Annotated in this window: 49 protein-coding genes and 3 pseudogenes (2 of these 52 running past the window's edge); 10 read left to right on the top strand and 42 right to left on the bottom strand. The window is 44.8% G+C overall.

Going from position 1 to position 57,671, the window contains the following annotated elements:
* From ltrA to deoB, 7 genes are all read right to left on the bottom strand, one after another.
* A protein-coding gene (gene ltrA / locus ACKPBX_RS08930) for a group II intron reverse transcriptase/maturase (protein WP_319995185.1) crosses the window boundary here: on the bottom strand, positions 1–855 show its 5' portion. The gene continues 102 nt to the left of window position 1, outside the view; 855 of the gene's 957 nt are visible here — the first part of the coding sequence; it begins with the start codon at positions 853–855; the stop codon falls past the left edge of the window.
* A gap of 510 nt (positions 856–1,365) precedes the next feature.
* On the bottom strand, positions 1,366–2,631 hold the full coding sequence (locus ACKPBX_RS08925; RefSeq protein WP_319995184.1) for an NCS2 family permease: 1,266 nt from the start codon (positions 2,629–2,631) through the stop codon (positions 1,366–1,368).
* A 26-nt stretch (positions 2,632–2,657) separates the two neighbouring features.
* A complete protein-coding gene (locus ACKPBX_RS08920; protein WP_319995183.1) occupies positions 2,658–3,605 on the bottom strand; it encodes an ABC transporter permease in 948 nt (315 codons plus the stop codon).
* Entirely contained in the window at positions 3,606–4,676 is a 1,071-nt protein-coding gene (locus ACKPBX_RS08915) for an ABC transporter permease (RefSeq protein WP_319995182.1), read from the bottom strand. It abuts the gene before it with no gap.
* 4 nt (positions 4,677–4,680) lie between these two features.
* A complete protein-coding gene (locus tag ACKPBX_RS08910) occupies positions 4,681–6,213 on the bottom strand; it encodes an ABC transporter ATP-binding protein (protein WP_319995181.1) in 1,533 nt (510 codons plus the stop codon).
* A 13-nt stretch (positions 6,214–6,226) separates the two neighbouring features.
* Positions 6,227–7,258 carry a BMP family lipoprotein gene (locus ACKPBX_RS08905; protein WP_319995180.1) on the bottom strand — a complete coding sequence of 344 codons (1,032 nt, stop codon included), beginning with the start codon at positions 7,256–7,258 and terminating at the stop codon, positions 6,227–6,229.
* A 22-nt stretch (positions 7,259–7,280) separates the two neighbouring features.
* The gene (gene deoB, locus ACKPBX_RS08900) at positions 7,281–8,453 is read right to left on the bottom strand and encodes a phosphopentomutase (RefSeq protein ID WP_319995179.1); all 1,173 of its coding nucleotides are present in this window, start codon (positions 8,451–8,453) and stop codon (positions 7,281–7,283) included.
* A gap of 49 nt (positions 8,454–8,502) precedes the next feature.
* Between deoB and ACKPBX_RS08895 the strand changes: the two genes are divergently transcribed.
* Both ACKPBX_RS08895 and deoD read left to right on the top strand, forming a co-directional pair.
* Positions 8,503–9,159: a Crp/Fnr family transcriptional regulator gene (locus tag ACKPBX_RS08895; protein WP_319995178.1), complete on the top strand. Its 657-nt coding sequence runs from the start codon at positions 8,503–8,505 to the stop codon at positions 9,157–9,159.
* A 168-nt stretch (positions 9,160–9,327) separates the two neighbouring features.
* On the top strand, positions 9,328–10,032 hold the full coding sequence (deoD, locus tag ACKPBX_RS08890) for a purine-nucleoside phosphorylase (RefSeq protein ID WP_319995177.1): 705 nt from the start codon (positions 9,328–9,330) through the stop codon (positions 10,030–10,032).
* A gap of 423 nt (positions 10,033–10,455) precedes the next feature.
* Here the strand turns inward: deoD and rpoN are convergent, their stop codons facing one another.
* The 3 genes from rpoN to mgtE all read right to left on the bottom strand — a co-directional run bounded on the left by rpoN (position 10,456) and on the right by mgtE (position 14,708).
* On the bottom strand, positions 10,456–11,751 hold the full coding sequence (rpoN, locus tag ACKPBX_RS08885) for an RNA polymerase factor sigma-54 (protein ID WP_319995176.1): 1,296 nt from the start codon (positions 11,749–11,751) through the stop codon (positions 10,456–10,458).
* Positions 11,752–11,909: 158 nt separating this feature from the next.
* Positions 11,910–13,229 carry a purple acid phosphatase family protein gene (locus tag ACKPBX_RS08880; protein ID WP_319995175.1) on the bottom strand — a complete coding sequence of 440 codons (1,320 nt, stop codon included), beginning with the start codon at positions 13,227–13,229 and terminating at the stop codon, positions 11,910–11,912.
* 141 nt (positions 13,230–13,370) lie between these two features.
* Positions 13,371–14,708: a magnesium transporter gene (gene mgtE, locus ACKPBX_RS08875; RefSeq protein WP_319995174.1), complete on the bottom strand. Its 1,338-nt coding sequence runs from the start codon at positions 14,706–14,708 to the stop codon at positions 13,371–13,373.
* Positions 14,709–15,110: 402 nt separating this feature from the next.
* Between mgtE and ACKPBX_RS08870 the strand changes: the two genes are divergently transcribed.
* Complete coding sequence (locus tag ACKPBX_RS08870) at positions 15,111–15,452, top strand: (4Fe-4S)-binding protein (protein WP_407702534.1); 342 nt, start codon at positions 15,111–15,113, stop codon at positions 15,450–15,452.
* Between the two features lie 438 nt (positions 15,453–15,890).
* The gene (locus tag ACKPBX_RS08865) at positions 15,891–16,460 is read left to right on the top strand and encodes a histidine phosphatase family protein (protein WP_319995173.1); all 570 of its coding nucleotides are present in this window, start codon (positions 15,891–15,893) and stop codon (positions 16,458–16,460) included.
* 280 nt (positions 16,461–16,740) lie between these two features.
* Here the strand turns inward: ACKPBX_RS08865 and ACKPBX_RS08860 are convergent, their stop codons facing one another.
* Positions 16,741–17,673 carry an alpha/beta hydrolase gene (locus ACKPBX_RS08860; protein WP_319995172.1) on the bottom strand — a complete coding sequence of 311 codons (933 nt, stop codon included), beginning with the start codon at positions 17,671–17,673 and terminating at the stop codon, positions 16,741–16,743.
* A 342-nt stretch (positions 17,674–18,015) separates the two neighbouring features.
* Positions 18,016–18,360, bottom strand: a complete 345-nt coding sequence (locus ACKPBX_RS08855; RefSeq protein ID WP_319995171.1) for a winged helix-turn-helix transcriptional regulator — start codon at positions 18,358–18,360, stop codon at positions 18,016–18,018.
* A gap of 135 nt (positions 18,361–18,495) precedes the next feature.
* On the opposite strand from ACKPBX_RS08855, the gene ACKPBX_RS08850 reads away from it, so the two are divergent.
* Positions 18,496–19,365 carry an SDR family oxidoreductase gene (locus ACKPBX_RS08850; RefSeq protein ID WP_319995170.1) on the top strand — a complete coding sequence of 290 codons (870 nt, stop codon included), beginning with the start codon at positions 18,496–18,498 and terminating at the stop codon, positions 19,363–19,365.
* A gap of 123 nt (positions 19,366–19,488) precedes the next feature.
* Here ACKPBX_RS08850 and ACKPBX_RS08845 read toward each other — a convergent pair whose 3' ends face one another.
* From ACKPBX_RS08845 to ACKPBX_RS08795, 11 genes are all read right to left on the bottom strand, one after another.
* Positions 19,489–19,857 (bottom strand): YccF domain-containing protein, encoded by a 369-nt coding sequence (locus ACKPBX_RS08845; protein WP_272162562.1) that lies wholly within the window; start codon positions 19,855–19,857, stop codon positions 19,489–19,491.
* 211 nt (positions 19,858–20,068) lie between these two features.
* Complete coding sequence (locus tag ACKPBX_RS08840) at positions 20,069–21,211, bottom strand: glycerate kinase (protein ID WP_272162563.1); 1,143 nt, start codon at positions 21,209–21,211, stop codon at positions 20,069–20,071.
* Positions 21,212–21,308: 97 nt separating this feature from the next.
* Complete coding sequence (locus tag ACKPBX_RS08835) at positions 21,309–22,574, bottom strand: GntP family permease (RefSeq protein WP_319995169.1); 1,266 nt, start codon at positions 22,572–22,574, stop codon at positions 21,309–21,311.
* Positions 22,575–22,700: 126 nt separating this feature from the next.
* On the bottom strand, positions 22,701–23,963 hold the full coding sequence (locus ACKPBX_RS08830; RefSeq protein ID WP_319995168.1) for a CdaR family transcriptional regulator: 1,263 nt from the start codon (positions 23,961–23,963) through the stop codon (positions 22,701–22,703).
* A 259-nt stretch (positions 23,964–24,222) separates the two neighbouring features.
* The gene (locus tag ACKPBX_RS08825; RefSeq protein ID WP_319996422.1) at positions 24,223–25,056 is read right to left on the bottom strand and encodes a PTS system mannose/fructose/sorbose family transporter subunit IID; all 834 of its coding nucleotides are present in this window, start codon (positions 25,054–25,056) and stop codon (positions 24,223–24,225) included.
* A 4-nt stretch (positions 25,057–25,060) separates the two neighbouring features.
* A complete protein-coding gene (locus tag ACKPBX_RS08820; RefSeq protein WP_272162566.1) occupies positions 25,061–25,894 on the bottom strand; it encodes a PTS mannose/fructose/sorbose/N-acetylgalactosamine transporter subunit IIC in 834 nt (277 codons plus the stop codon).
* A 24-nt stretch (positions 25,895–25,918) separates the two neighbouring features.
* Positions 25,919–26,413, bottom strand: coding sequence for a PTS sugar transporter subunit IIB (locus ACKPBX_RS08815; RefSeq protein ID WP_319995167.1), 495 nt, complete (start codon positions 26,411–26,413; stop codon positions 25,919–25,921).
* Between the two features lie 14 nt (positions 26,414–26,427).
* Positions 26,428–26,853, bottom strand: coding sequence for a PTS sugar transporter subunit IIA (locus ACKPBX_RS08810; RefSeq protein WP_272162568.1), 426 nt, complete (start codon positions 26,851–26,853; stop codon positions 26,428–26,430).
* 432 nt (positions 26,854–27,285) lie between these two features.
* Positions 27,286–28,578: an ABC transporter substrate-binding protein gene (locus ACKPBX_RS08805; RefSeq protein ID WP_407702595.1), complete on the bottom strand. Its 1,293-nt coding sequence runs from the start codon at positions 28,576–28,578 to the stop codon at positions 27,286–27,288.
* Positions 28,571–29,251, bottom strand: a complete 681-nt coding sequence (locus tag ACKPBX_RS08800) for a response regulator transcription factor (protein ID WP_319995165.1) — start codon at positions 29,249–29,251, stop codon at positions 28,571–28,573. The genes ACKPBX_RS08805 and ACKPBX_RS08800 overlap by 8 nt, the downstream gene beginning before the upstream one ends.
* A complete protein-coding gene (locus ACKPBX_RS08795; RefSeq protein WP_319995164.1) occupies positions 29,244–30,341 on the bottom strand; it encodes a sensor histidine kinase in 1,098 nt (365 codons plus the stop codon). Before ACKPBX_RS08795 ends, ACKPBX_RS08800 begins: the two co-directional genes overlap by 8 nt.
* Positions 30,342–30,647: 306 nt before the next feature.
* Here ACKPBX_RS08795 and ACKPBX_RS08790 point away from each other — a divergent pair, with 306 nt between their 5' ends.
* On the top strand, positions 30,648–32,246 hold the full coding sequence (locus ACKPBX_RS08790) for an IS1634 family transposase (protein ID WP_319995163.1): 1,599 nt from the start codon (positions 30,648–30,650) through the stop codon (positions 32,244–32,246).
* Between the two features lie 44 nt (positions 32,247–32,290).
* Here the strand turns inward: ACKPBX_RS08790 and ACKPBX_RS08785 are convergent, their stop codons facing one another.
* The 6 genes from ACKPBX_RS08785 to ACKPBX_RS08760 all read right to left on the bottom strand — a co-directional run bounded on the left by ACKPBX_RS08785 (position 32,291) and on the right by ACKPBX_RS08760 (position 38,799).
* The gene (locus tag ACKPBX_RS08785; protein WP_319995162.1) at positions 32,291–33,121 is read right to left on the bottom strand and encodes a sugar ABC transporter substrate-binding protein; all 831 of its coding nucleotides are present in this window, start codon (positions 33,119–33,121) and stop codon (positions 32,291–32,293) included.
* A 506-nt stretch (positions 33,122–33,627) separates the two neighbouring features.
* Positions 33,628–33,942 carry an L-rhamnose mutarotase gene (gene rhaM, locus ACKPBX_RS08780; protein WP_319995161.1) on the bottom strand — a complete coding sequence of 105 codons (315 nt, stop codon included), beginning with the start codon at positions 33,940–33,942 and terminating at the stop codon, positions 33,628–33,630.
* Positions 33,943–34,237: 295 nt separating this feature from the next.
* Entirely contained in the window at positions 34,238–35,269 is a 1,032-nt protein-coding gene (locus tag ACKPBX_RS08775; RefSeq protein ID WP_319995160.1) for a substrate-binding domain-containing protein, read from the bottom strand.
* A 14-nt stretch (positions 35,270–35,283) separates the two neighbouring features.
* Positions 35,284–36,276, bottom strand: a complete 993-nt coding sequence (locus tag ACKPBX_RS08770; protein ID WP_319995159.1) for an ABC transporter permease — start codon at positions 36,274–36,276, stop codon at positions 35,284–35,286.
* A complete protein-coding gene (locus tag ACKPBX_RS08765; protein ID WP_319995158.1) occupies positions 36,277–37,290 on the bottom strand; it encodes an ABC transporter permease in 1,014 nt (337 codons plus the stop codon).
* Positions 37,291–37,305: 15 nt separating this feature from the next.
* On the bottom strand, positions 37,306–38,799 hold the full coding sequence (locus tag ACKPBX_RS08760; protein WP_319995157.1) for a sugar ABC transporter ATP-binding protein: 1,494 nt from the start codon (positions 38,797–38,799) through the stop codon (positions 37,306–37,308).
* 400 nt (positions 38,800–39,199) lie between these two features.
* Here ACKPBX_RS08760 and ACKPBX_RS08755 point away from each other — a divergent pair, with 400 nt between their 5' ends.
* Positions 39,200–40,156: an AraC family transcriptional regulator gene (locus ACKPBX_RS08755; RefSeq protein ID WP_319995156.1), complete on the top strand. Its 957-nt coding sequence runs from the start codon at positions 39,200–39,202 to the stop codon at positions 40,154–40,156.
* A 330-nt stretch (positions 40,157–40,486) separates the two neighbouring features.
* A complete protein-coding gene (locus ACKPBX_RS08750) occupies positions 40,487–41,911 on the top strand; it encodes an IS5 family transposase (RefSeq protein ID WP_319995155.1) in 1,425 nt (474 codons plus the stop codon).
* Positions 41,912–41,955: 44 nt separating this feature from the next.
* Here the strand turns inward: ACKPBX_RS08750 and ACKPBX_RS08745 are convergent, their stop codons facing one another.
* Genes ACKPBX_RS08745 through ACKPBX_RS08730 form a run of 4 tightly spaced genes read right to left on the bottom strand, consistent with a single transcriptional unit; the run spans position 41,956 to position 46,995 of the window.
* Positions 41,956–42,972, bottom strand: coding sequence for a LacI family DNA-binding transcriptional regulator (locus ACKPBX_RS08745; RefSeq protein WP_319995154.1), 1,017 nt, complete (start codon positions 42,970–42,972; stop codon positions 41,956–41,958).
* A 36-nt stretch (positions 42,973–43,008) separates the two neighbouring features.
* Positions 43,009–44,028 (bottom strand): aldose epimerase family protein, encoded by a 1,020-nt coding sequence (locus ACKPBX_RS08740; RefSeq protein ID WP_319995153.1) that lies wholly within the window; start codon positions 44,026–44,028, stop codon positions 43,009–43,011.
* Positions 44,021–44,695 carry a beta-phosphoglucomutase gene (pgmB, locus tag ACKPBX_RS08735; protein ID WP_086988954.1) on the bottom strand — a complete coding sequence of 225 codons (675 nt, stop codon included), beginning with the start codon at positions 44,693–44,695 and terminating at the stop codon, positions 44,021–44,023. The genes ACKPBX_RS08740 and pgmB overlap by 8 nt, the downstream gene beginning before the upstream one ends.
* Before the next feature lie 23 nt (positions 44,696–44,718).
* On the bottom strand, positions 44,719–46,995 hold the full coding sequence (locus ACKPBX_RS08730) for a maltose phosphorylase MdxK (protein WP_319995152.1): 2,277 nt from the start codon (positions 46,993–46,995) through the stop codon (positions 44,719–44,721).
* A 255-nt stretch (positions 46,996–47,250) separates the two neighbouring features.
* Between ACKPBX_RS08730 and ACKPBX_RS08725 the strand changes: the two genes are divergently transcribed.
* Together ACKPBX_RS08725 and ACKPBX_RS08720 are read left to right on the top strand one after the other, a co-directional pair.
* Entirely contained in the window at positions 47,251–48,921 is a 1,671-nt protein-coding gene (locus ACKPBX_RS08725) for a PTS transporter subunit IIBC (RefSeq protein WP_319995151.1), read from the top strand.
* A 236-nt stretch (positions 48,922–49,157) separates the two neighbouring features.
* A complete protein-coding gene (locus ACKPBX_RS08720; protein ID WP_319995150.1) occupies positions 49,158–49,976 on the top strand; it encodes an endonuclease/exonuclease/phosphatase family protein in 819 nt (272 codons plus the stop codon).
* 441 nt (positions 49,977–50,417) lie between these two features.
* Here ACKPBX_RS08720 and ACKPBX_RS08715 read toward each other — a convergent pair whose 3' ends face one another.
* The 9 genes and pseudogenes from ACKPBX_RS08715 to ACKPBX_RS08680 form a co-directional block, all read right to left on the bottom strand.
* A complete protein-coding gene (locus tag ACKPBX_RS08715) occupies positions 50,418–50,699 on the bottom strand; it encodes a type II toxin-antitoxin system RelB family anti-toxin (protein ID WP_319995149.1) in 282 nt (93 codons plus the stop codon).
* A pseudogene (locus tag ACKPBX_RS13830) lies at positions 50,677–51,056 on the bottom strand (type II toxin-antitoxin system RelE/ParE family toxin). The gene ACKPBX_RS08715 and the pseudogene ACKPBX_RS13830 overlap by 23 nt, the downstream one beginning before the upstream one ends.
* A 497-nt stretch (positions 51,057–51,553) precedes the next feature.
* Positions 51,554–51,631: pseudogene (locus tag ACKPBX_RS13825) on the bottom strand (SEC-C metal-binding domain-containing protein); the annotation flags it as partial.
* 147 nt (positions 51,632–51,778) lie between these two features.
* Positions 51,779–52,561 (bottom strand): annotated as a pseudogene (locus ACKPBX_RS08705) (DUF1186 domain-containing protein); the annotation flags it as partial.
* A gap of 366 nt (positions 52,562–52,927) precedes the next feature.
* Positions 52,928–53,206 (bottom strand): type II toxin-antitoxin system RelB family anti-toxin, encoded by a 279-nt coding sequence (locus tag ACKPBX_RS08700; RefSeq protein WP_319215268.1) that lies wholly within the window; start codon positions 53,204–53,206, stop codon positions 52,928–52,930.
* On the bottom strand, positions 53,196–53,561 hold the full coding sequence (locus tag ACKPBX_RS08695; RefSeq protein WP_319995147.1) for a type II toxin-antitoxin system RelE/ParE family toxin: 366 nt from the start codon (positions 53,559–53,561) through the stop codon (positions 53,196–53,198). Before ACKPBX_RS08695 ends, ACKPBX_RS08700 begins: the two co-directional genes overlap by 11 nt.
* A 300-nt stretch (positions 53,562–53,861) precedes the next feature.
* A complete protein-coding gene (locus ACKPBX_RS08690) occupies positions 53,862–54,629 on the bottom strand; it encodes a MurR/RpiR family transcriptional regulator (RefSeq protein WP_319995146.1) in 768 nt (255 codons plus the stop codon).
* Positions 54,630–54,729: 100 nt separating this feature from the next.
* On the bottom strand, positions 54,730–56,073 hold the full coding sequence (locus ACKPBX_RS08685) for a 6-phospho-alpha-glucosidase (protein ID WP_319995145.1): 1,344 nt from the start codon (positions 56,071–56,073) through the stop codon (positions 54,730–54,732).
* A gap of 63 nt (positions 56,074–56,136) precedes the next feature.
* Positions 56,137–57,671: the 3' portion of an alpha-glucoside-specific PTS transporter subunit IIBC gene (locus tag ACKPBX_RS08680; RefSeq protein WP_319996421.1), read on the bottom strand. Its footprint extends 55 nt past the window's final position; 1,535 of the gene's 1,590 nt are visible here — the last part of the coding sequence; its start codon lies beyond the right edge, outside the window — the gene reads right to left on this strand; the stop codon is at positions 56,137–56,139.

Raw genomic sequence — 57,671 nt, 5'->3', positions numbered from 1 at the left:
GGTAGTAACTTTACTCTTATCGGTATTCACCGTTAGCTTTAATTTCTTCTCAAGGAAGGTAGTTACACTAGTCAGTACCCGTTCTCCCGCACGAGGAGTCTTGACGTATATGCAGAAGTCATCCGCATAACGAACGAAGCGATGACCTCGTTTTTCCAGTTCTCTGTCTAGCTGATTGAGATAGATGTTGGCTAAAAGCGGAGAGATGACACCACCTTGCGGAGTACCTTTATAAGATTGGATAAACGTATTCTCTTCCATGATTCCCGAGCGAAGAAAACTCCAGATTAACTTCAGTACAATCTCGTCCTGTATGAATTCTCTCAGATACACCATCAGTTTTTGATGATTTACCATATCGAAGTAATTCTTCAAGTCACAGTCTACGATTGTTTTATATCCTTCTTCAATGTATTTCTCGGCTTGTTTAATGGCATCATGCGCGCTTCTCCCTTTTCGGAAACCGAAACTGTACTTGGAAAAGTATGGGTCAACCAACGGTTCTATTATCTGTAGGATAGCCTGTTGAACAATTCTGTCTCTCACAACTGGAATTCCCAGATTCCGCATACTGCCATTCTCTTTGGGTATGGAAACCCGCTTGACCGGTTGTGGCTTATAGGTTCCATCTAATAATTTCGCAATGATCGCCTTTTGGTACTTGGCCATATGTTCATCTATTTCTTGAACAGTAATGCCATCAATACCCGCAGCGCCTTTATTTTTGTAGACTTTCTCGCAGGCAATGACTAGGTTTCTTGGTGTTGCGATTTTCTCGATTAACGTGATACCATCTTGTTTCCTCATATCCATGCTGTATCTCTCTACGCTTCTCCATATCTCTTTCGTTTCCAACTTATCCCTTCTGGAGACAGCCGTCATTTTGGTCTATACCACGACGTTTTCTGTAGTGCCGAGATACATTCACCTCCTTGTTTCTATCAAGATTATTATTGTTCAGCCCTTCATAACCATATGGTTACTACTATGGCTTCTGCTGACTTCTTATGGCAAGCTTTACTCCATGATTCCTCATGTCCATAAGACCTCCCCGGGTAAGAATGATAACCTTCCACTCATGTCACTGCCTCATTTACTGTCAGAGATTCGTGCAGTATAGGACTTCACTTTGTTGAGCAAGCTCGTCCGTCTCCAACCAGCCTTATATGAGATTTCTGTCCGTCAGTGCGAGTATTTGCGTCCGACTTCCTTCAGATTCCACCTCACGGTGGACACCCTTGTCATTCGCTAACAGTTCCTACTGCAAAGCCTGTAGTGGACTTTCACCACCAAGTTATCACCCATGCCGGGCGCACTCAAAAAGCAAAAAGCCGATCTCCAAAAGAGACCAGCTTTTTGCCTTTTTCAAATAAATTTCAAAACGAAATACAGAATAAAGATACCCGTCAATCCGTACATCATTTTTGATACCGCTTGTCGATCATCCGAAAACACTTTGATGAACGTATACAGGATAAACCCCCAGCCGATACCATCCGCGATATTAAACGTCAACACCATCATCAGCACCATCAGGATAGCCGGAAAATATTCCGTGAAATCATCAAAATTGATGCCCTTCAGATTGTTGGCCGCTAACAAGGACCCTACAATGATGAGCAAAGCCGAGATGACTGCCAGCGGGATAAGGGCAATGAAGGGAATCAACGCGATGGTGAACAGGAAATAAACGCCCACCATAAAGGATGTCAATCCGCTTCTTCCTCCTACAGCGATGCCCGTTGCGCCTTCCGCACTTGTGCAGGTGGAGCTGCAGCCCAACAAACCGGCAATCATCACTGATAAAGCATTCGATTCCAGCGTTCGTTTCAATACTTTCGGTTGTTCGGATGTCAAAAAACTGACTTGTGTCCCTAAGTTCTGGAAAACGACCAAAATCAGAAGAGAAAATACGGCAACCCAGTAGTCCATCGACAGAACGCCCGAAAAATCAAGTTGGAAGACAAACGGCTCCAAGGAACCCAGATCGATGAAGGAATAGGAAAAGGAGCTGATATCCGTTACCCCTAGCGCAATGGAAATGAGAACACCGAAAATAATCGTTAATAAAAAATTGCCTTTTACATTTTTGACGAACAGGATCAGCCCGACCAGCAGCGTTGCCAAGAGCGTCAACGGCACCGGTTGAAAAATATTATTCAGTGCCACGATTGTACCCTCTGAGGATACGATGATGCCGCCGTTCTTCAAACCAAGGAATATCAGGAAGAAGCCGACTCCCGCGCTCATCCCTTTGATCAAAGTCACCGGGATGGAGCGAAGGAGTTGATCGACCACGTTGAAATGCGTCAACAGAAAGAAGAGTAGCCCGACGATAAAGATAATCGATAAACTTTGTTGCCAAGTAAAAGCAAAGGCATCGACCAAGATATAGGTAAAGAAAGCATTGTCGCTCATCCCCGGGGCAAGTATCAAGGGTGAATTGGCATACAGGCCCATCAGAATGTTACTGACGGCCGTTGTCAGTATCGTCGCAATCACAACCGAATTATAATCCATACCGGCTTGAGATAAAATCAACGCATTGACGGCCACAATATACACAATAGAGAAAAAGGAAGTCGCACTCGCCAACATTTCGGTTCGTAAGGAACTTCCTTTCTCTTTCACACGAAACAGTTCTTGCAACAGCTCCATCATCTCACGCTCGCGTCATAATGGACACCCAGCGCTTTTGGTCCCCTAGTTTTTCTTCCTGTGAAGATAAGCGCCAACAAGGTCACGATGTATGGCAGCATATAGAAGAATTCAGTCGGAATGGCACTCGCAAAGTCCAAGATTTGGATTTGGTCTTTGATGGCTTGTGCGAATCCAAAAAGTAACGCTCCCATCATGACGCCGTATGGGTTCCAGCGTCCCAGAATGACTGCCGCAATCGCGATGAAGCCTTGCCCGGCGATTGTATTGAACGAAAAGTTTCCGTTTGTCGTCAAGACAATCGTCGCTCCTCCCAAGGAAGAAATCGAACCACTGAGCATCACAGCCCAGAATTTAATTTTCATGACGTTGATCCCGGCAGTGTCGATGGATCCAGGATTTTCGCCGACCCCTCTCAGACGCAAGCCTGCAGGTGTGCGGAAGAAGTAAAATCCGATGGCAAAGACCATAATGAAAGCCAAATAGGTTGTAGGATAGGAACGGAACAAGGCATCCCCAATGAACGGGATGTCGGATAATACCGGTATGTTCACTTTTGCGAACATATTCCGTAAGCGTGGTGTATCTGCCGCGCCATCAAACAGCAATTTCACCAAGAAAAAGGTGAAGTTGGCGGCCAACAAGTTGATGACCACCCCACTGATGACATGATCAGCCTTGTATTTAAGCGTCGCCAGCGCATGCATCGCTGAGAACAAGGAAGTGAACACAAAGGCCGATAATAAACCTATCCATGGGCTGAACCCGCCCATCCCCATCGATTCGGCGAAGTTGGCGCCGATAGCGGAGAAGAAAGCCCCAGAAATCATGAAACCTTCCACACCTAAGTTGGTGACGCCGGCCCGCTCGCTGAGCATCCCGCCGAGTGCACCGAACAACAGTGCTGTAGCAAAAATCAAACTGCCGCTTATAATATTGGCTACCATCTATTTCGCCTCCTCTTTATGCAATTGTTTCTTTGGCAATAATGCTTTGACGATTCCGGGTGCTGCCACAAAGAAAATAATAAGCGAGATCACAATACCGATGATTTCGCTCGGCACGCCCGCACCGAACTGCATCCCTTGCGAACCGTAATTCAAGGCCCCGATCAGAATCCCGGATAAGGTCGTTCCCAATGCGGAATTGCCTCCCAACAAAGCAATGGCCACACCATCGAAGCCTATACCGCTTGTGGAGGAACTGATTGCGACATATCCATAAACACCCAGCGTATCCAAAGTACCGATCAAGCCACCCAAAGCCCCGGAAAGGAACATCGTGCGGGTCATAATGCGGTTCACGCGGATGCCGGCATAGGAAGCTGCATTCGGATTCAAGCCTACGACTTTGGTTTCATACCCCCAGCGGGTCTTCTCAAAAAAGTAGTAAAAAGCAAAGATGATGAACGGGACCAGAAAGAATCCCCAATGGATCCGCGCGCCATCGAACACTTCGTTCAAGGAAGGGAACGTGATGCCAGCCGATTCTTTGATCATGGCAGAACGTGCCGTTCCTTCCTGCGCCGCGAAATTCTTGATCAAAATATGGCTGAAATACAACGCGATATAGTTCAGCATGATCGAGCTGATGACCTCATTGATCCCAAATTTGGTCTTGAGACCCGCAACCAAAACACCCCATAATCCACCCGCTACGACACCGACAAAGATGGCCACAATACCGTGCAAAATAGGCGGCATCTCGATGAGCGTACCGACCAAAAGCGAACTGACGGCGCCCATGATGATCTGGCCGTCCACCCCGATGTTGAATACACCCGCTTTATTGGCCACTGCAACAGCCAGGCCACTCAAAAGCAGCGGAATGATGGCACGAATCGTTTCCCCGATATCATAAACCGATCCGAATACTTTTGTGACCAACGACTGATAGGCAACCAACGGATTGTACCCACCGATGACCATCACGATTGCCCCGATGACGAGTGCAATCAGTACGGCGATGACCGGAATCATTACATTGCTGTTTTTTGTCTTTTTTTTCACTTTTTCCATGGTATCATTCCTCACCCGATCCTTTACCAGCCATCATCAGACCCAGCTCTCTGTCGTTCGTTGTCTCTGGTTTTGTTTCCCCGACGATTTTGCCGTCGAAGATGATTGCTATCCGGTCCGACAAGGTCAAAATTTCCTCCAACTCAAAAGAAACCAATAAGATAGCGACTCCTTTGTCACGCAAACGCACGATTTGGCGATGGATAAAATCGATGGCGCCTATGTCCAGACCTCTTGTCGGCTGCACGATGATCAGCAATTTCGGATCGCGGCTTATTTCCCTCGATAGGATGACTTTTTGTTGATTACCGCCGGACATGCCCCGTACAACCGTATATTCATTTTCAGCACGGATATCATAGTTTTGCATCGCTTCCCGCGCTTCTTCATACATCCGCACTTTGTCCAGTTTGATTCCTTGGTTATGCTTTTCCTTGTAATATTCGATCAAAATCAGGTTTTCGGCTATATCGTTATCCAAAACAAGACCATGCTTATGTCTGTCGGCCGGCACATAGCTCACACCGGATTCATAGATTTCACGCGTGGATTTCTCTTTGATCGAGACGCCATTGATAAGGACATCCCCCTCATCGAATGCGCGCATCTTGACGATTGCTTCCACCAATTCACTTTGCCCATTCCCGTCCACCCCGGCAATCCCTAAAATTTCGCCGGCCGCTACGGTCAGATTAACATCGTCCAAAATACGCTTTTTACTTGCACTGAATGAAGTAAGGTTCGTGATTTCCAACACGGTCGCTTGCGGGTTGTATGCCGCTTTCTCGATTTCACGGGAAAGATTCTTTCCGACCATCAACTCGGCAAGCTGTTCTTCATTCGTTTCAGCCACATCCACGCTGGCGATGAATTTCCCTTTTCGGATGACGGTGCATTTGTCGGCTACTTTCATGATTTCATTCAGTTTGTGGGTGATCAGAATGATGGACTTGCCTTCCGCCACTAATTTTTTCATGATCTGGAGCAGTTCCCCAATTTCATCCGGGGTCAATACCGCAGTCGGTTCATCAAAAATCAACAGATTGGCACCGCGATAAAGGCATTTTAAGATTTCAACTTTTTGTTGCATCCCAACGGGCAAATCCTCGATTTTACTGGTCGGATCCACCTTCAACCCATACTTCGCGGAGATATCGCTGACTTCTTTCACCGCTGCCTTCATGTTAATCCGGATTCCGTCCTTTGGTTCCATCCCCAAAATGATGTTTTCGGTCACGGTAAAATTTTCGATCAGTTTAAAATGTTGATGGACCATCCCGATGCCGAGGTGAATGGCATGATTCGGGTTCTCAATCTTCGTTTCATTTTCATAAACGGATATGACACCGCCATCTGGTTGATACATCCCGAACACCACATTCATCAAAGTGGATTTTCCAGCCCCATTTTCACCAAGCAGAGCGTGGATTTCTCCACGTCCTACTGTCAGCGAAATATCATCATTAGCGACAAAATCGCCAAATTTCTTTGTGATGTGCTTCAATTCCAATACTTTCTCGACCTTCGTTTGATTCATCATAATATTCTCCTTATGGCTGTTCAGGCACTGTGATTTCTCCAGAAATGATTTTTTCCTTATAGCTTTCCACTACATCCAGTACTTCTTTTGGCACATTGATATCGGAAGTATTAGCCAAACCAACGCCATTTTCTGCCAATCCTAGACGCACCACTTGTCCACCCGGGAATTCCCCTTCGGCAGCTTGTTGGGATACTTCATAGACTGCATTGTCGACATTCTTGATCATGGATGTCAAGGTAACATCATTCCCGAATTCCAAGGACTGATCTTTATCGACGCCGATGACCCAAACTTTTTCGCCCGCTTTGAAACGTTCTTGTGCTTCATTGAAAATACCATTTCCAGTTCCGCCTGCAGCATGGAAGATGACGTCCACACCATCGTTGTACATAGTGGCGGCAGCGGATTTTCCGATATCCACACGGTTGAATACCCCCGCATAGTTAACGACGATTTGCGCATCCGGATTGATTTCACGGACTCCGGCTTCAAAACCGGCTTGAAAGCGTTGGATAACAGGGATTTCCATTCCACCGATAAATCCGATCTTATCGGTTTCAGACATGCTCGCTGCAACAACGCCTGCCAGAAATGCCCCTTCATTCTCCTTGAATGAAATCGATACGATGTTGTCGATCCCTTCGATATCGGCATCGACGATTCCCAATTTGGCATCGGGATTGTTTTTGGCTATGTTCGTAACGGCATCCGCCAACGTTGCTGCCGTTGCCCAGGTCAAGTCCGTGCCGCTGTTGACGAATTGCAGCAAGCTCGGTTCCACTTCCGCATCGGATTGTGGTTCAAGGTATTTCACATCGTAGCCGAAGTCTGCTTGCAACTTTTGCAAACCTTCCCAGGCACTTTGGTTAAAGGACTTGTCGTTCACACTGCCCAAATCCGTTACCATCCCGACTTTAAACTCTTTCCCGGCAGTTGTGCCGCTCTCGCTGTTGTCACTTGAGCCACCGTTTCCGCAAGCTGCTAGCAGGGTTGTTGCCAATAAGGAAAAACCAATCGTTCTAACTGTAAATTTTTTCATCTGAATCACTCCTATGATTTTTTTATTTTAGTTCCGCCAAAAAACTTTTTCCGTGTTCTGCTTGTGGTACATCAAAATTATCTGCGATGGTTGCGGAAATATCCGCAAAATGATGGGCTGTGGTCAATTCACCTGGTTGAACCAATTGTTTTGAATAGACAAGCAACGGTACATATTCACGCGTGTGATCCGTTCCCGGTGCTGTCGGATCGTTTCCATGATCTGCCGTAATGATCAACAAGTCATCTTCTGCCATTTGATCAAGTATTTCCGGCATTCGGGCATCAAAGGCCATCAAAGCTTCCCCATATCCTTGAACATCCCGGCGATGCCCGTACAGCGCATCGAAGTCGACCAAGTTTGTAAATGAAAGCCCTTCAAATGGTTCGCCCATCACCTTCAGTAACTGATCCACGCCGTCCATATTGCTCTTTGTCCGGATAGCTTTGGTGATGCCTTGGCCATTGAAGATGTCGTTAATTTTCCCGACGGCGATGACGTCTTTCCCGTTGTCTTTCAGCTGATCCAACACGGTTTTCCCGAATGGATTCAGTGCGTAATCATGCCGGTTAGCCGTCCGTTGGAAGGAGCCGGGTTCGCCGGTGTATGGCCGTGCGATGATCCGGCCGATCATATAGGGATCATCTTTTGTGATTTGGCGCGTATATTCGCAGATATCATACAGTTCCTCCAACGGGATGATCCCCTCATGTGCTGCGATCTGAAGGACAGGGTCAGCGGATGTGTAGACGATCAATGCTCCCGTCTCCATTTGTTCCGGCCCCAGCTCATCCAGGATGGCTGTTCCCGAAGCGGGCTTGTTGCCGATGATTTTTCTGCCTGAGTAGGACGATATTTTTTCCAACAATTCCTCGGGAAAACCATCCGGGAATACCCTGAAGGGCGTATCGATCTGCAGGCCCGCAATTTCCCAATGGCCTGTCATCGTGTCTTTTCCTGCGCTCTTTTCAGCCAACTTTGTCCAATAGGCTTTGCTTGAGATCGCCTTTTCTATCCCTTTTATATCGGCGATATTGCCTAACCCCAAGCCTTCGAGATGGGGCAGCCGCAATGCCATATTCTCGGCAATGTGGCCGATGGTGTGCGCCCCGCTGTCATGGAAAACTGCCGCATCCGGCGCCTCCCCGATCCCAACAGAGTCCAATACGATCAAATGTATTCGTTTACTTTTCACGATACCCTTCCTTTCTGTTTCATGTTACAATTTTGAATGAGGTGAAATTATGAGTAAAAGCATTCAACTATTTGATGGCATGACCGACGAACAAGTACAAACCATCCTTTCAAAGCTCCCATCAAGGAAGTACAAGAAAAACCATATGCTTATCTTCGAGGATGACCCCATCGAAAAAATTTACATCATCAAGAGCGGCATGCTGAAGGTATATCGCATGCATGAGGGGAAAGAGCTCATACTCGGTTTCGCAAAAAGACATGAAGTACTTGGCGAAATAGAACTTTTTTCGGACGGCAACGCCCTATCTTCTGTTGAAGTGATTGAAGACGGAGAAATTTACTATTTATCCCAAGCGGATTTCACTACCTTGCTGTATGAAAATAAAGCCCTTCTGAAAAATATCTTCCGTATTTATAACCAAAGATTCAAAGCATTGAACAGGCAAATACAGAATCTCACATTCCATAGCGTCCACACCCGCGTCTGTCGTACCCTGCTTGACTTTATCGAAAACAGTGAGGCTTCCACTGATCTGATCATCCAGCATACGAACCAAAGCACGATCGCCAGCATCATCGGCGCGACCCGGGAATCCGTCTCAAAAACATTCAAAGATCTGCAGGACGAAAAAATCATCGCTTTGGAATCAAAAAAGATCCGCATCTTAAACCTTTCAAAGTTGAAAGCTTACGCAAACATCTAGGTCCCTGATGTCGTGCCTTCATGTTAACAAAGAAAACGCTTTCCAAGAATGAACCCTTTAACAAAATAAGTGTGAACATCCTCACACTTATGATGAGAGCGATTTCATAACGCTTCATCCTCCTTTGCTCTATCATTGGTACTAACCACTAAAGAGGAGGAAATCATTATGAGTCTTCACATTGATGCAGAAAAAGGACAAATCGCGGAAATCGTTCTATTACCGGGGGATCCGCTTCGGGCGAAGTATATCGCGGAAACATTCTTGGAGGATGCGGTATGCTATAACACCGTCAGAAATATGCTGGGCTACACAGGCACTTATAAGGGCAAAAAAATATCGGTGCAAGGTACGGGAATGGGGATGCCATCCGCAACCTTGTACATTCATGAATTGATCAATGATTTTGGCGCCAAAAACTTGATCCGTATCGGTACATGCGGTGCTATCCAAGAAGATGTGCATATCCGCGACGTCATCATCGCGCAAGCGGCGGCAACGGACTCTTCCATGATCTACAAAGATTTCGCGCCCGCCTATTTCCCGCCTATCGGAAATTATGACTTGATCAATAAAGCCTACACGCTCGGGAAAGAACAAGGTATGAAGATCCATGTCGGAAACGTCTACTCATCTGACAGCTTTTACAGTGATTCCAATATCACAGACAATATGAGCAAATATGGTGTACTCGGGGTCGAAATGGAAACCGCGGGGCTTTATTACCTAGCTTCTAAATTCCATGTTAACGCACTCAGCATCCTGACGGTCAGCGATCACCTGATCACCGGCGAATTGACCTCCAGCGAAGAACGCCAAACAACATTCAACGACATGATTATCGTTGCACTGGAAGCAGCCATCCAGGAGTAATAATAGGGATTAAAAAAACTTCTTCCATAGAAAAACGTGGGGCTGTCTCTAATGAGGCGGCCTCTTTGCGTACGCCGGCTGAAGGAGCGTATGAATAAAGTAAGAAAAGCTGAACGGGTTCGTTCAGCCCTGAAAGAAATTTAGGAAATCTGTCCGACTGAGCATCGAAGAGCGCAATAGGACAGATTTATCTAATTTCCGAAGGGCTAACCCGTGAAGCTGGACATCATTTTAGATGCATGAAACATTTTGCAAACTTGTGAAACACCTACGGTGATGCACTTTTGAGTTGAAAAAATTTTATAAATTCCTATATGTCTAAAAAAAACGAGGGAACGTCTCATTGAATGATGAGACACCCTCGTTTTTTGTTGCGTATTATCAAAAATATAAAAATGCCAGCCGATTATTGTGCCTTTCTGATCAATCGAACCGTTTCCTCTTCGAAGTGGCTGGGATGTTGAGCTCCGTCCTGTACTTGGCCACTGTCCGCCTCGAGATATCGATTTTCTCTTGGACCAACAGATCGACTATTTTCTGATCGGACAGCGGTTTGTGCTTGTCCTCTTCCTCAATCAGTTTTTGGATCATCTGTTGGACCGACGTTGTGGAGATGGCGTCTTCATTTCCCGATTTGGCTTTCCGGGACAAGAAGTACTTCAGTTCATAGAGACCCGAATCTGTTTGGACATACGTGTCGTTTATTGCGCGACTGATGGTGGATTCGTGCAGATTCAATTCCTCGGCGAGGTCTGTTAATTGCAGTGGAACAAGCGGATGCGCTTCATCAAAGAAAAAAGCTGCCTGTCTGTGCACGATTGCCGTACTGACGCGTAAAATCGTTTCACTGCGGAGCGACAAATTTTCCTGCAGCGATTCGTACTCTTTCTTTTTTTCTCTGACATACTTAACGACTTCCTTGTCCTTCATTTGCTCCAGTTCCTCTGCGTAGGCTTTATTGAAGGAAAGGATCGGCACGCCGTAGCGGGCTTCGTTTATCTGAAGTTGTGCATCCTTGATGGTGACAATGATATCCGGTCTGATCGAGATTTGCTCGTCGGCTTGGAATGCTGACCCGGGAGAAGGATTCAGATGCTGGACAAAATCGAAAACGGATTGGATATTTTCTAATGTTACCGCATATCTTTTAGAAATGGCGCCCCATTTTCTGTTGATCAAATCATCAAATGACTCTTCCAACACGATATAAGCGATATCGGGTGCATCCTCCCGCCGTTCCGTCTGCAGCATCAGACACTCCTGCAGGTTACGCGCCCCGATGCCAGGCGGATCGAGTTGCTGCAGCAGTGTCAAGGCATCCATCATTTGGATCGGGGTGGCCTTCGTTTCAGCAGCAGCTTCTTCGATGCTTTTGATGACATACCCCTTATCGTTCAATTGGTTAATCCACCAAACAATCAAGGTGCGGAGGTAGGTATCCCGATAAGTCAGCATAACTTGCTCCGTAATATATTCATAAAGGGATTGTTTACGGTCAGGTATCCAACTCAAATCATTGGCTTGACTGCCGCTTCTGGAAACCCGCGACTCCCTTACTTTCATCTGCAGAAACGGATTATCCAAAACCTTCTGATTCAGATAATCGTGTAGTTCGAGATTTCCTAACTGAAGTATATGGATTCCTTGCAGCATCGTTTGGGAAAGCGTTTGCTTTTGTGTCTGCGTTTGGGTAAGATTTTGGTTTTGGCTTAAGTTCACACATATTCCTCTTTTCTGATTCAACTCTAGTTCGATGATGCATGCACTGACACTATAACATTTTTCGGTAAAAAATGGCTTTATTTTGGCGCAAAAAAAACGTTACCCTCGAGAAAGCTCATCCGAAGGCAACGAAAAGACTATCCAGCTTTTCTCTTTCATTCCCCCGAATCCACCTTCACAATGCTGTAAGCATCCACAACCGACTGATCGGCGGTTTTATAGGTTGTGAAAGTTAGGGAATCGTCGGTCACTTCGACATTCATAAAAGTCGGTTCCTCCAACTGCAGCGCAACGGCGGCATAGCGTTCATAGACGGAGGAATCCTGCATGTCGTAATATTTGGAGTCAGAAGCTGAGTTACCGGTCAAATACAGTGTGCCTTCCGGATCGACAGCGGCGCCTGCCTCATCGTAGGCGATTTCCTCAACGACCGCATCGCCTTTCATCTGATAGGTTCGCACATAGACATGGTCATGCCCCATCAAAGCCACATCGATATCAAGTTCATCGAAGACCGGTACCAATCCGTCCCGGAAAGCCAACACATCCTCATCGCGCGCATGATCGGCACTGCTGTAGATGGATTTATGCATCAGCACAATTCGATGCGTAGCCTCCGGATTTTCCGCTACAGCCAATTCCATTGCTTCCCGATGCTCTTCGATATTGTTTCTTTGGGTGTTCAAGGCGATAAACAGCGTGTTCCCATAGGTAAAATAAAAGTCACTGCCGGCATCATCCGCGCCCAGCCCCGTCTCGTTGGGCGGATTGAAATAATCGGCAAAAGGCGTGTAATCATGGTTGCCGATTAGGGTCATGATCGGATAGAAGGTCAGTTCTTCCGGGAAGAACCAACCATCATATTGTTTCAGATTGTGGGCTGTGTTCACCTGATCTCCCGCTGATACAAGAAAGGCTGTGTCGGGAAACATTTCCGTCGCGGTCGTCACCGTCCGGTCCCATCCGTCTGCATCGATCTGGGCGCCATCGCCCGCTCCAATCTGCGGATCGCCGAAGAACAGGAAGTTGAAGTCATCGTCCTCGGTCGCCTGCGTCCGGAATGTATAGGATTCCGACCAGGCACGGTGGCCATCACCGAAGCGGTAGGAATAAAGCTGGTTCTCCTCCAGTCCGGTGATAGTGGCTTTGTGGCTTGAAAAACCGCGTAAAATACCTTCGCCAGCCGCCTCAAACGTTTCGCTCGACAGGACATTGCCTTCTTCATCCAGCTGGCTCAGCTCCACTACGCCTTTTTTGTTCATGCCCCGGGTATGCCAACTGAACGTCCGCTCCGTTTCATCCGCTCCGGGGGCAAAAGCTATATGGAATACATCCAATGTATGAGGAGCATCTTTGGTTGCCACCGATTCTTCGACTGCGGAATCCCTGTATGGTTCCTTCGCGCAGCCGGCCATAGCCGTCACTATTATTAGTGTTGCAAAAAGGACTTTCATCCTGTGATTTCTGTTGAACATCGTCCATCCCCTCCAAAATGTCATCGGGCCACTTGCAAGAAAACTGATTTGCTTACATTATATAACACCTGCCCTAAATCGAAAGAAAGAGAGGTCGCTTATCTCGTAAGCGCCTCTCGGATAACCCTTTATGCATGCCTGTCACAGCAAGTGCGGCAAGAACATTTTCGCCAAGCTCAAAAAGAGGAAGAAGCCGAATACATCGGTCGCCGTTGTCAGGAAAATGGAGGAAGAAATTGCCGGATCAAGATCCCATTTTTTCAAAGCCAACGGAATCAAGAACCCGAAGAAGCCTGCGATGATGAGATTCCCGATCATGGCTATCAGAATGATCAGTCCCAAAAAGAAATTATCATATCTGAAATAAAGAATGATGCCGGTGATCAATCCGGTCACCGACCCGTTGATTAACCCCAAGCCAACCTCGTTGAAAACATATTTCCAATCGTTTTTTATATCGACTTCCCCCAAGGCGATGCTCCGGATGACCACGGATAACGTCTGTGAGCCGGCATTCCCGCCCATTCCGGTAACGATCGGCATTGCAGCAGCAAGCGCGACTACTTGAATGATGACATCCTCGAACATCCCGACCGTAAAGGAAGCCAGGAAGGCAGTCATCAAATTGATGACCAACCAAGGCAGCCGTCTGACAACAGAAGTGCTGATTTTGTTGCCGACCTTTTCATCCTTGCTTACCCCTGACAGCATCAGCAAATCTTCTGTTTGTTCTTCGACGATGACGTCGATGATGTCATCGATCGTGATGATGCCGAGGATGGCGTTTCGGCGGTTCACGACAGGGATGACTTTCAGATCGTATTTGGAAACGATAAGCGAGACTTCCTCCTGGTCGGTTTCCGGGCGGACAGAGAGTACATTGTCGTTCATGATTTCTTCCAAACTGACATCTTCAGCGGATGCCAAAATATCCCGCAAGTCGGCCGATCCAATCAGTTCATTCGCTTTATCGACGACAAAAATCGTTTCGATGATTTCTGTTTTAGGGCCGATGCGCCGGATTTCCTGCAGCACATTTTTCATGCTGAGTTCGCTTCTCAAGGCGATGTATTTCGTCGTCATGAGCCCCCCAGCCGTGTCAGGTCCATACCCCAACAGCATCTGGATCTCATTCGAGTCGCTTTTTTTCATCATCCCCAAAATTTCTTTGCGTTGTCCGACACCGATCGTTCCCAGGATGTCGGTAATGTCATCTGGCGACATATAGGCGAAGAACTTAACGATTTTTTTCGAGTCCAGCAGACCGATCATGCCTTGCTGGAGTTCTTCTTCCGCCTCCTCTATGATGGCGGCGATTCCCTTCGCATCCAATAAATTAAGCAATCCGGCCAATTCTTCATCTTCAAATTCAAACAGAGCCGTTGCGACATCCACAGGATAGTGATCACCGATGAGCTCTTTCAATTCCGTAACATTTTGGTTTGCTACTGCGTTCAACAACAATTCGTTCAATTCCATGTCTACACCTCCAAATTGATTCATCTTTTTGAAGGCATAACAGACGGATTCTAGATGACAAGTTTCCGGTTTATATTATCTGCGTTTGGGCTGAGGATACAAACACAGACCTGATGGCTGGCTCCATGCGGAACCATTCAGGCTAAAACCGCGCCTAGGTGGTTTGTCTGCTATACCCTGACTACTATCTGCGTCCATTTGTATCACCCCAATCCTTTTGTTCTTCGTGCCACGGGGACATCAAAAAGTTCCCTGTTCTCCAAACCTAGTCTACTACTTTTCATTGCCCATAGCCACCTTTGCCCAAAAGAAGTATTCCTTTACGGATTTCATGGCCAAAGTGATATAATGGACACAAATGAATCCGCTGCCAAAAGGCGGTCCGAAAGGGGAGGCATTATTATGAATGAATCTGAACTATTAGCGAGTGGCTATCGAAAATATACAGGAGAAAAGATCGATGTCTACTTCAATTTAAGCGTCTGCACGTACTCCGGCAACTGCGTGCGGGAGAACAATGCAATCTTCGACACGAAAAGAAAACCTTGGATTTTGGCTGATGCCGATACGCCTGAAGAAGTGGCGCGCGTCATTCATACTTGCCCATCCGGAGCGCTGAAGTATCGCTTGAAAGGCTCCGAAGAAATCTTGCCGACCTTTCCCCTAGGAGCCATGAAACCCGAACAAACTGAAGACAGCCCTGAGGAAAAAAATGATTGCCCGCCGGAAAAAACTAAAAAATAGCCGATAAACCACGCCTTCTACAAAAAAAATCACCCGCGAAAGATCTCAAGAATCCTTCGCGGGTGATTTTTTCGTTCTATTCTGCCGCAGCTATCTGCGTATTTCCCCGCGGCTCCCTCAAGGTCACCACAAATCGGAAGATCGCCAACCCAAGCGACGGAATCGGTCCGCTCCTCCGGCGAGGGTTCTCCCATCGGAGTACAGCGGTATCTTGCGGACTCATCTCCTGCGAGCTTGTCCTCATCGGAGCACAGACTTTAAATGTGATGCGTCCTCCGGCGTAGCCTCCGCTCGCCGGAGGAGAAAACCAGTGTGGCGTATCACATCAGCCATATGTATGAGAGCGCGGAGTATGCGAAGGCACTCCCTGTTGACTTGCCCCCCGAAGCAAGTAGTATAATTGATATGCATACGCTTCACATCCCAGGAGGAACCCACATGAAAAAAACGTTGTACTTGATGCGCCATGGCCAGACCCTTTTCAATGTCCGCAGAAAAATCCAGGGCGCCTGCGATTCGCCGTTGACGGAGCTCGGCATCCAGCAAGCCGGAATCGCGAGTGCCTACTTTGATGCAATCGACCTCGACCACGCCTACAGCTCCACAGCCGAGCGCGCCTGCGATACGCTGGAGATCGTGACGAACGAATTGATGCCCTACCAACGCCTGAAAGGCCTGAAGGAAATGCACTTCGGTACCTTCGAAGGCGAAAGCGAAGATCTGAATCCCAAAGACAAAAGTACCTTTTTCGTTCAGTACGGCGGCGAATCCGGCGACCAGGTAATGGAACGGATGGTCCGTACTTGCACCGAAATCATGGAACAGGATGATCATCAAAACGTGCTCGCCGTTTCCCATGCCGGCGCCTGCATCCACTTCCTGCGCGCATGGCAGGATCCCCGTGAAGTAGTGAAGAACGGCATCACCAACTGCTGCGTCTTCAAGTACGAATACGACGTAGAAGCGAAAACTTTTGCGCTGTTGGAAGTCGAACGGCATGGGTTTTAAGGTTCCTTGAAAACAAATCTGGATAAATAAGAAAAGTTAAGGAAATGCCTCGAAATAACGAGGCTTCCCTTAACTTTTTTGCGCTTTTCCCACATTTAATTGGTTACCGGAGAGTCCGAAAAGATGAATAACTTTCTCTTATTCATCTTTTTTGTTCCTGATTAGCCTGGAAACATGAATAACTTTTTATTATTCATCTTTTTCGGCTCCTAGTGCACTTAAAAGATGGATATCTCACGACTATTCATCTTTTCCCCTCAAAATCTTGCCAGCACAGTTCCTAATCCCACTCGGTTTTATCCTGCAAATCGAGACTGAAGCGTTTCAGCAGCCAGGCGTCCGCCAGGTCGATCCATTTGGCGGCATTTTGGTCTACCAACGTTTTAGCGTTGGCTGTAGCCTGCGTGGCAAGGCTCAATCCATGCGGACCTTCTTCAAATACGTGCATCTCAAACGGGATATCGCGCTCCGAAAGAGCCATCCCCATCCGTAACGTGTGCCCGACCGGAACAAGTGCGTCGGATGCGGTGGCCCACAGGAACATCGGCGGTGTTTTTTCGGTCACCAACAACGCCGGGCTCACTTCCTTCAGCGTTTTATCGCTAGGGGTCGCTTCTCCCAGCAGCGACGTTACGGAGGCATCAAACAGAAGGGTGCCCATTTCATCCTTTTCGGTCGCTTTCATGAACAGATAATCGCTCAACGTATAGCCCAAAATCGTAGCAGCGGGACGAAGTTTTTCTTCCGACACTTGGTAATAATCGGTCAGAATCGGTTTGTCCCAATAAACGGAATAGGTCGCGGCATTATGCGCACCTGCCGAGAAGCCGCATAATGCGATCCTCTCCGTATCTACCAACCACTCCCAACTATGTTCATGGATCGTCAACATGGCTTTGCCGATATCGCGGATGGCGGCCGGAAAGACTGTGTGTTCCCGCCTATCAACGCCTCCAAAAATGGATTCGAAGGCTTCTCCCTTTTCCAGATAAACAGAATAGCGCAGCACAAAGGCATGATAGCCCATCGCTGCAAACCGCATCGCCACTGGCTCAGCTTCCCGATCCGAACAGGAAAGATAGGCGCCGCCAGGGCAGATCAGTACGGCCGGACGCGTTGCGCCGTCCAGTAATTCCGGCGAATCCTGCAGTACATAAGTCGTCAGCGTGACGTCTTCCCGTTCCGGATACAATTTTATCGTTTCAACAATCATATTTTTGCCTCCTTGTACTTTTTGCTTTTCCCAGTTTTTCCACAAAACGGCGAGCTAGCGATCGGTCACCCATACGTGTGTGTTTAGCCCTCGTAAAAAAATGAAGTTTCGCCGTATCGGTGTGATTTCGCTATCCAAACAAACTGATACCGCTTCCACATATCCGTTCCTTTAAGCCATATTCCTTCCCTAAGCTGAAATATATATCAAAGCTTACGCAAGAAAAAGGAACCTGTCAACAGATACCTTTGACCATCAATTATTTTACAGCCAGTTGTTCAATCAGCCTATCAAATTATCCAAACTAAAAGAGGGGGCTGATTCCCCCATCACTTCAACTTTTTACTTGCTCACCAAATTTTTCTTGCTCCACTCGCCCATACTCTGCAGTATCGGAATAAAGCTCTCTCCCAATGGCGTCAAGGAATACTCTACTTTAGGTGGAACTTCCTTATAGACTTCCCAGTGAACCATCTGGTCTTCTTCCAATTCCCGCAATTGTCTTGTTAAGATCCCTTTTGAAATATTCGGCAACAACCGTTGAAGCTCATTAAACCTTCTCGTCTGCGTGCTCAGATTCCACAGGATGATGATTTTCCATTTGCCTGCGATGATGTCCTGCGTTTGCGTAACGGGGCAAACCTCTATTTGCTCCCCTACAACTTCTCCAAACCGACTTCTTGCCACGATAAACGCCTCTCTTCCGCATTAGTCCTGTTTTTGTGACTAGGTAATATTAAAGTGCCTACTTACAAAAAGATCCCTGATACCATATTATAAGGTTACAAAAGAAAAGTAAACATAAAAAGGGAGAGATGCAAAATGAAATTATTAGTAACGGGAGCAACAGGAAAATTCGGCTCGAAGGTTGTAGAAACGCTGTTGAAGACTGTACCGGCCAGTGAATTGGCCGTCAGTGTTCGTAACCCAGAGAAAGCGGAAGCGTTAAGGGCTCGTGGCGTGGAAGTCCGCCAAGGGGATTTTGATCACCCGGAAACACTGGATGCTGCTTTTGCAGGCGTTGATCGTTTATTGCTTGTTTCCGCGGATGGGGATAACGAAACAAGAATTCGTCAGCACGCCAATGCAGTGGCTGCGGCAGAACGCGCGGGCGTCGGGTTCATCGCGTACACCAGTTTAGCGAATGCAAAAGAAAGCCAAAACTTATTCGCCCCAACGCATCAGTTCACAGAAGAAGCAATTCTGAAAACTGGGATTCCCTACTCCTTCTTGCGCAACAACTGGTACTTGGAGAATGAAATTTCGGGAATTCAAGGTGTCCTGGCAGGAGCTCCATGGATCACATCAGCAGAAAACGGCAAGGTAGGTTGGGCACTTCAACAAGATTATGCAGAGGCTGCGGCTGCTGTCCTTTCCGGTGACGGGCAAGAAAACACAACCTACGAGCTTTCCGGCAAGGTATTGGCTCAGGAAGAAATAGCGGCAGCTCTCGGAAGTGTATTGGGCAAAGAAGTAACTGTACAACAAGTCGATGACGCTACCTACGCCGCTATTATGCAGGACGCTGGCGTGCCGGATTTCGTTATCCCTATCCTTGTTGAGATCCAAAAAAGTATTCGCGTGGGTTCACTGGATGTTGAGAGCAACGATTTCGAAAAACTCCTTGGTCGTCCAGCAACACCGATCCAGGAGGGTTTGAGCCAAATCGTGAATGGAATTACGCAAAATTAATTATTGCATTGAACCGTAAAAATGAGGTCCTTTATTCCCAGTGATTGACTGGAAATAAAGGGCCTCATTGCTTTTTAAAATAGAGTCTTCGGTAGCGTACTCATCCGACAATGATATTGCCTGTTATGCAACCCGATAGATTTCCGCCCCAAACGGAAACAATGCCAGCTTGGCGTGTTTGAAGTGCTGCAGCCCGAACGGAATGCCTACGATAGTCAGACAGAAGACGATGCCCAGGATGACTTCCTCAGCAGCCAATGCCAAGCCGCCCAACAGCATCCAGATTATATTCAACACTAAAGACGTGCCGCTTTCGCTGATGCGGATTTCCCTACCGAACGGCACAGCCGCCATCACCGCGAACTTGAAGCATTGCATACCGATTGGGATCCCGACTATCGTTAGGCACCACAAAACACCGATCACAACCCAGGAAATGAAGCTGATGAAACCACCCAACACAAACCAAATCAGATTCATTAAGAAATTCATGGCCTTTCCCCTCTCTTTCCCTTACATTATAATCCCTGTTCCGTACAAAGGCATCGGACTAAGTACTGAATTTTCCGCCTGAAATCATAAACTCAACGAAAACAGTACCACCTGCAGATTTTGAAAAAGTCAGTGCAATAAAAAAAATCCAATCAGCAACTTTTTGAATAAGCTGCCGATTGAACTTTTTACGGATGTTTAATTTTATTTTTCAAAGCCTGCTCTGACTTAATTGAATAACTGACGCAATATTCTGTGTTGTTTTTCTTATATTCTCATATCCCATCTCCAACGCTGTCTCTAATGAAGTGAGCTCAGAAAGAATGCTGAATACTGCCGTCACTCCATGTTCATAGACTGTCTCGTAATTACCAGTCAAGCTTCCTGCAATAGCGATGACTGGGACTTGATATTTTTGAGCAATTTTAGCTACACAAATGGGTGTTTTCCCATAAATCGTTTGGTGGTTTATTCCGCCTTCACCCGTTATCACCAAATCGGCATCACAAATCTTTTCTGCTAAACCGACCAATTCGCTTACCAACTCGCCGCCATTTTGCAGCTTAGCGTCTAAAAAGGCCATCAAAGCACCGCCTAAACCGCCAGCTGCTCCTGCCCCAGCAACAAACTCAATGTCCTTATTCAGATACTGGCGAATCAAACTGGCAAAATGTGCCAGATTTTTATCGAGTTGTTCTACTTGCTCAGCCGTTCCGCCTTTTTGAAACCCGTAAATATAAGAAGCGCCTTTAGGTCCGGTAAAAGGATTATCCACATCACAAGCTACTTTGATTTCAACTTCTTTTAATTTGGGATTTAATTCGGAAAGATCGATCGAAACTAAATCAGCCAAGCCGACTCCACCAGGAACGATTTGTTGCCCTTCTTTATCCAAGAGTTTACCGCCCAGGCACTGAATCATTCCAGCACCACCATCATTGGTCGCACTGCCTCCTATGCCAATCAAAATTTCCTTTACCCCTTTGTTTATAGCATCTTGAATCAATTCCCCGGTACCCCATGTGGATGTGATCAACGGATTTCGCTCTGAAGGGCTAACCAAGTCCAAACCTGAAGCTGCCGCCATTTCAATAATGGCTAATTTCCCATCTCCTGAAATGCCGTAAAATCCTTCTACCAATTCTCCTAATGGGCCATGAACAGTGAGCGTCTGAATTTTACCATTTGTTGTATCGACCAAAGACTGTACCGTTCCTTCGCCTCCATCGGCCATCGGAACTTTTAAGTATTCGGCATCAGGAAATACCTTTTTAAATCCTTCTTCAATAGCATTAGCTGCTTCTAATGCTGTCAAACTTTCTTTAAATGAGTCTGGTGCGATAACAATTTTCATGTAATCAGTCACTCTCCTTTATCTTTCTCCAAATCGTTTTCGTCTCAGTGAGATACTTCGCTTTACTTATTGATGAATGGCCATCTTTTTCATCTCATCAACCAAATAAGTTAAATACTCCAAATATAAGTGTAGAAATCACAGTAATGATCAACCCTATAAGAGACTCATAAGAAATTAATCTTAGTCTTTCTCTAAAATCCATCGTGACACTTCCCGCAGTTGCATGGAAGAAACTCCCGTGCGGCAAATGATCCAATACAGTAGCTCCCGCATGAACCATAGCTGCTCCTCCGATGTTACTGATACCAGCTTTTAATAGTGTTTGACTAAAGACACTACTTGCTACGGCAGCTCCCGATGTAGTAGATGCTGTTGCAGCTGACATGAATATCCCTGAAATTGGAGCCAGCATATAGGCAGGCAAGCCCATTGTTTCAATCCCGCTGATCAGTACCTCACCCAACGCCGAATTACTGATTATTCCGGCCAGTGTCCCCGTCCCTAACAATAATACAGCTACTCCAGACATCTTATTTAATCCCGAAATAGTATAAGCTGTGATTGAGGAAAATTTTCCCATCACAACTGTTCCGGCTATTCCTCCGACTGGCAATGCAATCATTGGGTCAATTGCAATACCGGCAATCGGCCTTAATGACAACAGAACAATCGCTACCAAAGGCGCCACAATCGCTTTCCCAAAAGAAGGAACTGACTGCGTTTCTTCCGACAATTCTTTTTCGGAAATGGAACTTCCTTTCAACACTAAACGTTTAGCGATAAAATAAGTGGCAACCACTGCGAAAACAGCAGGAATGACTCCCGCCAACATAACATTTGTTAAAGGTACACCAAAAGCTTCGGATACTGCTATCGTATTTGGATTTGGCGAAATAATATTCCCAGCCTTGCCTCCGCCAATCATTGCTAATAAAATAGCCGTTCTTGACATGTTTGTTTTATAGGCTATCGCCATTGCGATAGGAGCAACAGTAATAACTGCTATGTCAATAAACACACCTACTGCCGTAAGCAACATCGTTGCTAAAGCTAAGGCAAACAGAGCTTTTGAATGACCTAATTTTTTTATGATTGTTTGGGCAATAGATGAAGCTGCACCTGACTCTATTAGTATTCCTGCCAGAACACCAGCAGATAGTATTCTTAGAACTGCAGTGACAATTCCTTGCGCTCCTTGATTCATCAAACTGACGGTTTCTACCAAAGTAGCACCGCCTAATAACCCTCCGATCAGCGCTCCGCTAAATAATGCATATACCGGTGGAACTTTTTTAAAAATCAAAAAAATAGCTACTATCAAGCCCACTATTGCTCCTAAAGCACTTACTTGCACATCCATTAATTATTCCTCCCCAAATTTCAATACACAAATTGTAACCGTTTCACTTTCCGGAAGCATTAGCATACAGCACAAATGAGAAGCGCTCCCAAATGAATTTATTGTGCAATTTTCCATTTTTTGTATCTAATCTAATTTATCAACAATCAATGACAGATATAATTCAAATAAATCAGAATAAAAAAAAGGATTTTTTCCTGTAATCTCATGAATTTTACTCAATCGGTATTGGACAGTATTACGATGGACATACAATTCAGCAGCTGTCTGCTTGCTGTTACCACTATTTTTTATATAGGAATCCAATGTATTTTGTAATTCTAGGTTCTTATCATTCAGTTTCAGCTTATCATAACCCCGGAAAATAGAATTTTCCTTTATAGTAGGGATCATCTTTGATAAAAGTACATATAAAGAAACATCTCGAAACTGAAAAATTCTTTGGGTGACTTTTAATTTTTCTCCAACAACTAGAGCGTCTTTTGCTTCTTCGTATGATTTCCACCATTCTTTATGCTCACTATAAAAACTGCCAATGGAAATTGATATTTCCAATCCCAATCTGTCTAACTTCGTTAACCAAATTTTCAAAACTTGCAATGTTTTTTCTTCATTCCAAATCCCGTCATTGAGACTTACTTTTTTTAGTATCACCATTTCTCCTGTGAACAGGGTGGTATATAAATCGTGTTCTTCAATTAATTCCTTCAGCATATCTGTTAAGCGGCTTAATAATCTCAATTCATCGGTATTGCCTTTGATTACAATAGCCACCCTTGGTTCATTCAAGTTTAACTGTAATATTTTGATTTTTTTATAGAACAGGGTGTCATATTTATACCCTTTATTTATCAATTGTGTGATAACTTCTCGGTTGATGCGTTCATCAAGTTGAAGTTCTTTCTCAAGAATCGATTGTTCAATAATCATTTCAGCTGTCATTTTCACTAACTCGCCATAGCCTCTAATTTCATCTAATTTTCCTGTAATCCCTACTACACCTACAATTTCATCCCCTATTACAATCGGTAAATTCAGACCTTCCTTTACGCCTCCCCATAGAAGAGCATCTTCTGATTTTACCTCTATGGATTGCTTTTTGCGGATAACTTCAACCGCCACTTCATGTTTCATGGATATTCTTTTCGGGTCCCCAGATCCTATGATTTTACCTTCGTTATCCATAACATTCACATTATACGGAAGTATTTTCATCGTGCGATTTACGATATTTTGAGAAATTTCTGATGTTAAAGTTGCATGCATATTTCCACTCCCTCTCAATTCTCTTCGACAACGCATGTTTATATACACCACTTTACAACTTTTCACGCTCATCGGGGCATAAACATACAAGCCACCCGTTGCCAATTGACCTTGTTCATTCATCAGACTAAGTACTGAATTTAACTGCGTTAATAATTGTTTCGTTGTGACTCAATTATACCCGACCGAAAAGGTTCATGCTTTTTTGCGCTTACAGATACTACAGCAGCAAGGCTTTGAGATCGTTTTTTATGCGAGAAGTTTCAACTGTTTATTTCCAAACTAAAAAAAAATCCCCATAACCGCGTATACAACGCGACTTATGGGGATATTTCGTTTTAAATTTATCAAGATCAGTCAGCCAAGACAATATTACTAGATACTAATAAGTCAATCCTGGGTTGAAGAATCCAACCAAAACGCCGACAAAGGCAACGACTACCAAAATCAACATGACTTTAATTGGGGACATGTTCTTTTTGGACAGCAAATACCAGCAGCCTACTACAAATGAAGCAGTCAATAAGCCTGGGTATACGGAGTCGAATTTGTCTTGCAGCGTCAAAATGCTGTTTCCGTCTGATCCAATCAACGCGAACGATGTTTTGACACTTACCCAAGTAGCTGCAACCGCCCCGATGACCATTCCGCCTAATAAAGTGATCGATTCACGTAACGCCAACCCTTGTGGTCCTACTAAGAAATCAACAGCTTTACCGCCTAGTTCATAGCCTTTGAAGTAAAGGAATTTCATCCCGAAGTAGGCAATCAGGTTCCACACGATCATGTAGAAAATTGCGCCTAAGGGTGAGCCATCCGTAGATAAGCCCAGTGCGATACCAAGTAAAATCGGAATCAGCGTTCCAACGATCAGGGAGTCACCGATACCCGCCAAAGGTCCCATCAAACCGGCACGCAAACCATTGATCGTTTCATCATCGACATCCGCTGCCCCGTTGGCACGAGCAACTTCCAACCCGGCTGTGATACCGACTACGACTGTACCTATTTGTGGTTCCGTATTGAAGAAGGCAGTATAGGTCTTCATCGATTTTGCTTGATCTTCTTTTTTATCATAGAGTTCTTCAACGATCGGCAGCATCGAACATAGATAGCCAAATGTTTGCATATGTTCTTGGGAGAAACAGGTCAGGTTTCCGTAATACCAGTTGTGGAAAGATTTCGTCAATGTTTTTTTGCTTAATTCCTTAGCCATCATCTTAAATGTCCTCCTCTTCATCGCCGCTTACTGAAACCACTCTTTGCAATGACAGCAGTTTGATGCGATAGTTGATTAAAGCAAACATAGCCGCAACCACTGTCGCTGAAACCAAGTTGATCCCTAATGAAGCAGCCAACGTAAAGCCAAAGAAGAAGGGAATGAAGTCTACTGCTTTGGTAACGATTTGTTTCAACAGAATCGCAATCCCGACGCAAGGAAGCAAGGATCCGACTGTGAATAAAGTTTTCATTGCCAAGCCGTCCATCGGTAAGGTTTCTTTGATCAACTCAACGACATCGGCTCCCAATTTACACATGATCAAGGTTGGGATAAAGGAGAAGAAGAAATGGGAAATCCAAGGCAAGCCCATATTGACTGCATATAGCTTACGGAATTCGCCTTTTTCCACCGCTTTCCAACCGATGTGTTGCCATGCCAAGTTAGCTGTTGCAGTTCCGTAAAATAATACGGTACCCAAAGTCCCGACCATCGTACCGAATGATGTAGCCAATGCTGCACCTTCCACGCTAAGAGCCGCCAAGCCATAGCTTTTTAGAGCGACCATCGCAAGCGGGATACCGATATAACTGACCGCGCGAACGTCAGCTGAGACCGTTCCACCAGGAGTGACCAATGCGATGTACACGATTTGCATTGCAGCACCGACTAAAATACCCGTTTGGATATCGCCTAAGATAATGCCTGATACTAAACCACCGATTAAAGGACGACCTAATGTATAATTTCCGAATGATGTACCGCCTAAACCAGGCATACTTGATAAACAGGCGAACAGCCCTAGCATAGCTGCTTGAATCCAACTGATTGTCATGATTTCTTCTCCCCTTTTGTTTTATTATTTAAACCCAAATTTGCTTCTGAAATTTTCCCAGGTTCCGATTGAAACATCAGGCAGCAAGGCAAATTTAATTTTATACCCAGCTTGATGCATCGCTTCAAAAGCCTCTGCTTCTGCTTGTGTGATCGATTGGTTATTTCCCAATTTCGTAGCACCTTCACGGTCATTGCACGGACCTACGATCACAGTATCGATTCCGGGTTTGAATTTTTGATCCACCAAAATCTTTTTCATGTCCAAAGGATCTTTGGTGATCAGGAAATAGCGATCTTTGCTGTCCAATACTTTTTGATTTTTTTGTTGCCATTCCTCATTGGTCCAAATGAACGTTTTTAAACCGCTGGCACTCTTATAGGCCGCTTTCAGAACGTCACTCTGAGCCGCCTTATCATTCACAGCGACTAACCCGTCACAAGGGTACTCTTTTGCCCAACGCGTACATGTTTGCCCGTGGATCATCCGATCATCAATCCGAATAAATGATACTGTCATTTCTCTTTCCTCCTCTAAATTTCGTCGTCTTCTTCTGGTTGTTCTAATTTGAATTCCTGCAAAGCTGCTTTCGCTTCGGATACGACCGTAGCGGTAAAAGTTTCTTTATCCAAGCTGTCTTTCATCAAAACGGAAGTTAAAGCCAATGGCAAGTTCATACCGCCGATAGTAATTGTATTGGCAAGTTTGCCTTCATCCGCTAAAACATTCAATGAAGTTGTCAAAGGTGAGCCGCCTACAATATCAGCAAGCAAGATGATTTCATCCTCCCCAGTCACAGCTTGAACAGCTTGCTTGAACATCAAAGCAAACTCATCCGCTGTTTTCCCATCAGGCAATCCAACTGCGATCACATCATCCCGTTTTCCAGCCAGCATATCCAACGATGTCTTTAAGCCCGTCGCAAAATCGCCGTGGCTTACCAGAACCACATATTTCAAATTATTTTCCTCCTTCGCGTATATCAATTAGCCTCTAAAGAATACCACCCATAGAAGCGCTTGCATCGTGTCGGGTGTCAACACATTCATGTGACATTTGGCATGAAATAACGAAAAATGTTCACTACCGGACTGCGGTTTTGGCGGTGGGATACCCCGCCAAATTGGGTTTGGAGGGGTATCTTGTGTTGTCCGCGGACGTTTTGCCCCGCCAAATGTGTTTTGGCGGGGAATCTCGTGTTGCCCTTGGACATTTTGCCCCGCCAAAGGGGTTTTGGCGGGGTATCTCTGCGCATAAATTCAATTCCCATACAAAAAAAGCCCTGCTGCGATAGGCTATTCCTATCGCAGCAGGGCTTTTCTTGTTGCATTCTACAGCGGATTCCTCGGACTTAACAGACCTCATCCTCCGCGTGACATTTGTCATTCCGATTATTTTAAAAGATTATCGATTTCTTTTTCGATGTCGACCAGCTCATCATCAATTTTGTTTTCATTCAATGCATTCGTGATCAGATAATCGCATCTTTCGATGATATTGTTGTATTTTTTGAATTTCGGTTCGATCACCGCATTTTCGATGATGTCATCCAACACATCTTGTTTTAAGGAATAATTGCTCATGGCATCCTGATCCAGCAGCGCTTTGGTGCTGTCGCTGGCCATCACACTCTTCAAAGCGGAAGCCCCTTGCGAATTTTCAAATAGTTCCTGTTGAATTTCTTGATCAATCGTTAAGGTTTCCAGAAACTCAAAAGCTAATTGTTGCTGTGTCGTTTTGGAATTTATCGCTATCAAAGAGGTGGCTATTTGGGAAGTCTTTTGATTAGCGATTGTCCCGGGCATCGCCAAGCAACTCCATTTGAAAGTAGAATATTTACTGACGCGATAAGGATATGGTTGATAAGTCCGGTATTGCGCAAACGTCAACGGGCAAAAAGCGACATTGCCTTTATCGAAGTCCTCTGACGATACTTGATAGCCCTTATTCAGGTCTTTCAGTTTTTGAATATAGGATAGGGCTTCTCTTACATCGCTTTGATTCAGATTGCTTGAGGCACCCTCCTCATCAAACAAGCTGATGCCATAACCATTGACCGCATCTTGCCATTTAAAACCATAGGAGCCATACTGATCGATCGTGCCATCACCATCCGTATCCTTGGTTACTTGTGCACAGATTTGATAAAATTCTTCGATCGTCCAATTACCCTCAGGTATCACGATACCTTCCTTTTCCAACAGATCGCGATTGACGCACATCATGGTCGGGTTGATCTCATAGGGTAAGGCATATTGCGTATTTTGGTAACTGCCCGAACTGAGCGCACTTTCATAGAAGATATCAGTACTTACGTTGTTAGCTTTGATCAATTCATCCAACGGCATCAATGCGCCCAATGAAGACAACTTATTGAAATCTTCAGCCAATACCATAAAAACATCCGGTTGCTCCCCGCTGGCGATATTGGAAGCTAACCAGGCTGAATAATCTTGTTTCAAGATGCCGCTCTTATACTCTATCGTTACGTTAGGATGTTCCTTTTCGAATTTTTCGATGGCATCATCGATCACTTTATAACTTTCCGCATTGTAGACATCCCAATTGCTGCCGGTGAACATCCCCAGCGTAATCGTGACTTCCCGGCGAGAGCTGACAAACAGATAGATCATCAACAGACTAAAACCGATTAATGCGAGGAATACCTTTTTCATTTTAGTCATGATCATTACCGAAGTCTTTTGTCGTTTGTCCCGTTTGGACTGCCCAAATGGCCAGTTGGGTCCGATCCCTTAAATCCAATTTGGACAAAATGGTGCTGAGGTAATTCCGGACCGTTCCCTCCGACAAGAACAGCTTTTGCGATATTTCTTTGTTGGACAGGCCGAATCCCACTTGTTGGATGACCTTCATTTCACGGTTGGAGATATCCGCAACATTTTTGTCATGCACTTGGATCGCATAACTGCTGGTTACCATTTGCGAGAATTTTTTGAACACTTTAGTGGCGATATCCGGGTTGATCATCGCGCCCCCATTGATGACGGTCAGAATGGCTTGGTGCAAGCCGTCCATGCTGACGCCTTTCAACAAATACCCGCTGGCGCCGTATTTTAAAGCACTGAACACAAATTCATTGTCATCGAAAGTAGTCAGGATAATGATTTTAATTTCAGGGTATTGTTCCTTCACCATCTTCGTGCAGTAGACGCCATCCATTTTGGGCATCCGGATGTCCATCAGAATGACATCCGGTTTGCATTTCTTGATGCTTTCCAGCACTTCAAAACCATCAGCTACGGTTGATACAACTTCAAGATCCGGTTTCGTTGACAAGACAATTTCCAAGGATTGTCTAATCAACTCTTGATCATCGGCAATCATTACTTTAATCATAATTTATTCCCCTTTCGATCGGTATTTCTATGGCAGTCCGGAAACCGTTCTCGCCAGAAAATCTGATCGTCCCATTTAAGATAGAAACGCGTTCACACATCTGCTTTAACCCATAACCACATTTGATGCTTTCGCAACCCGTGCCATTATCTTGGATGATGATGACATATTCATTATCGTAGACGAACATATTGATTTCAATTTCCGTAGCATGCCCATGCCGCAAAGAATTGGTGATCGATTCCTGGATCATCCTGAAAATGATATCCTCTTTGGTATTCTCAATATCAACATTATCCCATTTGTAATATAAATCTATTTTCAGATTGGATACGCCTTCATACTCGGCGATCATTTTGGTCAATCCATCTTTCAGCGTGCTGTCTTCCAAAACGCCCGGGCGCAATTTATACAAGGAACGCCGCACATCTTTGATGCCCATCCTGACAACGTCGCTGACCAGCAACAGTTGCTGTTTCGTTTTTTCCGGATCGATATCAATGATGGCAATGCAGGCATCGACACCCGCCGATATTCCGGTCAGAGCATGGCCCAGCGTATCGTGTATTTCCCTGGAGATTCTTTTCCGTTCGTTATCTTCGCCGATTTTTTCAGTCAGATTGGCATAGTTCTTCAATTCGACATTTACGCGTGAGACCATCGCCAACTGTTCTCCGACCCGTTGTTTTTCTTTTTGTTGGACAAATAAAGAAGTCGCCAGAAAAGAAATGAAGCCAACGATATTCAGCGAAGCAAGGATGTTTCTGAAGAACAAGATCAACGTTCTGGCTCCGCTGGGATAAAAATTAATATAGGTTTCAATTGACGGCATTCTGACAATGAGCGAAAGAATGGCATAATCAGAGATGATCAGCAGTCCAAAGCTGACGACCAACAGTGCGGGCCAATATTTAATTTTCTTTGTATTGTACAAAATATCTGCGAACACCAACAACACGATGCCATTGTAACTGCCGTTCAAAACGATGATCAATGTGATCATCACGATAATTTCCAAATAGATCAGCCAATAAACGATGTAACTGTCTTTCGTGCGGAAGTACATACTCGCCAGTAATACCAAGAACAACAGGATCGCCCCAAAAAAGGTCTTTTCCGGAGCCGGAGGGACATAAGAGAGGTTTTCCAAAAACGCCGAGGCATATCCGTGGGCTTGTAAATATTTTGTCGAAAGCAAAAAGATGGAGGCATTAAATAACACAATAATAAAATTTAGTAGCAATAAGGAATTATGAATATAAGCTATATCCTTCATTCCCGTGTAAATTATAACGAGGAATGCAAAAAACATTGATATAAAAGGAATTTTCTGGCTATTCCTATTGAATTTCCGCACTTTCCACGTTATAATTATAACGTGGAAAGGCGTGATTTTATGAGTTTAGTATATGTAACCAACAAAAAGAACGGCACTACCTATGTTTACGAATCAACCAACTATTGGGATAAAGAAAAGAAACAGTCGCGCAGCAAGCGTGTCTGCATAGGAAAACTGGACGAAGCTGGGAACCTGGTTCCCTCTAAGCGATTGGCTATGCCGCCGGCATTAGCACCTGCAAAGCAAGGGCCGGTACCATCCACCGTCATGAAACGAAGCTTCTACGGAGCGACCTATCTGTTTGACAAAATCGGAGAACTGCTTGGTGTTACAGCCGATCTAAAAGCTTGCTTTCCTGAAAGCTATAAGCAGATACTCTCGATTGCCTACTTCTTGATTTTGGAAGATCGCAATACGATGCTTCGTTTTCCAAAGTGGGATCGCACTCATTCCCATCCTTACGGCAGCTGTATTCCCTCGCAAAGAAGCAGCGATCTGTTTGCCTCGGTTACGGAAGAAGCTAAAAATCGTTTTTTCAGCCTGCAGGCTAAGCGACGGACGGAGAATGAATATTGGGCTTATGATACTACCAGTGTTTCCTCCTATTCAGAGTCTCTTAAGCAAGTCAAATACGGTATCAACAAGGACCACGATCCGCTTGCGCAGATCAATCTTGCTTTGTTGTTTGGTGAAGAATCTGGCTTACCGTTTTACTACCGCAAGTTAGCAGGCAATATAAGCGATGTCAAAACAGTGAAGCACTTGCTTGCCGATCTAGGCAATCTTGGTTTTAGCAAGGTCAAACTCGTAATGGACCGAGGGTTTTACAGCAAGGAAAATATCGATGCCTTGTACCAAAATCATTTGAAATTTTTGATGGCCACAAAAGTATCCCTGAAATACGTGCAGGAAGAACTGAACAAGGTTCGAGATAACATCCGAACACGCGCTAATTACAATGCCAGCTACCAACTTTACAGCCATACTGCAACGATAGACTGGGAGTATTCACAGAAACGCCCGTACAAAGGCGATGTGATTGAAGGGAAACGGCGGATGTACCTGCATCTTTATTTTAGCGGTGAAAAAGCACTGGAGCACGAGAACCGTTTCAATGCGCTTCTTGATCGGCTCGAAGCAGAACTAGTTTCCGGGAACCGCAAAGCAGAACACGAAAAGCAGTACGCTAAATACTTCGAAATCACTTCAACACCAAAACGCGGGACAAAGGTAACCCCAAAACAAAAAGCCATTACCCAAGCAGAAAAAGACTACGGATTCTTTGCCCTCATCAGCAATGAAATCAAGGATCCCATCGCCGCTTTAGATTTGTACCGTAACAAAGACATCGTTGAGAAAGCCTTTGGAAATCTTAAAGAGCGGTTGAATTTACGGCGCACAGCCGTTTCATCAGAAAGTTCGCTTGAAGGAAAATTATTCGTGCAGTTTATTGCATTGATCTATTTATCGTACATCAAAAAGCAGATGTCCGAAAAAGGGCTGTATAAAAATTATACGATGCAGGAATTACTGGACGAATTGGATGTCATTGAGGCATTTGAAAATCCAGGCAGTGCAGTGCGAGTGGGTGAGATTACGAAGAAGCAGTCGCAATTATATAACACCTTAGGTGTTGTGCCCCCGACCACGTTATAATTTTTTGGGAATCTAGGCTATATGCTTCGTCCCTAAATTGATCATTATTGCCACCCCGAAACATCATATTCGCTGATATTGTCCTTGGTTATTAAGCTAACCGGTACAACAATCGACTTTTCATAATGTTCATTATTAATAATTTTATAGGCTGCTTCAATCGCTTTTGCCCCCATCGTAGTAGGCGATTGCGCTGCAGTTCCCTGGACTTCATCACTGTCAATCAATAGTTTTTTCATATCCGGTGAACCATCCACGCCATAGACCAGCACTTCATGATTGACTTGTTTATCTTTTATTGCCGCCAAAGCCCCCAATGCACTCGGGTCATTCAAAGCCATGACAACATCGAAATCAATTTTTTTATCAATGATTTCCATCATTACGGGCATGGCGACTTCCGTTTGGCCCAAACACTCTTCACTTGCAACAACTGTATAATTAGCATTATCTTTGATAGTATCCAGAAAACCGTTGATCCGGTCAACAGACGATAAAGCAGCGCTGTGTTTTAAAAGCACAATCTTTGCCGAAGACAGATTGCGCATCATATCCTTGGCACATTGCACGCCAGCATCATAATTATTGGATAAAACAGTCGTATCGGCAATCGTGTCGTCATCCAGCTGCGCATCAATGACGATTATCTTGATGCCTTTTTCTTTGGCTTTTTTCAAAAAATCATTCACTTTCGAATAATCAACCGGGTTGATGATCAATACATCAATCCCCATCTCGATCAGGTCATTGATTTGTTCGTTTTGTTTATCGACATCCAAAGCTGGATCACGGGTGTATAAGATATCCCCACGATCATTGATTTGTTTTTCTATTTCATCTGTTATGGCCTTGTAAAAGCTGTTATTCATGGTCATATAAGTGGCACCAAAAACAATTTTTTTACTGTCATACCTTACGAATTTATAATTATAATAGATGGATGAAACCGCGATGACACAAACAGAGACAATTATAACCATCATTTTGCTTACATTTCGCACCCTATCATCACTCTCCCACCTCACAGTCTATATACTTTTGTCACATATGTAAATTGACAAAAGTAATTTTATGCAATCACTTCCATTTTTTATCTCCTTCTGCATGGGTATAAACCTGCGTCCGAATTCGGCTGGGCTCAGAACCATCCCCCAAAAAGAAAACAGCAAGCCCCCAGTCTCCGATTGGATATCGGAAATGGGGGCTTGCTGTTTTAAATAATTTAGCGGTAGAGAAGTCACTATGCCATCAAACTTCACAACATAGTCCGGGAGCGTGCGTCGACTTCGGTGACTTTGCCTTTGCGGAGGACCGGATGCTTGATTTTGTTTACTATGTTTGGAATTTCTTAAAGGAATATTGTGACACCCAAATCAATTCATTATTCCAAATAAAAAACTTGTCTTAAACTTTTACTGATCGGACTATTATCGTCGTTTGTCTTCATGATTGGGGCCATATATTCCCACCATTTTTTGCAAATCTCCGTATTGCTGAAGCTCTCATAGGTTTCTTTGTCTTTCACTTCCACATATGCAAATAAGGTATCCTTCTCTTCATCTAAAAAAATTGAATAGTTTGAAGCACCGTACTCCTTTAGGCTATTACTCATTTCAGGCCATAATTCTGTATGCCGCCTTTCATATTCTACTTGATTCCCAGGATAGAGATACATAATTGAAGCCAATCTGTACATTTTGCTAATCTCCCTTATTGAGTATTTTAGAACTAAATTCATCCCATATAGTATTGTCTATTTTCTTTTTTACATCGAGTAAAATATCTTCGGGCATAATTGTGTTAATGAAAACACGATAACTGGAAGCATTATCGTGTTTCATATTGTGATTGTTTCATAAATGGAGTCTGGGAATAGATCAGTCATCACTTTTCTAGTACCTACCATATAATCGCCAATCCTAGTATTCAATTCAACATTTGTTGGTTAATCCAAAACACTCTCATTCGTCATGTAGACTATAAGATATTTTTTAAAAAATATCTTTCCATTGATCAATATTTTCAGCATCAAATTTAAACGGTTCGCCCAATAATACTTCTGTTCCACCATCCATTGCTTCAGTTACCTCTTTAGTTCCCAAATCTCCTGCATCAAAAGTATCACCTAGTTCACCTGAAATATTTCCATCAGCCATTTCAGCTAAAGTATATCCCGCTAGATAGCCCATATCAATAGGGTTCCACAGATACATGTATGGCGTAACATCTGATTCAATATATTCGGCCATTTCTGATGGTAATCCTAAACCTGTTACTTTAACGTTATCTCCGATTCCTTTATCTGTTACTACTTTTGCTGCAGCAGCTAAAGCTACAGTAGATGGAGCTACAATTACTTTTAAATCTGGATAAGATTGTAATAATGCTTCTGTTTCGGAAGTCGATTTATCACGTAAATCATCACCATATGCAATTTTTACTATTTTTAGATCTGCATATTTTTCATCACTATCCATAACATTCTGCATTTCTTCAATCCAAGTATTTTGATTGGTTGCTGTACTCGTTGCAGATAAAATGGCTATCTCACCAGCACCGTCAGCCATGTCCAATGCGGACTCAGCTAACACGCGACCAATTCCTACAGGATCAGCTTGTTGAATATGGGTATTTCTAGATTCCGTATTTACAGCGGAATCAATACTTATAATTTGGATTCCTTGGTCCCTTGCGGCATTCAATGCCGGTTGTAATGCATCTGGATCATTAGCTGATATGGCGATCCCGTCTACTCCCTGAGCGACTAACTCTTGAATCATATTTATTTGTTGCTCAGCTGTAGGAGAATCTGGTGCTTTCGTAATGGCTGTATACCCTTGTTCTTCAATCGAGTTTATAAAACCTTCCATAAGTTTTTCTCCAAATGGGTTACCCGTATTTTTGTAAACAAATCCAAAACTTTTCACATCATCAGTAGATCCTGTTTCTCCTTCAGAACCGGAATTTGTACATCCTGCCAATAATACTGCTGTTGCTGCTAAAAAATATAGTGTTTTTTTCATATTCTTTCATCCCCTTAAATTTTTTTATTTTTTATTTTGATTCTAGTAACTAATACTGAAACGATTAACAGTACCCCAATAATTAGAGTGATTGTTTGGCTGCTTACATTTGCAATCCCTAAGCCATATCTCAAGAATCCAATTATGAATACTGAAATAATTGGGCCTAGTATTCTACCAATACCGCCACTCGTGTTGACACCTCCTAATACAACCATAGCAATTACTTCAAGTTCATAGCCCATACCAATATCCGCTCTAACACTTGACATTCTAGAAGTTAAGAACAGAGAAGTAACTGCCGCCATTAATCCCATTAAGGTAAAGACAATGATAATATTTCTATTAACCTTGACTCCGGAAATAATACTAGTTCGTTTATTGAAACCAATAGCATATATTTCTCTGCCAAATACGGTTTTGTGGAGAACAGCGGTAAATAGTATCGCTACTACTATAAATACAAGCATAATAATAGGAATACCTGCTACAGAGCCCCATCCCAAGTTGGTATACCAAGTGGGGAATCCAGATATCGAATTATTTTCCAATAGAACATAGGAAAAACCTCTAAAAATTGTTTGAGTAGCAAATGTCAGAATCATTGGAGGAAGTTCCGAAAACTTAGTATTCAATAAACCGTTTAAAAATCCGCAGATAACCCCTGTAAATAAACTTGTGACTATTGCCAACCACATGGGTGCCCCTGATTGGAAAGCCAAACCCATCATAACAGCAGACAAAGCAACTATGGATCCTACAGAGATATCAATCATCCCTAATAAGAGGATGAAAGTCATTGGTAAAACCATAAAGGCTTTATCCATAAATGACATTGGTGCAGTCAAAAATGTATTTACAGTAAAGAAATTTCCCGAAATAGAAGAGTTAAAAGTAATAATCAATATGAGGATAACAACCAACAACCATTCCCACTGCATGAAAAAGGATTTAATACTCTTATCTTTTTTCGTAGATAATTCATATTTCCACTTGAGTTCTTCCATCTATATTGCCCTCCTTTTCAATGCATCTTTCTTTTGACGCTTTTGAATATAAAGATTCAAAAGAATAGCAACTAATATAATGAACCCTGTAATGAAATCTTCCCAGAATGTAGATATATTTAATAATGGTAAAGCATTATTCAAAATACCTAGCATAAGTACACCTAGAATCAAACTGGAAATTTTACCGACTCCGCCTCGTACACTCACTCCGCCTAATACGCAAGCTGCAATAACCGACATTTCATAGCCGACGCCTGTATCCCCTTGCGCTGATGCATACTTGCTAACCCACAGTACACCTGCTAAACCCGCAATTAAGCCATTTAATACATATGCTGTCACAATGGTACGATTGGTTGCAATCCCCGTTATACTCGTTGCTTCGTAATTAGATCCAACAGCGTAAATATTTCTACCAGTCTTCGCATATTGTAGAAAATAGTAGAAAATGGCAAATGTCGTGATCGAGAACAGGATTAGGTTATTCAAACCGAAAAGACTTCCTGTGGACAACGATTTGAAGGCTGGTGTCATCTGATGAGCGCTGATCCAAGCATTATTACCGACAACATATGTCAATCCTCTATGCACATTCATCATTCCTAATGATGCAATTGTTGGATTAATTCGACCTTTTGAAACAAGCAAACCTAAAATGAGTCCCGTAACTATTCCAATCATCATTCCCAATAAAAGAGAGAAGACAACTGGCAAATCAGGGTAAATACTTACAAAACGAGCTGCAGACATTCCGGATAACGCTAAAACCGCTCCGATGGATAAATCTATCCCTCCAGTTAGCATTACTAGCATCATTCCGACCGAAAGCATTCCTAATAAACTAGTATTCTTTAGCAAATCTGTGATATTGGTACCCGTGAGAAATTGCGGATTCTTCATTTGAATATAAATCATAGCAATGATCATAAATACGAGTAACCCTATTTCTTTTACGTTCATATTCTTAGTTAGATTCTTATACCTATTTTTTTTAAGAATATTTTCACTCATTTTACCACCACCTTTTTAAGATTCTGACATTGCATACTGTAATATTTCCTCTTGAGAAGTATTTTTGGTATTTAGTTCAGCGGAAACCTTACCTTCTTTGATGACAATGATTCGATCACTCATACCCAAAACCTCAGGCATTTCTGAGGATACTAATATGACTCCATATCCTTTTTCAGCTAATTCTCCCATTATTTCATACATTGCAGCTTTTGCTCCCACATCCACTCCCTTTGTTGGCTCATCAAGAATGATGACTCTCAAGAATGAAGTCAATATTTTAGCTAATACAACTTTTTGTTGATTCCCACCTGATAAATTGGATACTTTATCAAAAATAGAATTAGCCTTTACGTTAACTCTTTCGCCGAAAGTTTTTGCAACTTCAAATTCTTCTTGGGAATTTATCCAAAATCGATTGGTCATTTTTCTCAAATTGGTCAAGGTTATACTTTTATATATTTCTAATTCAGTTATTAACCCACCTTCATGTCTATTTTCTGATAATAATCCAATACCATTTTCTAAAGCATGGGATGGTGACTTGGGTATGAAGGTCTCACCCATTAATTCGATACTACCTTCATCATGTTTTTCTAAACCATAAATGGTTTCTACGATTTCAGTTCTCCCTGCGCCCACCAATCCCGTCAAAGCAACAATTTCTCCAGCTTTTACTTCAAAATTTATATTTTTGAAGTAACCAGTTCGTGATAAATTATTAACCTTCAAAACAGTATCTCCGATTACTAATTCTTTTTTGGGGAATAGCGTATTAATTTCTCTTCCCACCATTGCTACGATTAAATCGTGATTCGAAATTTTATCAACATCCCAAGTACCTATATATTTTGAGTCACGTAAAACGGATACTTTTGAAGCTAAACGATACATATCTTCAAATCTATGGGAAATGAATATAATAGACTTCCCTTGATCACGTAAATCCTCCGCTATTTTATAGAGTTCCTCACTCTCGTTAATTGTAAGGGATGCAGTAGGTTCATCCATGATGATAATGCGGGCATTTTGAGAAAGTGCTTTCGCAATTTCTACAATTTGTTGCTGGGCTACCGACAACTCTCCCATTATTCGGCGGGCATCAAAATTTGCACCAATTTTTTCTAACAATTGGTTTGCTTCGCTGTTCATCTTTTTCCAATTTAAATAATTAATTTTTCCAGCTGTATACTCGTGGCCTAAAAATATATTTTCCGTTACCGAAAGGTCAGGGTAGCTTGTTGAATGCTGATAAATAGCTGCAATCCCAGCTTTTTTAGAATCATTTGTATTCTTAAAACTAACTTCTTTCCCATCTAGATAAATTTTTCCTTCTTCCGGCTGGTGAACTCCGGTCATCACTTTGATAAATGTAGATTTACCAGCACCATTTTCTCCCATTAATGCATGAATTTCTCCTGCCTTTAATTTGAAATTCACATTATCCAGAGCCTTGACACCTGGGAAAATTTTTGAAACTCCCTCTAATTGAAGCACGTAATCTTCCATATTAATTCCTCCTTTATCTCATTATTTTTAAATGGAGTAATGCTTTTACTACAAGTCTCCTTTACTGACACCTAATTGTAACCGCTTTTAATTGCATCCATAAGTAAGTTTTGGATAGTTGCCGCTGAGATACCTTTATTTTTACAAAAAATATTTATCCTGCAAGGCCACCCTATTTTGAAAGCGCTTAAAAATAAATGCAATTACTGTCATATCATGTCTATTTTGACAATCATAATCTAGAGCCTGAAGTAATAATATCAGCTACTATACAGTACTATATTTACTTACTAAACATCTCCGCAATGAAAATGTTTACATTACTATTAAACAACTTAATCTTTTATGTTACAATGTCCATAAATACGTTTTGAGTACCAATTATACAGGAGGTGTTAGAATGCAACTTATCAAATTCCTAATGGAAGAGACTATTATTGAAAAGGAGCAGAAAAAGAGGCATGTATTTGTTCCGGACTTACCAGATTTGGACAACCTGCAGACAAAAGTGCCCAAAATCAAGAACAACTTTTTTTTCGAAAACAAGGATATCTACATAAGCAAACATAGTCGCTACGCCGCCTATCCCGAGCACTCGCATCAATTCCTCGAGCTTAATTACATCGTGAAGGGTGAATGCCGCCAACTCATCAATGGCGTCCCATATCTGTTGAAGGAAGGCGATATCCTGCTGATGGACACCGGCAGTGAGCATTCGATTGAAGCGCTAGGGAAAGAGGATCTCCTATTGAACATCCTATTCAATAATAAGAGTATTTCCATCGATTGGCTCAAGAACATGAACCATAACGATAGCATCCTGTATAAAATGTTACTTACCAATAATCAACAAGGTTCAAATCATACAAACTATATTCTTTATAGAAATGAACAAAACGAACACATCCAGCAAATCATCAACAGTATGTTGAACGAATATTTTTTCCCTAAGGTCTTTTCCAGCAAAATTATCAGTAGTTACTTGCCCATCCTTCTTTATGAATTGGCGCGTTCCTTACCATACGAATACAATGAGAATTTCAGCGAAAAAGATCCTTTCTACGAGGTCCTCCAATTGATAGACACAGAATTCGAGACAATTACGCTTAATGAAGCCTCAAAAATATTAAATTTCAACAAAAACTATTTGAGTAATATGGTTAAAAAACGAAGTGGCCAAACCTTCACAGAATTGCTCAACGAGAAAAAATTATTGAAGGCAAATCTATTGATCGAATCCACTGAAATACCAATCAATACCATATTATCTGAAGTAGGCTTTTCGAATAAAACCTACTTCTATAAATGCTATAAAGAGAAATTCCAGAGATTACCTTCTGATGTCCGTAAAAAATAGGACAAATAAAGAAAAGAACACGAGAAAACATCAGCCATGAAGCTAAGCAATTCCTGAAGTTCCTGACCAAATCATTCTCGGATTATATATGAGGCTCGCGTAGCTATGCCCCAAAAATAAAAACAGCAAGCCCCCAACCTCCGATCTGATGTCGGAAATTGGGGGCTTGCTGTGTTTTACTGAATTTATTTAATGTCTACTGAATAATTAACAAACCTTATCATAACAGCGTTTTTAGATGTTTTTTGGTATAATAGATGCATGGAATCCAGGGCAAAACACCAAAAACCCGTGCACTTTTTTCAAAAATGATACGAAGAGGCAATGAAAATGTACAAAAAGCAGACGAATCGGCAATTAACCATTTATGACTTCGATCAGCCATTGGGCCTTACGATGAACCCAGAAAACCGTTGGGTCAAAAAAGCGGATTCGATTCCCTGGTCAGTCATTGAAGATAAGTATGCTGCTCTGTTCAACAGTGACAGAGGAAACATCGCCAAACCGGTAAGGATGGCACTAGGTGCCTTGATTATTCAAAGCGAATTTCAGTATGCAGATACCGAAGTCGTCAATCAGATTCGCGAAAATCCCTATCTGCAGTACTTTGTCGGACTACCTTCCTATAAGGATGAAAAGCCATTCGATGCTTCTTCGATGGTGCACTTCCGCAAACGTCTCTCGTCCGAAATTCTGATTGAAATCAATGAATTGATCCTCAAACCTATAGAGGATGGAGCAGATGATTCCCAAACTGACGATAATGACAATAATGATGACAATGATGCATCAGGATCTGAGAATGAAGGGACGCTCATTCTAGATGCCACTTGCGCGCCTTCAGAAATCAAGTTCCCGCAAGACACGGAACTGTTGAACGAATGTCGGGAAAAGTTGGAAGGCATCATCGACGTAATCTGCGAAGCAAACCACCTTCCCAAACCCCGCACCTATCGGAAAATGGCCCGAAGGGATTATCTCAACATCGCGCGCAAGAAAAAGAAAAGCAGCAAACAAATTCGCAAAGCCATCGGCAAGCAACTGAACTACATCCGGCGAGATTTAGGGTACATCGACGCATTTCTGGAGCAAGGTTATACGCTAGGAACGAAGCAAGTCAACCTGTTGGGGACTTTGCGGAAATTGTATGAACAGCAGCTCTACATGCACACAAGCAGGACGCACAAAGTGCAGGATCGCATCGTCAGTATCAGCCAGCCGTTTATCCGCCCGATTGTCCGCGGAAAAGCCAAGAACCCGGTGGAGTTTGGAGCCAAACTGGACATGAGCATAACCAATGGGTACGCCCGACTCGAAAAAATTTCCTTCGATGCCTACAACGAGAGCGAATGCCTCATAGTTGCAGTGGAACGCTACAAAGAACGGATGGGAGTGTATCCTGAACGAGTTTTGGCGGATAAAATATACCGAAATCGCACAAACTTGAGCTACTGCAAAGAACTCGGAATCCGATTATCCGGCCCGTCGCTCGGCAGGCCCAAGAAGGATCAAAAGGTTGACAAAAAACAAGAATACACCGACAACTGCGATCGAGTAGAGGTCGAAAGAGGCTTCAGCCTGGCGAAAAGAAAGTTCGGGCTCAGGCTTATTCGAACACGCCTTGAAGAGACCAGTCTGTGTGTGATTGCTTTATCCATTCTTACAATGAACCTGTCCAAGGTTTCATTGCGCATTTTTTTGACTATCATCCAATGGATGAGCTTACTCAGAATTGAACCCCTTGTGAACCCGTAAGCTAAAAATAGCTATTTATTCAGCAGGCATTATTTATTGAGGAATTATTCCCCCCGCACCCTCATAACCGTCTCCCGCTCAATCACTTCATGCGGCACGATCATTTTCGGCAGCAAGGCGCTCGGTTCGTTGAGTTGGCGGATCAATAGGGCGGCGGCTTGTCGGGCCAGTTCCTGGACGTGGATGTCGATGGTCGTCAGGAACGGGTGGGACAGGGTCGCAAAGACGGAATTGTTGAAGCTGATCAGCGAGATGTCGTCCGGAACTTTGTAGTTGTCCAGCTGCAGATACTGCAGGACACGCAAAGCTAGGCGGTCATCGCCGACGACGAGTCCGGTAGGTTGGGTCTCTTCGAGGAACTCCTGGAAAGCCATGAAATCAGTCGGCGTTTCGAAATAGAGTTCCGGATGGACGGTCAGGTTGGCGTCGCGTAAGGCATCGGAATAGCCTTTATAGCGTTCCTTATCGACGACTTGCGAAGGCGTCAGACCGACATAACCGATCCGCTGATGCCCATGTTGGATCAGGCAGTCGGCCGCCGATTTGCCGGACAGGCGGTTATCGTTGTCGATGTAGATCGTCTCGTTTTCGTAGACATCGGGTTTCCCCAGCAGTGCATAAGGAATCTTCTCATCATGCAGGAACTTGCGGATCGGATCTTTCGCCTCCGAATACAACAGGATGAAGCCATCGACCAGTTTGCGTTGATGCATCAAGCGTACGCTGTCCTTCAGTTCCGCCATTGTTTTCCCGGTCGCCAGGGAAATCATGTATTTCTGTTCGTTGCAGACGACGCCAATTTCCTGGATCATCTCCAAGAAGAGCGGATTCTGCGCTGGATTCCCCATCGTACCCACCGGCAGGATCACGCCGATCGTCTGGGTGGACTTGTTGGCCAGGTTCTGGGCGGCGAAGTTGGGCGTATAGCCCAATTTATGCATCGCTTGGCGCACTTTCACTTTTGTGTTTTCGCTGATCAGCGGACTGTCCTTCAACGTGCGTGAAACGGTTGAAGTCGCGACGCCCGCTTCTCTGGCGACATCTTTTATCGTAACGGTCATAGGCATTTTCCTCAGGTTCATTTTTGTATCTCTAGATTACCATTTAAAAGTGTAATTTTGAACCCTTGCCGCCAAAGTATTTGTCGCCAGAACGATATTGTCCCAGCCCGGATGATGGATGGCGTCCGGCACTTCCTGCGCTTCGATCGCCAAACCGAGGTGGCTTTGCATCGGGCGTCCGTTCACAAGGTATGGCTCATTCATGTCGGTCGTCGAAAACAACACGATGCTGCTGCGGTTGCTGGACAGCGCCATTTCCCGGCCACTGCCCGCATCGCTGAGGACCAACTGCTTTTGTTCGTCCGAGTGCATCAGGAAAACATCGTCGAATCCTTCCGGCTTTTTTTGAATGGCGTCGCCGATAAGCGTCGCTTCGCGGAAATCGAAAGCCGTCCCCGCCACCGCTTGTTTCGTCCCGGTCGGAAGCTTTTCGGCATCCAATTCCAGCACTTCTTCGCAGGCCAGCTGCAAAACATGATCGGTGATCGGACGCTTGGCATCGCCGCTCAAATTGAAATAGATATGGCTGGTCGGATTGAACAGCGTTTCCTCATCGTCCCGGCTGATCCCTTCCATAGTGACCGTCAGGCAACCTTCCGCATCGAGGGAATAGCTGGTTTTCGCCTGTAGCCGGCCGGGATAGCCGACCGTTTCCGGTGTCGAGTCCAATGTGAACGTGACGGTCACTGCTTCTGCCGTTTCTTCGGTCGTAAATCCCCAGAACTGTTGGCCCCAACCGCGGCTTCCGCCGTGGATATGGTGTGCGCTGTTATTCTGTTCCAGCTGCACCGTGCCCCATTTGCCTCCGGAAATCCGGCCGGCGACCGGTCCGACGGTGGCGCCGAAGGAAGCCCGGTCGTTTCCGTAGGCTTCGGCATCAGCCAAGCCCAGGACAACATTTTCGCTCTGGCCTTCCCGGTCCGGGACAAGCAAGCGGATCAGCCGTGCGCCGTAGTTGATGCAGCTGACGGACATGCCGTTCGGCTGGCTCAAATCGATGCGCATGACTTGTTCCGTTCCGATGCTGCCCCATTCGCGGATAGAGATGCTAGCCATTGGCCGTCGCCTTCTCCCACGTATCGCGCAGGACGGCAAGCGACAAGTCGCTCGTGTCCGCCAAGACGCGGTCGGCTTGCGCCAGCACTTCAGCGTCGCCGATTGCGATCGCAGGAATATGCGCAGCTTTGATGGCCTCCACGCCTGAAGCGGCATCTTCCACGCCGATGCACTCGGCTGGTTTTGCCCCTGCCAGCTCCGCGCCGGCCAAGAAGATGTCCGGAGCCGGTTTACCTGCAGCCACTGAGGCTGGATCGACGATGCCGTCGAAGTAGTCCTTGACCTGCAAAAGCTCCAGGATGCCAGGTGCGTTCTTGCTGGCGGAAGTCACGATCGCCTTCAGACCCGCTTCGCGCAATTCTTCCAAAAGCGGCAGGATGCCAGGCAGGATGTCCGCCGGTGTCATTTCCTGGATCAATTCCAGATAATGGTCATTTTTCTTTGTGCACAAGGCTTCTTTTTCAGCTGTGGAATATTTATCCGCCAAGCCGCCGAATGCCAGGATGCGCTCGAGCGAATCGATGCGGCTGACACCCTTCAGCTCTTCATTGAAGGCTTCGTCAACGGTGACCCCCAACTCCGCGCCGAGGTCACGCCAGGCCAAAAAATGGAATTTGGCAGTGTCGGTGATGACGCCGTCCAAGTCGAACAATACTGCTTTCAACATTTCTTTCTCTCCTTTGATGCCGCTCATGCGGACACGGTCTTTTTCAGTGCGACTTTGATTTCATCTTTCAGTTGCAGTTCTTCATCATAGATGCGGACAGACAACGCTTCGCCTTTCACCAAGGTCAAGCTGACGTGTTCTTCGTTCACCGCGATCAGGATCAAGCTACCGCGGTAGTTGATGTGGAATTGGTAGTGCGTCCAGTCTTTCGGCAAGAACGGCGCGAAGCTCAGACCGTCTTTGGCGCGCATGCCGGCGAAGCCTTCCGCAATCGTCAACCAGCTACCGGTCATCGAAGTGATGTGCAAGCCGTCTTCGGTATCATTGTTGTAGTTGTCCAGATCCAGGCGGGCAGTGCGTTGGTACAGTTCCACAGCTTTTTCTTCCTTGTGCAGCTCGGCCGCAAGGATCGCGTGGATGCATGGCGACAAGCTTGATTCATGCACGGTCATCGGCTCGTAGAAGTCAAAGTTGCGTTCTTTTTCTTCCAACGTGAATTCGTCACCGAACAGGTAGATCCCTTGCAGGACGTCGGCTTGTTTGATGAAGCAAGAACGCAAAATCTTGTCCCATGACCAGTGTTGGTTCAATGGCAAATCAGCTTTGTCCAGCGCGCTGACCGGTTTCAGATCTTTGTCCAGGAACGTGTCGTGCTGCACGAAAACTTGGCGCTCCTCATCGTACGGGAAGTACATGTTGTCGATGATGTCCTGCCATTTTGCTTTTTCGGCTGCGGTGATGCCCAATGCTTCTGCGCGTTCCGGATACTTCTCCAGGCTTTCCAAAGTATAACGCAGCACCCAGACAGCCAAACGGTTTGTGTACCAGTTGTTGTTGATGTTGTTTTCGTACTCGTTCGGTCCGGTTACGCCATGGATCATGTAGCATTGCTTGTTTTGTGAGAAGTGTACGCGGTCCGCCCAGAAACGGCTGACGGCGCTGAGCACTTCCAGCCCTTCTTCGGCCAGGTAGCTTTCATCGCCTGTATAGGCGGTGTAATTGTAGATTGCGTAAGGGATCGCACCATTGCGGTGGATTTCCTCGAAAGTGATTTCCCATTCATTGTGGCACTCCACGCCGGTGAAGGTCACCATCGGATACAACGCGCCCTTCAACCCTTGTTGCTTCGCATTATGGAAAGCGCCCGGCAATTGGTTGTGACGGTATTTCAAGAGATTGCGGGTAACTTCCGGCTCGGTAACCGCCAAGTAGAACGGCACGCCGTAAGCTTCCGTATCCCAGTAGGTAGCGCCGCCGTATTTCTCGCCGGTGAAGCCTTTCGGTCCGATGTTCAGGCGCTCATCTTCGCCGTAATAAGTAGAGAACAGTTGGAACAGGTTGAAACGGATTCCTTGTTGCGCTTCGTCATCTCCGCCGATTTCGACATCCGCCAGATCCCAACGCTTAGTCCACAGATTCGCTTGTTTTGCTTCCAATTCTTCGAAACTTTGGCCAGCTACTTTGGTGGCGTAGATTTCTTCGGCAGTTGCTGCCAGCTGGTCCTTCGCATGATCGCGGCTCGTCGTCAGCGTCACGTATTTCTCTAATGAAAGGACTTGGCCGTTTCCGGCTTCCCCTTCGAACACTTGGGAGACGAACAATTCTTTGCTGTTGTTGCCTTTTTGATTGAAGCCTGTCGCTTTGTGGTGCATCGTTGCAGCCACACTGAAACGTTCAATGCCGAAGTTGTTCGGGATCGTTTCGACGACCAGCGTATCGTCCGTTTGTTCGACCCATTCCCAGAACATTTCATCATAGTTGGCATCTTCGTTTTGGACATTCCCGTCCAGAGCACTTTCGATACGGATCTCAGCATTTTCTGAAGCTGTGATTTCCACTTTGATGGCGCAAAGCTCCTTAATGTCGATGCTCAGGAAGCGTGTGAAATGGACAGTGACTTCTTTGCCGTTCTTCACTACCGTAAAGAAGCGTTCCAGGCGGCCTTTTTCCATATCCAACGTCAAGGCAAAGTCTTTCGTTTCATCCTTATGCAGATCGATTTCTTCCCCGTCCACAAAGATGTGCATATACAGGAAATTCATCGCATTGATCACTTTTCCGAAATATTCCGGATAACCGTTTTTCCACCAGCCGACGCGTGTTTTGTCGGGATACCAGACGCCCGCCACATACGTTCCTTGATGGTGATCGCCCGAGTAGGCTTCCTCGAAGTTTCCGCGCATGCCCATATAGCCGTTGCCGAGACTCGTCAGACTTTCCTGCAGGCGGCGGTTTTCTTTGTCTAATTGTTTGGTTGTCACTTTCCATGGATTGATCTCAAAAATTTGTTGCGTCATCATTGGTTCCCCCTTATTTGTTCTTCCCCCATAGTTTACGTGCAATCGGTTGCATTGTCAATGCAAAAGTTGCATTATTATTTCCGTTGCGTTATTTATCGGGATTTTCGTTTTTCCCTTCATCTATTCGCTGAATAACCGTTGAAAAAACCGAATTATTCTGAAATAGAACGCTTGCATAATTTCTGGATATGGTCTATACTTCGAATCGTAAACGTTGCAATCGATTGCACTGGCAAATTTGAGAGGAGTTTTAAAATGAAGAAAATATTTACGTTTGATTTTTGGCAAAAATTCGGTAAAGCTTTGATGGTTGTTATCGCGGTCATGCCGGCAGCTGGTTTGATGATCAGTATCGGCAAGATGATCGCTATGTTCTCGGGGGATGTCCAACTGTTGCTGACAACGGCTGGGGTTATCGAAGATCTGGGCTGGGCTGTCATCGTCAACCTGCATATCCTGTTCGCCGTCGCCATCGGGGGATCTTGGGCAAAAGAACGTGCCGGCGGAGCCTTCGCAGCACTGCTTGCCTTCATCCTAATCAACCGCACGACCGGTAAACTTTTCGCAGTAACCGGAGATATGCTGGCTACGGACGGCGCGACTACCAAAACGTTATTCGGCCAAGATATCCTGGTCAATGGCTACTTCACGAACGTTTTGGGTGCACCTGCTTTGAATATGGGTGTCTTCGTTGGGATCATCGCCGGTTTTGTCGGTGCCGTCATCTTCAACAAATACTACAATTACCGCAAACTTCCTGATGCGTTGTCCTTCTTCAACGGCAAACGCTTCGTGCCTTTCGTCGTCATTGGTTGGTCCGTTCTAATTTCCCTTGTTTTGGCAATCATCTGGCCAGTCGTTCAGACCGGCATCAATAATTTCGGGATTTGGATCGCGGACTCCGCGGATACCGCACCGATTTTGGCGCCTTTCGTATATGGTACGTTGGAACGTCTCTTGTTGCCGTTCGGTCTGCACCATATGCTGACGATTCCGATGAACTACACTTCTTTGGGTGGAACTTACACCATTTTGACAGGCGCTGCTGCAGGTTCTCAAGTGTTCGGTCAAGATCCGCTTTGGTTGGCTTGGGCCAGCGATTTGGTGAACTTGAACAACACCGGCGATACAGCAGCCTACAATGAGTTGCTTAACGCATTCACTCCTGCCCGCTTTAAAGTTGGTCAAATGATCGGCGCAGCCGGCAGCTTGATGGGCTTGGCTTATGCTATGTACCGCAACGTCGATGTCGACAAACGTCCGAAATACAAATCCATGTTCTTCTCCGCAGCCATCGCTGTTTTCCTGACAGGGGTAACCGAACCGCTTGAGTACATGTTCATGTTCGCTGCACCACTGCTTTACGGCGTTTATGCAGTCCTACAAGGAGTCGCATTCGCCATGGCCGATATCATCAGCCTGCGCGTCCACTCCTTCGGTACGCTGGAATTCCTGACACGCATCCCGATGTCCTTGAAAGCCGGCTTATGGTTGGATGTCGTCAACTACATCTGGGTGACGCTCGCGTTTGCTGTCATCATGTACTTCGTCGCCAACTTCATGATCAAACGCTTCAAATTCGCAACGCCAGGCCGTTTGGGCAACTACACGGACTTCGACGGCGAAGCGGAAGAAGCTGCTCCTGCCACTGCGAAACCGGAAGGCAACGCTGGTGCATCCGATAACGACAAACTTGTTTGGAACATCATCGACGCATTCGGCGGACAAGAAAACATCACTGAAGTCGATGCTTGCATGACCCGTCTGCGCGTCACGGTCAAAGATGAAACCCAAGTTGCAGAAGATAAAAAATGGTCCACATTGGGTGCACGCGGCGTCATCCGCAAAGGCAAAGGCATCCAAGTCGTGTACGGTCCCCAAGCAGATGTCCTAAAATCTGATATAATAGATTTATTAGGAAGATAGGAAAAGCGGAACGGGTTCGTTCAGCCCTGAAAGAAATTTAGGAAATCTGTCCGACTGAGCATCGAAGAGCGCAATAGGACAGATTTATCTAATTTCCGAAGGGCTTACCCGTGTAGCTAGCCATCATTTTGGATGCACGAAACACTTTAAAAGTCTGTAAAATAACTAAAATGATGCACTTCCTATTTTTTAAAAGATCATATTAATACCTATTTGTTTAGAAAGGTGAGGACCACATGAAACTACTGACTTTGAATACGTACAGCTGGGTCCAAACAGCAGACCCCGAAACTTACGCCGCCCTGATTACGGACATTCTGGAAAACGAATACGACGCCATCGCTTTGCAGGAGGTGAATCAGCTTTCCAGCGGCACAAGCGTCAACGAACCGGAGGGCTATCTGCCCACCCAGAACGAAATCCCGATCAAATCGGATAACTTCGCCTACTTCTTGGTGAAGTTCTTGGCGGAGAAAGGACTTTCCTATCATTGGTCCTGGGTACCTTGCCACCAAGGCTACTTCCGTTTCGATGAAGGAGTCGCCATCCTCAGCAAAGCGCCGATTCAGTCAGTCGAACAGGTCCAACTTTCTGTAGTCAATGATTTCGAAAACATCCACACCCGCCGCGCTTTGGTCCTCGAGACCGAAGCAGCCGCTTTCGTCTCCGTCCACCTTTCTTGGTGGAAAGCGGAAGAAGAAAATCCGTTCCTACGGGAGTGGACTTCCGTTGAGGCTGCAGTTAAAAAGCTGCGCGGCACCAAGCCCATCTATGTCATGGGTGACGTCAACAACCCAGCCGATGTCCGCAATGAAGGCTACGACCTGATCACGAATGCCGGCTGGCAGGATGCCTACGCCGTCGCCGCAACGCGAATCGGATCTGCAACCGTTCCGCCGGCAATCGACGGCTGGGAAGGAAACGAAGTCCCCTTGCGCATCGACTATATCTTCTCAGACCAGCCGCAAGCGGTCGAAACGTACGAAGTCAAATTCGACGGGAAGAAATTGCCTTGCGTGTCCGATCATTATGGGGTTGCGGTTACGTATTTGTGATTATGAATGTTGATGAATAAAAAGAAAAAGCTGTCTCATGTTGATGAGGCAGCTTTTTTGGTTGGACGCGATTTTTTGTGGGGGGTGTCCAATAAGTCCGAAGAATCGGACATTTAGGCTGACGATGCTGACCTGCTTGTCCGATAGCATCAAAGAATCGGACATCCACGCAGACTATACTGACCCGCTTGTCCGATAACTCCAAAGATTCGGACATCCACGCAGGCTATACTGCCCCACTTGTCCGATAACTCCATAGAATCGGACATCCAGTCCCCAAAAAACAGGAGCCGCTCCATATCGGGGTGGCTCCTGCTTTTTTCTGCTTTTGAACATTCTTAATTTCCGATGCATTGAGACTCCCTTGGCTAAAGGGTATGCTAACAAACTTTTGTGGGCACTCTCAGCGACAAAATCGGCAAATTTTGAAGTCATCTGGCCTTAAACAAACCGCACCTCAATGTCCTTGTCCAGGGCATTAGCAATCTCTTTCATAGTCTTGAAGGTAACATTGATACTCCCGTTCTCGATACGGGCAATCGTAGATTGCGGCTTATGCACTTTTTCAGCCAACTGTCGCTGGGTAAGTCCTTCCGCCTTCCGCAACTCCCGTAAAGCCACAGCGACCTCCAGGCGCTTGCTTTCCTCCTGAAAATTCTCCTCAAAGGCTTTGTCATTGGCACGGCGGCGGGCAATGTAGTCACTTACTCTTGCTGTTTCCATTGTTTTCCTCCTTCAGGAACCTATCACGAGTCTCACGTGCTCGCTTCTTTTCCGGCTCGGGTGTCTTTTGGGTTTTCTTTGTGAAGCCATGGGTAATGATGTAGCGGTCTCCCACCACATGAAAGTAGATGGCCCGTTGGATGTTTGATCCGACTTTAGAACGCAACTCAAATACATTCGATTCCAACTTCTTGACCCACTAGTTCTGAGCGGCCACCAGTAAGCCGTATTTTTCCGTTTTCTCAATGACCGCTAACAGCTTGGCTGCGTCTTTCAAGGGCATTGAGTCTAAGAATTTTTCAAATTCGCTTGTCCATCCGAATCTCGGATATATTCAAATACCAGCTTCTTTTCCACATCCTAATTATATCAAATACGCTATCAAAAACACAATTTCTTTTCGATGTATAATGGTAAAAATAACTACGCGCTAAAAATACAAAAAAGTCATACCCCCCTTTGAATAGGAGATATGGCTATAACCAAAAAGAAAAATATGTTTCACTTTTTAGAATCCTTACTTTTGATCTCTGCATTAACGAAGATTCCTATAATTATTTCTCGACTAAAAGTCAAGAACTTCCTTCTATTCTTCATAAATTTCTTCTAGCATCTGCAAAAATTTATAGTCTTAGATTGGCTTGGAAGAATGCGAGGATCAAGCCCAGTTCCTCATGAGAAGAAACGTCATTCCCTAAGTGATGGTTGTTCCCGAGGCAACATGAACGCACATAACATCTAATCGAGAGACTGCTGGACAGGGTTAATCGTGGCATGATCGGCAGCCACTCCTAGCCGCTGAAAGCAGCGGTTAATTTCCGGATGTCCCCTTCATCGCTAAGCGATTTTGCCAATTACTTCCCGCAGCATTTCTTGTACTTCTTACCGCTACCGCAAGGACAAGGATCATTGCGGCCGATTTTTGGTTCATTAACAATCGGCGCACCCTTCGGTTGTGACATGAAGCCTGAGTTTTTATTCATCATCTGGTCAAACTGCTTATCACGGGAATTATTTTTGAAATACGCCCAGTTCCTCAGCTCGCCGATAGTATCATCGATTTTTTGCAAGTGGCTGTTCCTCTTGGCCCTAGCCAGAACTGTCGATTTCCCTTCCACCATAGCCCGATCTACCGATTCCATACCGATCATTAAATAATCTACCTTATCATTTTCATATGCTTCCTTTATTTCCTCATACACTTCTCCCGGATAGATATCTGTACAGAGATTTATCAGCAGCGACAGGATGGTCATATTGTCGATCGTACGAAAGAGCTCTTTGTAATAAGCCATAAGTTCTTCCCGTTCGAATTCACCATTCAATGTCAAGATAGCCAATGCGGTTATCGCCTGAACTCGGATATACTCATCGATTTCCTCATTCTCGATCATTTGCTTGATGGATGCCACATCTCCCCCGCAAATCGAGGCCAGCATCCTTCCGGAAGAATCCATCATATCCCCAAACAGCTGATCTGGCTGTTCATTCGGTAGGCTGAACAGCTCAAGAACGATAGGATAGGCTTCTTTGACTCTGAACTGAGCCAACAGATAAACGGCATAGACATGACCGAAATAGTCAAAATTGGTGATGTATTTTTCTTTGTCCTCACGTACATCTTTAAGCACATCCAGCAACAACGGAATCGCTTCTTCTTGATTGGCAATTATTTCTTCCAATTCTTCTTCCGGGAAATCCCTTTTTGGATCATATTTGATGCGATCAACTATTTCGACGATTGTATGTTTTGAAGGTTCGATGGTTGCCGGACGATGCTCCCCTTTACCCTCGATACGATCCAACCGCTTGCCGAAATCCGCTTCATCGAACGCTTTGCCCGTTGCCAAACTCGCTGTCATTCTGTCCAAAAGAACTTCAGCAATCCGTTTTTTTGCTTCCTGCGGGCTGTATCCCGAAGCAACCAGCCGTTCAAAAGTGTCGGTCGTGCATTTTGGTTCGTTCATGCTCAGTTGATTATCCACTACTTCCAATATGGTTTCTTTCAATTCTCTGCTCACCATCACTAACACCTCACCAATGATATAGGTTTTTGGCACTGCTCTTTTATGTACCTCCAGTTTACCATACCCCTACTTTTCGAAGCACTCCTGAGCGGAAACCATTACCAAAAAAATGTTGAACAACGCCAGACAAAAAGGCGGGGTTGTCTGCAAACAAGAATAGACCCACCTTTTTTTATGCTCTATTGCAAGATTCACACATATTTAAACGACTACTTCTATTTTTAACTTTCCGCCTGCAGATTCCACGATGTCACTTAATGTTTGTACACTAATATTTTGCGTACCTTTTTCAACTCGAGCAATATAAGATTGTTTTTTCCCAGTTAGATTTGCTAACTCAGATTGGGTTAACTGTTTTTCTGCTCTAATTTTTAAAAGAATATTTGCAGCTTGATAACTGGCTTCGGTTTCTTTCCATGCTTCAGCAAATTCCGGTGTTTCCATTTGGGTATCAAAGTATTTTTGTAATTTATTTTCCATCTTTTTCTTCATTCCTTTCCAGGTAGTCTTTACGATACTCTTTAGATTTAGCGATTTCTCTTGACGGGGTTTTTTGTGTTTTTTTCGTAAAACCATGAGTGATAATATACTTATTATTGTGAAAATGAAAATATAAACACCTAAAAATATTGCTTGAGAATTTCACTCGAAGTTCGTAAATGCCATCGCCTAAGTGGTCGATATATCCTGGTGGAGAATGTGCTCCGAAATCTTCCACAATAGTTATTGCTCGTAATACTTTGGCTCTGGATTTTACATCCAAACTATCTAAATACTCCAAAAAGGGAGCTTCACCGTTTTCTTTTTCATAGACATCAAAATTGTATTTTTTCATATCCCTATTATAACTTATAAGTTATAAAAAGTAAATATCTTCTTAACTTTAGCAACTTAAAAACGAACTAAAACCATTGATACAAAAACGTTTCTGTTAACATACTTATGCTGCGATAGCCCTTGTTCTTTTTTCATTTATCCAGATTCATTGGTTAGAAACAAATTGCCTTACATCTCCGACCATTATGGAGTAGCAGTCACGCATGCGTGACGATGCAACTTACATCAAAAAATCCCTATCATCTAAAAAAGATGACAGGGATTTTGTACATATTTCCAAATCGCTGTAGCCAGATCGCTACTTCTTGGGAAGGTCGTTTGTATAGTCCACATATTTCCTGTACAGGCTATCCAGTGTCAGGTGGATGGGCAGAAAGGAAACAATTTCGGAATCCCTCAGCACAACAGGCGTACTTTGGAAATACAGATTATACTTGCCTAAAGAAGCCAAGCTGTTATTGCTCAAGCTAGTAATCGAGACAATCGGAATGCCTTTTAGCTTCAAAATGCCCATTTCTTTTTCAACTTCGCGTATATCCCCGCTCAACGAAACCACGATCAACAAGTCAGAAGGCCTTATGTCGCTTTTGGATGCCATTTCCAATTCCCTTTTGGCTTCCAATAGAATGGGATATTTGCCAACAGCAATCATAGAGCGTAAAAAGTCAGCCAAAACGTTGCGCTGTCCCCAGCCTGTGCCATAACAATAAATCCGATTTGCTTCATGCAATTGCTTCAAAATAGGTGTCAATTCGGTTTGTTCAAAAATTTTCTTTGTCGCTTCAATATCTTTGATTTGCAGACTGTAAAGATCGTAGTTTTCTCCGACGATATTTTTCTTGGAAATATCTTTTCGGATGCTGTATTTGAATTCACTGTACCCGCTGAATCCCAGTTTTTGCGTCAAGCGCAGGATGGACGACTTCGATGTCAGCGTCTCTTTCGCCAATTCAATGATGGTCATTTCTTGGCAGTTCGCCTTATTCTTGATGATGTATTCAATAATTGCTTTTTCATTTTCGTTCAGTTCGTTGAAGTGCTCATTGATGATGCCTTCTAATTCCACTCATATCCCTCCGTAAACAAAGAGTCGCCTACCAAGAGCAACTCTCTTTGGTGTGCGACTCTATTGTATCACATGAATGGCCCGTTTCAGGACGGAACTCTTAGTTTAGAGTCGGCCAAAACTCCGTGTTGACGGCAATGAAATCATCCAGAATGTTTTTGGCTACACGGGCATTCGGCACGATGCGGGAAACAGTCAGCGCCTGCCACAATTTTTGGTAGGAGCCTTCTTCCCAAGCTTCCACAACCAATTTTTCCACAGCGACTTGCTGTTCCATCAATCCTTTTTGGAAGCGCGGAATTTCGCCTTGAACGAGTGGTTCCGGACCATTCGAACCAACGATACAGGGAATTTCCACCATCGCTGTCGGATCAAAGTTTGAGATAGCGCCATTATTCGGCACAATCAGCAACATGCGCTCTTTTGTATTGTAGGCAATCGCTCGAGCCAAATCGACAATGTAAGAAGCGTGATCGTCCGTTTCCAGTTCGGAATTCACCGCAGTCCCTAGTTGCGCAATGCGGTTGCACTCCCCAAAGACCATCTTCTCACGGTGATCCATCACCTCGTTTGCGCGTGTGTATTCAGGGTTGGCTTTTTCGACTTCATCTTGCGGGAATAAGTAGTACTTCAAATAAGTATTCGGCAAGGTTTTTGGATCCAATGGATAGACTTCTTTGGCTTTTCCGAATGTGTGCACCCAGCTTGCTTCCACTTCCTCGCTGCCCTTTCCTTCCAGCTCGGCAGGCGTGATGTAGCCATGCTCTTTGACATGCTTTTGGATTGCAGGCATCAGGTCATTGCCGTCTTTATCTCGGATATCTGTCCACCAGCCGAAGTGGTTCAAACCATAGTAGCGTATGGAAAGTTCTTTGCGCGATTTCATTCCAAGAATTTCCGCCATGCGATGTTCGATACCTACAGGCATGTCGCAAATGTTGATGATTTTGCTGTTAGGACGCAGTTTGCGCGTCGCTTCCGCTACAATCGCTGCCGGATTGGAGTAGTTCAGCATCCATGCGTTCGGAGAATATTGCTCCATGTAATCCACCAACTCCAACACGCCTCCAATCGAACGCATGCCGTATGCAATCCCGCCTGGCCCACAAGTTTCCTGGCCGATGACACCGTATTTCAAAGGAATTTTTTCATCTTTTTCACGCATCGCATATTTTCCGACGCGGATATGGGCCATCACGAAATCGATATCCGTAAAGGCAGTTTCAGGATCAGTGGTCGCAACAAAAGTGATTTCAGGCGCACGTTCTTTCAGGATAATTTCGCACGCATCCGCGATCTGCTTTTGTCTCTCCGGGTCATTGTCATAGAATTTGATTTGTCTGATCGGAAAAATCTCCAGATTTTCCAATAACATCATGATGATTCCTGGTGTAAACGTGCTGCCTCCGCCTGCGATAGCGACCGATTGTTTTTTTAATTCCATGTTTATTCTCCTGTTCTCTTGTTAACTTAGTTTTTTATGATGATGATTCTGTTGGATATGTTGTTAAATCGGCCTTTGTGCGACCAGCTGATCGAATGCTTCCCGGACTTGCGGAACATCTAGCCCCACTATCACTTGGAACGCCTTTCCATTTCTGACGAGACCATGTGCGCCACCTTGTTTGAATTCCGCATCAGGTGCCACCAATGCTTCATCAGCCACTGTGACACGCAGCCTTGTTGCACAGTTGTTCACCTCGACAATGTTTTCCACACCGCCTAACGCCTCCATATAATGCGCAGCACTTACGGCATAAGGATTATCGGCCAAAGCACCTGCATTTTTCTTGGCTTGCTTTTCCCGGTACTCTTGTTTGCTGTACATTTTGACTTCTGCCGCATCTTCACGACCAGGTGTTTTCAGGTCATATTTCAGGATGGCGAATCGGAACACAAAGAAGTAGATGACACTGAAAGCAAAACCGACTGCGAAGAGGGTCAGGACCGAGCCCATATGATTGATCGACATCGGAATGATGAACTGCGACAGGTTCGTGATCAAACCACCGCCGATATCTCCGACAACTCCAAAAGCATATACCGTCGCGCCTAAAGTTGCCGCCAACAAAGCATGAACCAAGAACAACTGCGGTGCTATAAACAGGAACGTGAATTCGAACGGTTCCGTAATCCCGGAAAGAATGGCTGTCAACGCCGTCGGAATCAACAGGGCCAATGTCTTTTTACGCTTCTCAGGACTGGCTGTCGTATAGAAGGCAGCCGCAATCCCCAGCGGTGCGAATAGTTTGGAAACATTGTGCAAAGCGAACCCACCTTCAGGGAACAAATCTTTCAAAGGCTCACTAGACTGTGCGAATGTATTCAGGTTTTCCAACCAAGCAGCGGTCAACCCACCTTCGACCACCGCTGGCCCAAAAATGAATGGTTGATAGATGAAGTGGTGCAATCCTGTCGGAATCAAAATCCGTTCGAGGAACACATACAGCCAAACACCGAATGTACCGGAATTGGCCATGAAGCCTTGTGCTGATCCGATACCGCTTTGGATGATCGGCCAAATCCAAGCCGTCAAAAATGCTATCGGCAGCATCAGGAAGAACCCGATAATCACAACCAGCGAAGAACCTTGGAAAATACCGATCCAATCAGGCAGTTTCTTTTCGAAATAGCGATTGTGGATCCACACAACAATTGCCGCAATCAAGATAGCGCCGATTAAATTGGTGTCCAGCGTCTTAGTACCGGCGATCATTTTCAGGCCACTGTTACCGCCGACTTCTTGTGTGAAGTCAACATTGAATGTCGGGCCCATCAGCTGAAGAATTTTGCTTAAGAAGTTGTTGAATGTGGTATAGACAACGAACGACTCCAAAGCTGCGCGAGCATTTGCTTTTTGCGCCAATCCCATAGGCAAACCAATAACGAATAATAACTCAATCTGATTAAAAACTGTCCACCCACCGGATTCAACAACCGCCCAGAAGTTTTTCCATATTGTTCCTTCCGCTGCGATTCCACCAACCAACATTTCATTTTGGAACATGATTGAAAGCGACAAGATAATCCCTGCAAAAGCGA

It is taken from the genome of Trichococcus shcherbakoviae (assembly GCF_963666195.1).
Classification (GTDB): domain Bacteria; phylum Bacillota; class Bacilli; order Lactobacillales; family Aerococcaceae; genus Trichococcus; species Trichococcus shcherbakoviae.
This window is presented reverse-complemented; position numbering and strand designations above follow the sequence as displayed.

Coding starts and splice junctions, on each gene's coding strand:
- ACKPBX_RS08920 (WP_319995183.1), bottom strand. CDS start 3,605: ATGGTAGCCAATATTATAAGCGGCAGTTTGATTTTTGCTACAGCACTG.
- ACKPBX_RS08915 (WP_319995182.1), bottom strand. CDS start 4,676: ATGGAAAAAGTGAAAAAAAAGACAAAAAACAGCAATGTAATGATTCCG.
- ACKPBX_RS08910 (WP_319995181.1), bottom strand. CDS start 6,213: ATGAATCAAACGAAGGTCGAGAAAGTATTGGAATTGAAGCACATCACA.
- ACKPBX_RS08905 (WP_319995180.1), bottom strand. CDS start 7,258: ATGAAAAAATTTACAGTTAGAACGATTGGTTTTTCCTTATTGGCAACA.
- ACKPBX_RS08895 (WP_319995178.1), top strand. CDS start 8,503: ATGAGTAAAAGCATTCAACTATTTGATGGCATGACCGACGAACAAGTA.
- deoD (WP_319995177.1), top strand. CDS start 9,328: ATGAGTCTTCACATTGATGCAGAAAAAGGACAAATCGCGGAAATCGTT.
- ACKPBX_RS08880 (WP_319995175.1), bottom strand. CDS start 13,229: ATGTTCAACAGAAATCACAGGATGAAAGTCCTTTTTGCAACACTAATA.
- mgtE (WP_319995174.1), bottom strand. CDS start 14,708: ATGGAATTGAACGAATTGTTGTTGAACGCAGTAGCAAACCAAAATGTT.
- ACKPBX_RS08870 (WP_407702534.1), top strand. CDS start 15,111: ATGAATGAATCTGAACTATTAGCGAGTGGCTATCGAAAATATACAGGA.
- ACKPBX_RS08865 (WP_319995173.1), top strand. CDS start 15,891: ATGAAAAAAACGTTGTACTTGATGCGCCATGGCCAGACCCTTTTCAAT.
- ACKPBX_RS08860 (WP_319995172.1), bottom strand. CDS start 17,673: ATGATTGTTGAAACGATAAAATTGTATCCGGAACGGGAAGACGTCACG.
- ACKPBX_RS08850 (WP_319995170.1), top strand. CDS start 18,496: ATGAAATTATTAGTAACGGGAGCAACAGGAAAATTCGGCTCGAAGGTT.
- ACKPBX_RS08845 (WP_272162562.1), bottom strand. CDS start 19,857: ATGAATTTCTTAATGAATCTGATTTGGTTTGTGTTGGGTGGTTTCATC.
- ACKPBX_RS08840 (WP_272162563.1), bottom strand. CDS start 21,211: ATGAAAATTGTTATCGCACCAGACTCATTTAAAGAAAGTTTGACAGCA.
- ACKPBX_RS08835 (WP_319995169.1), bottom strand. CDS start 22,574: ATGGATGTGCAAGTAAGTGCTTTAGGAGCAATAGTGGGCTTGATAGTA.
- ACKPBX_RS08830 (WP_319995168.1), bottom strand. CDS start 23,963: ATGAATGAACAAGGTCAATTGGCAACGGGTGGCTTGTATGTTTATGCC.
- ACKPBX_RS08825 (WP_319996422.1), bottom strand. CDS start 25,056: ATGGCTAAGGAATTAAGCAAAAAAACATTGACGAAATCTTTCCACAAC.
- ACKPBX_RS08820 (WP_272162566.1), bottom strand. CDS start 25,894: ATGACAATCAGTTGGATTCAAGCAGCTATGCTAGGGCTGTTCGCCTGT.
- ACKPBX_RS08815 (WP_319995167.1), bottom strand. CDS start 26,413: ATGACAGTATCATTTATTCGGATTGATGATCGGATGATCCACGGGCAA.
- ACKPBX_RS08805 (WP_407702595.1), bottom strand. CDS start 28,578: ATGACTAAAATGAAAAAGGTATTCCTCGCATTAATCGGTTTTAGTCTG.
- ACKPBX_RS08800 (WP_319995165.1), bottom strand. CDS start 29,251: ATGATTAAAGTAATGATTGCCGATGATCAAGAGTTGATTAGACAATCC.
- ACKPBX_RS08790 (WP_319995163.1), top strand. CDS start 30,648: ATGAGTTTAGTATATGTAACCAACAAAAAGAACGGCACTACCTATGTT.
- ACKPBX_RS08785 (WP_319995162.1), bottom strand. CDS start 33,121: ATGACCATGAATAACAGCTTTTACAAGGCCATAACAGATGAAATAGAA.
- rhaM (WP_319995161.1), bottom strand. CDS start 33,942: ATGTACAGATTGGCTTCAATTATGTATCTCTATCCTGGGAATCAAGTA.
- ACKPBX_RS08775 (WP_319995160.1), bottom strand. CDS start 35,269: ATGAAAAAAACACTATATTTTTTAGCAGCAACAGCAGTATTATTGGCA.
- ACKPBX_RS08770 (WP_319995159.1), bottom strand. CDS start 36,276: ATGGAAGAACTCAAGTGGAAATATGAATTATCTACGAAAAAAGATAAG.
- ACKPBX_RS08765 (WP_319995158.1), bottom strand. CDS start 37,290: ATGAGTGAAAATATTCTTAAAAAAAATAGGTATAAGAATCTAACTAAG.
- ACKPBX_RS08760 (WP_319995157.1), bottom strand. CDS start 38,799: ATGGAAGATTACGTGCTTCAATTAGAGGGAGTTTCAAAAATTTTCCCA.
- ACKPBX_RS08755 (WP_319995156.1), top strand. CDS start 39,200: ATGCAACTTATCAAATTCCTAATGGAAGAGACTATTATTGAAAAGGAG.
- ACKPBX_RS08750 (WP_319995155.1), top strand. CDS start 40,487: ATGTACAAAAAGCAGACGAATCGGCAATTAACCATTTATGACTTCGAT.
- ACKPBX_RS08745 (WP_319995154.1), bottom strand. CDS start 42,972: ATGACCGTTACGATAAAAGATGTCGCCAGAGAAGCGGGCGTCGCGACT.
- ACKPBX_RS08740 (WP_319995153.1), bottom strand. CDS start 44,028: ATGGCTAGCATCTCTATCCGCGAATGGGGCAGCATCGGAACGGAACAA.
- pgmB (WP_086988954.1), bottom strand. CDS start 44,695: ATGTTGAAAGCAGTATTGTTCGACTTGGACGGCGTCATCACCGACACT.
- ACKPBX_RS08730 (WP_319995152.1), bottom strand. CDS start 46,995: ATGATGACGCAACAAATTTTTGAGATCAATCCATGGAAAGTGACAACC.
- ACKPBX_RS08725 (WP_319995151.1), top strand. CDS start 47,251: ATGAAGAAAATATTTACGTTTGATTTTTGGCAAAAATTCGGTAAAGCT.
- ACKPBX_RS08720 (WP_319995150.1), top strand. CDS start 49,158: ATGAAACTACTGACTTTGAATACGTACAGCTGGGTCCAAACAGCAGAC.
- ACKPBX_RS08715 (WP_319995149.1), bottom strand. CDS start 50,699: ATGGAAACAGCAAGAGTAAGTGACTACATTGCCCGCCGCCGTGCCAAT.
- ACKPBX_RS08700 (WP_319215268.1), bottom strand. CDS start 53,206: ATGGAAAATAAATTACAAAAATACTTTGATACCCAAATGGAAACACCG.
- ACKPBX_RS08695 (WP_319995147.1), bottom strand. CDS start 53,561: ATGAAAAAATACAATTTTGATGTCTATGAAAAAGAAAACGGTGAAGCT.
- ACKPBX_RS08685 (WP_319995145.1), bottom strand. CDS start 56,073: ATGGAATTAAAAAAACAATCGGTCGCTATCGCAGGCGGAGGCAGCACG.